The organism is Pseudidiomarina marina (assembly GCF_044807045.1).
In the GTDB taxonomy this organism is placed as follows: Bacteria; Pseudomonadota; Gammaproteobacteria; order Enterobacterales; family Alteromonadaceae; genus Pseudidiomarina; species Pseudidiomarina marina.
In genome coordinates this window covers 1957840-2014974 of the sequence record NZ_CP085233.1, presented here as the reverse complement: position 1 = coordinate 2014974, position 57135 = coordinate 1957840, and the positions used below count along the sequence as shown (strand labels likewise).

At 47.2% G+C, this 57135-nt stretch carries 60 protein-coding genes, 1 other RNA gene and 1 pseudogene (1 of these 62 only partly in view); 41 read left to right on the top strand and 21 right to left on the bottom strand.

Features of this window, described 5'->3' with window-relative positions:
• Together LG272_RS09655 and LG272_RS09650 are read left to right on the top strand one after the other, a co-directional pair.
• A protein-coding gene (locus LG272_RS09655; protein WP_126759113.1) for a YfcC family protein crosses the window boundary here: on the top strand, positions 1-951 show its 3' portion. Its footprint begins 426 nt before the window's first position; the window shows 951 of its 1377 coding nt (coding positions 427-1377); its start codon lies beyond the left edge, outside the window; the stop codon is at positions 949-951.
• Between the two features lie 41 nt (positions 952-992).
• Positions 993-1892 carry a sulfurtransferase gene (locus LG272_RS09650; RefSeq protein WP_198678553.1) on the top strand — a complete coding sequence of 300 codons (900 nt, stop codon included), beginning with the start codon at positions 993-995 and terminating at the stop codon, positions 1890-1892.
• Between the two features lie 19 nt (positions 1893-1911).
• Here the strand turns inward: LG272_RS09650 and ychF are convergent, their stop codons facing one another.
• The 6 genes from ychF to lolB form a co-directional block, all read right to left on the bottom strand.
• The gene (gene ychF / locus LG272_RS09645) at positions 1912-3003 is read right to left on the bottom strand and encodes a redox-regulated ATPase YchF (protein WP_126759111.1); all 1092 of its coding nucleotides are present in this window, start codon (positions 3001-3003) and stop codon (positions 1912-1914) included.
• Between the two features lie 2 nt (positions 3004-3005).
• Entirely contained in the window at positions 3006-3599 is a 594-nt protein-coding gene (pth, locus tag LG272_RS09640) for an aminoacyl-tRNA hydrolase (protein ID WP_126759110.1), read from the bottom strand.
• 6 nt (positions 3600-3605) lie between these two features.
• Complete coding sequence (locus LG272_RS09635) at positions 3606-4280, bottom strand: 50S ribosomal protein L25/general stress protein Ctc (RefSeq protein ID WP_126759109.1); 675 nt, start codon at positions 4278-4280, stop codon at positions 3606-3608.
• A gap of 126 nt (positions 4281-4406) precedes the next feature.
• Positions 4407-5354 (bottom strand): ribose-phosphate pyrophosphokinase, encoded by a 948-nt coding sequence (locus LG272_RS09630; protein WP_126759108.1) that lies wholly within the window; start codon positions 5352-5354, stop codon positions 4407-4409.
• 1 nt (position 5355) lies between these two features.
• The gene (gene ispE, locus LG272_RS09625; protein ID WP_404408225.1) at positions 5356-6234 is read right to left on the bottom strand and encodes a 4-(cytidine 5'-diphospho)-2-C-methyl-D-erythritol kinase; all 879 of its coding nucleotides are present in this window, start codon (positions 6232-6234) and stop codon (positions 5356-5358) included.
• The gene (gene lolB, locus LG272_RS09620) at positions 6222-6854 is read right to left on the bottom strand and encodes a lipoprotein insertase outer membrane protein LolB (RefSeq protein WP_404408223.1); all 633 of its coding nucleotides are present in this window, start codon (positions 6852-6854) and stop codon (positions 6222-6224) included. Before lolB ends, ispE begins: the two co-directional genes overlap by 13 nt.
• A gap of 100 nt (positions 6855-6954) precedes the next feature.
• On the opposite strand from lolB, the gene hemA reads away from it, so the two are divergent.
• The 8 genes and pseudogenes from hemA (at position 6955) to kdsA (ending at position 14220) form a co-directional block, all read left to right on the top strand.
• Positions 6955-8205, top strand: a complete 1251-nt coding sequence (hemA, locus tag LG272_RS09615) for a glutamyl-tRNA reductase (RefSeq protein WP_126759105.1) — start codon at positions 6955-6957, stop codon at positions 8203-8205.
• 15 nt (positions 8206-8220) lie between these two features.
• A complete protein-coding gene (prfA, locus tag LG272_RS09610; RefSeq protein ID WP_404409983.1) occupies positions 8221-9309 on the top strand; it encodes a peptide chain release factor 1 in 1089 nt (362 codons plus the stop codon).
• Positions 9306-10166: a peptide chain release factor N(5)-glutamine methyltransferase gene (gene prmC / locus LG272_RS09605; RefSeq protein ID WP_404408221.1), complete on the top strand. Its 861-nt coding sequence runs from the start codon at positions 9306-9308 to the stop codon at positions 10164-10166. Before prfA ends, prmC begins: the two co-directional genes overlap by 4 nt.
• Positions 10156-10659 (top strand): annotated as a pseudogene (locus tag LG272_RS09600) (response regulator); the annotation flags it as partial. The gene prmC and the pseudogene LG272_RS09600, both read left to right, overlap by 11 nt.
• A 116-nt stretch (positions 10660-10775) precedes the next feature.
• The gene (locus LG272_RS09595) at positions 10776-11147 is read left to right on the top strand and encodes a SirB2 family protein (RefSeq protein ID WP_126759103.1); all 372 of its coding nucleotides are present in this window, start codon (positions 10776-10778) and stop codon (positions 11145-11147) included.
• 108 nt (positions 11148-11255) lie between these two features.
• The gene (locus tag LG272_RS09590) at positions 11256-12059 is read left to right on the top strand and encodes a SirB1 family protein (RefSeq protein WP_126759102.1); all 804 of its coding nucleotides are present in this window, start codon (positions 11256-11258) and stop codon (positions 12057-12059) included.
• A gap of 24 nt (positions 12060-12083) precedes the next feature.
• On the top strand, positions 12084-13334 hold the full coding sequence (locus tag LG272_RS09585; RefSeq protein ID WP_404408218.1) for a DUF819 domain-containing protein: 1251 nt from the start codon (positions 12084-12086) through the stop codon (positions 13332-13334).
• A gap of 40 nt (positions 13335-13374) precedes the next feature.
• A complete protein-coding gene (kdsA, locus tag LG272_RS09580; RefSeq protein ID WP_126759375.1) occupies positions 13375-14220 on the top strand; it encodes a 3-deoxy-8-phosphooctulonate synthase in 846 nt (281 codons plus the stop codon).
• Between the two features lie 43 nt (positions 14221-14263).
• On the opposite strand, the gene LG272_RS09575 is transcribed toward kdsA, so the two are convergent.
• The gene (locus tag LG272_RS09575) at positions 14264-14887 is read right to left on the bottom strand and encodes a hypothetical protein (RefSeq protein ID WP_404408216.1); all 624 of its coding nucleotides are present in this window, start codon (positions 14885-14887) and stop codon (positions 14264-14266) included.
• A gap of 112 nt (positions 14888-14999) precedes the next feature.
• On the opposite strand from LG272_RS09575, the gene LG272_RS09570 reads away from it, so the two are divergent.
• Together LG272_RS09570 and LG272_RS09565 are read left to right on the top strand one after the other, a co-directional pair.
• Positions 15000-15632, top strand: coding sequence for a TetR/AcrR family transcriptional regulator (locus LG272_RS09570; RefSeq protein ID WP_126759099.1), 633 nt, complete (start codon positions 15000-15002; stop codon positions 15630-15632).
• Positions 15633-15706: 74 nt separating this feature from the next.
• Complete coding sequence (locus tag LG272_RS09565) at positions 15707-18010, top strand: acyl-CoA dehydrogenase (RefSeq protein ID WP_404408213.1); 2304 nt, start codon at positions 15707-15709, stop codon at positions 18008-18010.
• 63 nt (positions 18011-18073) lie between these two features.
• Here the strand turns inward: LG272_RS09565 and ettA are convergent, their stop codons facing one another.
• Positions 18074-19741: an energy-dependent translational throttle protein EttA gene (gene ettA, locus LG272_RS09560; RefSeq protein WP_126759097.1), complete on the bottom strand. Its 1668-nt coding sequence runs from the start codon at positions 19739-19741 to the stop codon at positions 18074-18076.
• Between the two features lie 147 nt (positions 19742-19888).
• Here ettA and glyA point away from each other — a divergent pair, with 147 nt between their 5' ends.
• From glyA to ribBA, 4 genes are read left to right on the top strand one after another with little or no spacing between them, the layout of a single operon-like run.
• Complete coding sequence (gene glyA, locus LG272_RS09555) at positions 19889-21145, top strand: serine hydroxymethyltransferase (protein WP_404408211.1); 1257 nt, start codon at positions 19889-19891, stop codon at positions 21143-21145.
• A gap of 20 nt (positions 21146-21165) precedes the next feature.
• Positions 21166-21615, top strand: a complete 450-nt coding sequence (nrdR, locus tag LG272_RS09550) for a transcriptional regulator NrdR (RefSeq protein WP_092855582.1) — start codon at positions 21166-21168, stop codon at positions 21613-21615.
• The gene (ribD, locus tag LG272_RS09545; RefSeq protein WP_404408208.1) at positions 21608-22732 is read left to right on the top strand and encodes a bifunctional diaminohydroxyphosphoribosylaminopyrimidine deaminase/5-amino-6-(5-phosphoribosylamino)uracil reductase RibD; all 1125 of its coding nucleotides are present in this window, start codon (positions 21608-21610) and stop codon (positions 22730-22732) included. Before nrdR ends, ribD begins: the two co-directional genes overlap by 8 nt.
• On the top strand, positions 22729-23862 hold the full coding sequence (ribBA, locus tag LG272_RS09540; RefSeq protein WP_404408206.1) for a bifunctional 3,4-dihydroxy-2-butanone-4-phosphate synthase/GTP cyclohydrolase II: 1134 nt from the start codon (positions 22729-22731) through the stop codon (positions 23860-23862). The genes ribD and ribBA overlap by 4 nt, the downstream gene beginning before the upstream one ends.
• On the opposite strand, the gene LG272_RS09535 is transcribed toward ribBA, so the two are convergent.
• From LG272_RS09535 to LG272_RS09520, 4 genes are read right to left on the bottom strand one after another with little or no spacing between them, the layout of a single operon-like run.
• On the bottom strand, positions 23863-24738 hold the full coding sequence (locus LG272_RS09535; RefSeq protein ID WP_404408204.1) for a ketopantoate reductase family protein: 876 nt from the start codon (positions 24736-24738) through the stop codon (positions 23863-23865).
• Positions 24739-26073, bottom strand: coding sequence for an AmpG family muropeptide MFS transporter (locus LG272_RS09530; protein ID WP_404408202.1), 1335 nt, complete (start codon positions 26071-26073; stop codon positions 24739-24741).
• Positions 26070-26654 carry a peptidylprolyl isomerase gene (locus tag LG272_RS09525; RefSeq protein WP_126759092.1) on the bottom strand — a complete coding sequence of 195 codons (585 nt, stop codon included), beginning with the start codon at positions 26652-26654 and terminating at the stop codon, positions 26070-26072. Before LG272_RS09525 ends, LG272_RS09530 begins: the two co-directional genes overlap by 4 nt.
• A gap of 2 nt (positions 26655-26656) precedes the next feature.
• Positions 26657-27772 (bottom strand): methyltransferase, encoded by a 1116-nt coding sequence (locus LG272_RS09520; protein ID WP_404408199.1) that lies wholly within the window; start codon positions 27770-27772, stop codon positions 26657-26659.
• Positions 27773-27989: 217 nt separating this feature from the next.
• On the opposite strand from LG272_RS09520, the gene LG272_RS09515 reads away from it, so the two are divergent.
• From LG272_RS09515 to LG272_RS09500, 4 genes are all read left to right on the top strand, one after another.
• Positions 27990-29081 carry a ketoacyl-ACP synthase III gene (locus tag LG272_RS09515; protein ID WP_126759090.1) on the top strand — a complete coding sequence of 364 codons (1092 nt, stop codon included), beginning with the start codon at positions 27990-27992 and terminating at the stop codon, positions 29079-29081.
• Entirely contained in the window at positions 29074-29820 is a 747-nt protein-coding gene (locus tag LG272_RS09510) for an enoyl-CoA hydratase-related protein (protein WP_126759089.1), read from the top strand. Before LG272_RS09515 ends, LG272_RS09510 begins: the two co-directional genes overlap by 8 nt.
• Before the next feature lie 89 nt (positions 29821-29909).
• Positions 29910-30007: signal recognition particle sRNA small type (ffs, locus tag LG272_RS09505), an RNA gene on the top strand.
• A 133-nt stretch (positions 30008-30140) separates the two neighbouring features.
• Positions 30141-31235, top strand: a complete 1095-nt coding sequence (locus LG272_RS09500) for a tryptophan 2,3-dioxygenase family protein (RefSeq protein WP_404408196.1) — start codon at positions 30141-30143, stop codon at positions 31233-31235.
• Position 31236: 1 nt separating this feature from the next.
• Here LG272_RS09500 and priC read toward each other — a convergent pair whose 3' ends face one another.
• Entirely contained in the window at positions 31237-31515 is a 279-nt protein-coding gene (priC, locus tag LG272_RS09495) for a primosomal replication protein PriC (RefSeq protein WP_404408194.1), read from the bottom strand.
• Between the two features lie 394 nt (positions 31516-31909).
• On the opposite strand from priC, the gene LG272_RS09490 reads away from it, so the two are divergent.
• The 21 genes from LG272_RS09490 to LG272_RS09390 all read left to right on the top strand — a co-directional run bounded on the left by LG272_RS09490 (position 31910) and on the right by LG272_RS09390 (position 49811).
• On the top strand, positions 31910-32692 hold the full coding sequence (locus LG272_RS09490) for a DUF3450 domain-containing protein (protein ID WP_404408192.1): 783 nt from the start codon (positions 31910-31912) through the stop codon (positions 32690-32692).
• Positions 32689-34050 carry a MotA/TolQ/ExbB proton channel family protein gene (locus LG272_RS09485; protein WP_404408190.1) on the top strand — a complete coding sequence of 454 codons (1362 nt, stop codon included), beginning with the start codon at positions 32689-32691 and terminating at the stop codon, positions 34048-34050. Before LG272_RS09490 ends, LG272_RS09485 begins: the two co-directional genes overlap by 4 nt.
• Positions 34051-34054: 4 nt before the next feature.
• The gene (locus LG272_RS09480) at positions 34055-34579 is read left to right on the top strand and encodes a MotA/TolQ/ExbB proton channel family protein (RefSeq protein ID WP_404408188.1); all 525 of its coding nucleotides are present in this window, start codon (positions 34055-34057) and stop codon (positions 34577-34579) included.
• Between the two features lie 12 nt (positions 34580-34591).
• Positions 34592-34993, top strand: coding sequence for a biopolymer transporter ExbD (locus LG272_RS09475; RefSeq protein ID WP_055438210.1), 402 nt, complete (start codon positions 34592-34594; stop codon positions 34991-34993).
• 1 nt (position 34994) lies between these two features.
• Positions 34995-35606: an energy transducer TonB gene (locus LG272_RS09470; protein ID WP_404408185.1), complete on the top strand. Its 612-nt coding sequence runs from the start codon at positions 34995-34997 to the stop codon at positions 35604-35606.
• Positions 35607-35609: 3 nt separating this feature from the next.
• Positions 35610-36917 (top strand): hypothetical protein, encoded by a 1308-nt coding sequence (locus LG272_RS09465; protein ID WP_404408183.1) that lies wholly within the window; start codon positions 35610-35612, stop codon positions 36915-36917.
• A 147-nt stretch (positions 36918-37064) separates the two neighbouring features.
• The gene (locus LG272_RS09460; protein ID WP_404408181.1) at positions 37065-37484 is read left to right on the top strand and encodes a hypothetical protein; all 420 of its coding nucleotides are present in this window, start codon (positions 37065-37067) and stop codon (positions 37482-37484) included.
• Positions 37457-38284 (top strand): DUF692 domain-containing protein, encoded by an 828-nt coding sequence (locus tag LG272_RS09455; RefSeq protein ID WP_126759082.1) that lies wholly within the window; start codon positions 37457-37459, stop codon positions 38282-38284. The genes LG272_RS09460 and LG272_RS09455 overlap by 28 nt, the downstream gene beginning before the upstream one ends.
• Complete coding sequence (locus LG272_RS09450) at positions 38281-39042, top strand: DUF2063 domain-containing protein (protein WP_404408178.1); 762 nt, start codon at positions 38281-38283, stop codon at positions 39040-39042. The genes LG272_RS09455 and LG272_RS09450 overlap by 4 nt, the downstream gene beginning before the upstream one ends.
• 44 nt (positions 39043-39086) lie before the next feature.
• Positions 39087-39212 (top strand): hypothetical protein, encoded by a 126-nt coding sequence (locus LG272_RS09445; protein WP_276567247.1) that lies wholly within the window; start codon positions 39087-39089, stop codon positions 39210-39212.
• Positions 39213-39236: 24 nt separating this feature from the next.
• Complete coding sequence (locus LG272_RS09440) at positions 39237-39632, top strand: response regulator (protein WP_126759080.1); 396 nt, start codon at positions 39237-39239, stop codon at positions 39630-39632.
• An 8-nt stretch (positions 39633-39640) separates the two neighbouring features.
• Positions 39641-40159, top strand: a complete 519-nt coding sequence (apt, locus tag LG272_RS09435; protein WP_404408175.1) for an adenine phosphoribosyltransferase — start codon at positions 39641-39643, stop codon at positions 40157-40159.
• A 48-nt stretch (positions 40160-40207) separates the two neighbouring features.
• The gene (dnaX, locus tag LG272_RS09430) at positions 40208-42139 is read left to right on the top strand and encodes a DNA polymerase III subunit gamma/tau (RefSeq protein WP_404408173.1); all 1932 of its coding nucleotides are present in this window, start codon (positions 40208-40210) and stop codon (positions 42137-42139) included.
• Positions 42140-42160: 21 nt separating this feature from the next.
• Positions 42161-42493: a YbaB/EbfC family nucleoid-associated protein gene (locus LG272_RS09425; protein WP_092855538.1), complete on the top strand. Its 333-nt coding sequence runs from the start codon at positions 42161-42163 to the stop codon at positions 42491-42493.
• Between the two features lie 13 nt (positions 42494-42506).
• Positions 42507-43115 carry a recombination mediator RecR gene (gene recR / locus LG272_RS09420; RefSeq protein ID WP_404408171.1) on the top strand — a complete coding sequence of 203 codons (609 nt, stop codon included), beginning with the start codon at positions 42507-42509 and terminating at the stop codon, positions 43113-43115.
• A 113-nt stretch (positions 43116-43228) separates the two neighbouring features.
• The gene (gene htpG, locus LG272_RS09415; RefSeq protein ID WP_126759076.1) at positions 43229-45115 is read left to right on the top strand and encodes a molecular chaperone HtpG; all 1887 of its coding nucleotides are present in this window, start codon (positions 43229-43231) and stop codon (positions 45113-45115) included.
• A 162-nt stretch (positions 45116-45277) separates the two neighbouring features.
• Positions 45278-45922, top strand: coding sequence for an adenylate kinase (gene adk / locus LG272_RS09410; RefSeq protein ID WP_126759075.1), 645 nt, complete (start codon positions 45278-45280; stop codon positions 45920-45922).
• A 104-nt stretch (positions 45923-46026) separates the two neighbouring features.
• On the top strand, positions 46027-46431 hold the full coding sequence (locus tag LG272_RS09405) for an MAPEG family protein (RefSeq protein ID WP_126759074.1): 405 nt from the start codon (positions 46027-46029) through the stop codon (positions 46429-46431).
• Positions 46428-47231 carry an alpha/beta fold hydrolase gene (locus LG272_RS09400; protein WP_404408168.1) on the top strand — a complete coding sequence of 268 codons (804 nt, stop codon included), beginning with the start codon at positions 46428-46430 and terminating at the stop codon, positions 47229-47231. The genes LG272_RS09405 and LG272_RS09400 overlap by 4 nt, the downstream gene beginning before the upstream one ends.
• Positions 47228-48403 carry an aminotransferase class V-fold PLP-dependent enzyme gene (locus tag LG272_RS09395; RefSeq protein ID WP_404408166.1) on the top strand — a complete coding sequence of 392 codons (1176 nt, stop codon included), beginning with the start codon at positions 47228-47230 and terminating at the stop codon, positions 48401-48403. The genes LG272_RS09400 and LG272_RS09395 overlap by 4 nt, the downstream gene beginning before the upstream one ends.
• A 10-nt stretch (positions 48404-48413) precedes the next feature.
• Positions 48414-49811, top strand: coding sequence for an MATE family efflux transporter (locus tag LG272_RS09390; protein WP_404408164.1), 1398 nt, complete (start codon positions 48414-48416; stop codon positions 49809-49811).
• Here LG272_RS09390 and hisIE read toward each other — a convergent pair.
• The 8 genes from hisIE to hisG are packed head-to-tail and all read right to left on the bottom strand — an operon-like array spanning position 49802 to position 56926.
• Entirely contained in the window at positions 49802-50416 is a 615-nt protein-coding gene (gene hisIE, locus LG272_RS09385) for a bifunctional phosphoribosyl-AMP cyclohydrolase/phosphoribosyl-ATP diphosphatase HisIE (RefSeq protein ID WP_404408162.1), read from the bottom strand. The two genes, LG272_RS09390 and hisIE, sit on opposite strands and share 10 nt — an antisense overlap.
• Before the next feature lie 21 nt (positions 50417-50437).
• Entirely contained in the window at positions 50438-51214 is a 777-nt protein-coding gene (gene hisF / locus LG272_RS09380; protein WP_126759070.1) for an imidazole glycerol phosphate synthase subunit HisF, read from the bottom strand.
• Positions 51196-51933, bottom strand: coding sequence for a 1-(5-phosphoribosyl)-5-[(5-phosphoribosylamino)methylideneamino]imidazole-4-carboxamide isomerase (gene hisA / locus LG272_RS09375; RefSeq protein ID WP_404408159.1), 738 nt, complete (start codon positions 51931-51933; stop codon positions 51196-51198). The genes hisF and hisA overlap by 19 nt, the downstream gene beginning before the upstream one ends.
• Entirely contained in the window at positions 51914-52531 is a 618-nt protein-coding gene (gene hisH / locus LG272_RS09370; RefSeq protein ID WP_126759068.1) for an imidazole glycerol phosphate synthase subunit HisH, read from the bottom strand. The genes hisA and hisH overlap by 20 nt, the downstream gene beginning before the upstream one ends.
• Positions 52528-53613 (bottom strand): bifunctional histidinol-phosphatase/imidazoleglycerol-phosphate dehydratase HisB, encoded by a 1086-nt coding sequence (gene hisB / locus LG272_RS09365; RefSeq protein ID WP_404408155.1) that lies wholly within the window; start codon positions 53611-53613, stop codon positions 52528-52530. The genes hisH and hisB overlap by 4 nt, the downstream gene beginning before the upstream one ends.
• Positions 53610-54719: a histidinol-phosphate transaminase gene (gene hisC, locus LG272_RS09360; RefSeq protein ID WP_404408153.1), complete on the bottom strand. Its 1110-nt coding sequence runs from the start codon at positions 54717-54719 to the stop codon at positions 53610-53612. The genes hisB and hisC overlap by 4 nt, the downstream gene beginning before the upstream one ends.
• Entirely contained in the window at positions 54716-56014 is a 1299-nt protein-coding gene (gene hisD, locus LG272_RS09355; protein WP_404408151.1) for a histidinol dehydrogenase, read from the bottom strand. Before hisD ends, hisC begins: the two co-directional genes overlap by 4 nt.
• 3 nt (positions 56015-56017) lie before the next feature.
• Positions 56018-56926, bottom strand: coding sequence for an ATP phosphoribosyltransferase (hisG, locus tag LG272_RS09350; protein ID WP_126759064.1), 909 nt, complete (start codon positions 56924-56926; stop codon positions 56018-56020).
• Positions 56927-57135: the final 209 nt, after the last annotated feature.

Genomic DNA, 57135 nt, shown 5'->3' with positions numbered 1-57135 from the left:
TTAGTGGCGCTATGTCGAGCCTTGAAGCTTGATGGCATTACTGCCATGGGTATTTTGATTGTAGGATACGGAATTGGCTACGGTTTATCCCTGTTTAATCCGTTTACCTTACTCATTGCCCAAGCGGTCGCTGAAGTACCACCCGCTTCAGGTTTATGGTACCGGTTAGTTTTGTGGCCAGTGTTATTCGGTATTGGTTTTCATCATGTGTATGGTTATGCCAAACGCGTTGCCGCAGATCCTTCAGCGTCATTATTGGCTGATATCACTCCAGCTAAGACCACTGAACAAGAAGACTATCCGGCACTTGATGGACGTCACAAAATTATTCTACTAGGCTTTGTTGCTGTATTGGGCGTACTAATTTGGGGTATTAAAGTTCATGGTTGGTATTTGGTTGAACTTAGTGCGTTATTTTTAGGTTTCGGGTTATTTGCCGCTCTGATTGCTAAAATGAGTGCCAGTGATGCAGCTAACAAGTTCATTGAAGGTGCGGCTGAATTAACCGCTACGGCGCTACTGATTGGCTTTGCTCGTTCGATTGCTATGATTATGGAACAAGGTCAGGTTCTCGACACGGTTATTTATTATCTAGCGATGCCAGTGGAAGCGTTTGGGGCACATTTTGGCGCAGTCAGTATGCTGATTATTCAAAGCATCTTGAATCTGTTTATTCCTTCAGGAAGCGGTCAAGCCTTTGTGACTATGCCAATTATGGTACCAATAGCTGATACTGCTGGCATTGGTCGACAAATTGCAGTGCTTGCATTCCAAATGGGGGATGGCTTGATGAATATGATTGTGCCAACTAATCCAGTATTAATGGGTATTCTAGGTTTGGCCGGTGTACCTTATGAGCGTTGGTTTAAATTCATCGCACCGCTTATGTTGAAGCTGCTATTCGCCTGTGCAATAGCGATGGTTGTTGCTGTAGCGATAGGTTATCAATAACTAAAAACGGATTAAATTGCGATATGGATAGTGCGTCTACAATGACTAAAGTTGAGGATGCCTCAGCGGTACAGGAAGCTGTGCCGCCATGTCTTGTATCGACACGATGGCTGGCGGCGAATTGTAAGAAAAGCCATGTTCATGTGTTGGATGCGAGCATGACTAAAGTTGTTGGGCGCACCCCACTGGAATACAACGAATTAACGGTTATTCCTAATTCAATCTATTTGGATTTAGAGCAACGATTAACCGACACCTCCGCGGCATTACCCAATACATTTCCTACTGCCGAGCAAGTGACATTAGCCCTGCAAGATCTGGGGGTTAATAAAACGGATACGGTGGTATTGTATGACAACCAAGGTATTTACTCGTCGCCACGAGCATGGGTCATACTAAAAGCCATGGGATTCGAGAACGTTTGTATTCTAGATGGTGGTTTGCCGCAATGGTTGGCTGATAATTATCCTGCTGGAACGGAGTATGCACTGCCACGGACTGCGCGGGGTAACTTCGTCGCTAAATTCAATAAGAACTGGCTAGTTTCGTCAAAAGAAGTACTTAAAGCAACCCAAAGCGGCTCAAGTAGTATTATTGATGCACGTTCGCCAGAGCGCTTTCTGGGCACCAAGCCAGAGCCGCGCGAAGGAATGCGTAGCGGCCATATTCGCAGCTCTTTTAATTTACCATTTCTCGAAGTACTCGATGATAACCGCTATAGAAAACCAGATGAACTCGAAGAAATGTTTATCTCGTTGGTGGGACCAAAATCACCCCATTTAATATTGACCTGTGGTTCAGGTATCACGGCATGTATTTTATTAGTTGCGGCAAGAATCGCCGGTTTTACTGAAGTGCAACTCTATGATGGGTCATGGTCCGAATGGGGCGCCAATCCACAACTCCCCATCGAACCAATCTCTTCTTCGAATAACGAATAACGAGTAACCAATAACGCTTTTATACGTTAAACCGGAACAAGATCACGTCGCCATCTTTCACGATATAATCTTTACCTTCTTCACGACGCTTTCCAGCTTCTTTGGCGCCTTGTTCACCTTTGTACTCAATATAGTCATCATAACCAACAACCACGGCACGGATAAAACCTTTCTCAAAGTCAGTATGAATTTTCCCAGCTGCTTGTGGCGCCGTTGCGCCTACCGGAATAGTCCAAGCGCGAACTTCTTTGACACCAGCAGTGAAATAGGTTTGCAGATTCAATAGCTGATAGCCGCCACGAATAACACGGTTCAAGCCTGGTTCGGTTAAGCCCAAATCAGCCATAAACTCGGTTTTTTCTTCATCATCAAGCTCGGCAATTTCCGATTCGATTTCGGCACATACAGGAACAACAATCGCATTTTCTTTGCTGGCTATTTCACGCACTTTGTCGAGGTATGGATTGTTCTCAAAGCCATCGTCATTCACGTTGGCGATATACATGGTTGGCTTCATGGTGAGCAAATTGTAGCTTCGAATTGTCGCTTTTTCGTCGTCCGATAACGCTACCGAACGTGCCATTTCACCGTTCTCGAGAGCAGGTAATAGCTTTTGCAAAACAGCAATTTCAGCGGCCGCTTGTTTATCACCACCTTTGGCTTTTTTGCCCTGACGATGAATCGCTTTCTCGACACTATCTAAGTCAGCCAGCGCAAGCTCGGTGTTAATGACCTCGATGTCTTCAGCTGGATCAACCTTTCCGGCTACGTGAACAATGTTATCGTTCTCGAAACAACGAACCACATGACCAATCGCGTCTGTTTCACGAATGTTCGCTAAAAACTGGTTACCTAAACCTTCACCTTTTGAAGCACCTTTTACCAAGCCGGCAATATCCACAAATTCCATGGTCGTTGGCACCACACGTTGTGGGTTCACAATTTTAGCGAGCTCGTCGAGACGTGGATCAGGTACCGCGACCACACCAGTATTTGGCTCAATGGTACAGAAAGGGAAGTTTGCAGCTTCAATACCTGCTTTGGTCAGCGCGTTAAACAGCGTTGATTTACCTACGTTCGGCAAGCCGACGATACCACACTTGAATCCCATGCTTATTTCTCTCTCTGTGCTTTGAAACTATGTAAATGCTGTGTTGCCGCACGCAGATCTTGCTGCATTAATATATCAATGCTGCGGCATGCTTCCGTAATGGTATCGTCCATCAATTGTTGCTCAGCTTGAGGTGCTTTTCCGAGCACCCAACCGGTGACTTTGCTTTTATCACCAGGATGACCGATACCGATACGTAAGCGATGAAAATCAGGTGTTCCCAATCGTGCGACAATGTCTTTAATGCCATTGTGACCGCCTGTACCACCGCCAGTTTTAAACTTTGCCACACCCGGTGGCAGATCGAGCTCATCATACGCAACTAAAATTTCGTGCGGCTCAATTTTATAGAAGTTCGCGAGGGTCGCCACGGCATTGCCGCTTCGATTCATAAATTGCATTGGCAGCAATAGACGTAAATCCATGGCGCCTTTCTGAATACGTGCGGTATGACCGAAGAATTTGGTTTCAGGCTGAAGTGTTTGGCCGTGCATACGAGCATATTGCTCGACTAACCAGAAGCCTGCATTGTGACGTGTTTGGGAGTATTCGGGGCCTGGATTACCCAGGCCCACGAGTAAGCGAATGGTCGACATGAGACCTTATTCAGCGTCTTTGTCTTCTTCTTTCGCTTCTTTAGCGGTAGGAACTTCAGCAGATACTTCTTCTGCAGTTTCTTCCACTTCTTTTTCGATACGCGGCGCAGTAATTGAAACAACTGCTTGGTCGTGGTCTGCACCTTTCGTCAATTCAACTAACTCGACGCCTTTAGGCATGTTCAAGTCAGTTAAGTGCAAGGTTTCGCCCAGTTTCAAGTTCGCGATATCTACTTCAACGTACTCAGGCAGATCTTTTGGTAAGCAAGAAACTTCTAAGTCTGCAATGTGGTGAACCACAACGCCGCCTTCTTGTTTCACGCCAACTGCAGTTGCTTCATTGATGAAGTGAACAGGAACGTGAGTATGAAGTTTTTGACCTTTAACAACACGTTGGAAATCCAAATGAGTTAATTTTGGCTTGTACGGGTGACGTTGAACGTCTTTCAAGATTGCTTCATGCTTCTTGCCGTCGATAACCAAAGTCAAAATGTGCGAGTAGAAAGCTTCATGGTCAGCCATGTTGTTCACTTTGTTGTGATCCAACGTGATTGAAACGGCTTCTTTATCGGCACCGTACAAAATTGCAGGCACTTTTTCCGCACGACGCAGGCGGCGGCTCGCACCTTTCCCTGTATCCGTACGGAGTTCTGCTTGAATAGTAAAATCGATAGTTGACATGTGGAGTGTCTCCGTTAAATAAAAATAAGCCGGATATTCGCGACCAAATACCCGACGTGTTCCTCAAAAATCTGTTTTGCTTATTTGAGGGCGCGAAATAGTACCACTGACGCCCTCAAACTTCAATCAATACTCGAACATTGCTGAGATTGATTCTTCGTTGCTGACGCGGCGTAGCGCTTCAGACAACATTCCGCTTAAGGTTAATTGATGTACCTTGTCTAAGGCCTTCATTTCAGCACTTAATGGAATGCTATCGGTAACAACAACACGGTCGATGTGTGAGTCACGAATATTTGCAAATGCATTGCCGGAGAAAACTGGGTGGGTTGCATAAGCAAATACACGGCGTGCACCGTTTTTCTTCAATGCTTCAGCGGCTTTACACAAAGTACCACCGGTATCGATCATATCATCAACAATAATGCAGTCGCGGTCTTGAATATCACCAATGATGTGCATCACTTGTGACTCGTTCGCACGCGGGCGGCGTTTATCGATAATGGCAAGATCGATGTCGTTGAGTAGTTTTGCAATTGCGCGAGCGCGAACCACACCACCAATATCAGGTGAAACAACAACTGGATTGTGGAATTCTTGCTGGCGTAAATGCTCCATCAATACTGGGCTGCCGAAGACGTTATCTACTGGTACGTCGAAGAAGCCTTGAATTTGTTCTGCGTGCAAATCAACCGTTAACACTCGGTCAACGCCAACACTTGATAAGAAGTCAGCGACAACTTTGGCGGTAATTGGAACGCGTGCCGAGCGTACTCGACGGTCTTGGCGCGCATAACCGAAATATGGCATTACCGCAGTAATACGACCTGCAGAAGCGCGTCGCAGTGCATCAACCATCACGATAAGCTCCATGAGGTTGTCGTTAGTCGGTGCACAAGTTGATTGAATGATGAAAACATCAGAACCACGAACATTTTCATTGATCATGACACTGATTTCACCGTCACTAAAACGGCCAACTTCAGCATCACCAAGTTTGATATACAGGCGGTCGGCAATTTTTTGGGCGAGTTCTGGCGTCGCATTGCCAGCAAAGAGCTTCATGTCAGGCACACTAAACCTCAGTCTTGTTGGTTAGGTTCACAGTTGAAGCCTGCCGCAGTTGCTGGCAGACCGGGTTTTCATTGAGACCTCGCGCGACAAACCCTGTCCATTGTGCAGGCATCCTTTGCAGTGCAGCACGGGCATCTGTCTCGTTATCAAATCGACCGAAGATGCATGCACCCGTGCCAGTCAATCGAGACGGCGCGTATTCTACCAACCAGTCGAGGGCCTTGGCAACTTCTGGATAGAGTCGACGGACCAGCACTTCACAGTCATTGTTGGTGTTTTCCCAGCTCCATTGTGGCCATTTTAGCGGTGGATGCTGACGCGGAAGGTCAGGGTGTTTAAAAATACTTGGTGTACTAATTTGAACACCTGGATGAATGACTAAATACCAAGGACAGGGCGGTTGTGCAGGTTGTAAATACTCGCCAACGCCCTCCGCAAATGCGGCTTGTCCGCGCACAAATACAGGCACATCAGCACCGAGCTGTAGACCCATAGCGGCGAGTTCATCATCGTTTAGTGGCAACTGCCAAAGATGCCGTAGCGCAAGCAATGTTGTTGCTGCATCAGATGAACCACCGCCTAAACCACCACCAAAGGGCAGCTTTTTTTCAATATGGATATGAATACCGGGTAGCGATTGTGGAGCGGCTTCTGCTAATAACTTAGCCGCCTTAAGTACCAGATTATCATCGGTTTCTAACGATGGCTCAGAGCAGCTTATCGTGATCTCAGAGCTATCACGCAATTGAAATGATAATTCGTCACCGAAATTGACAAACTGAAATAAGGTTTGAAGGTTATGATAGCCATCAGCACGCTGGCCGACGATATGCAAAAATAGATTTAATTTGGCGACCGCGGGTAAAGTTAAAAGCGCCATTGCGAAACCTGCAGTTTTAACCGCCATGCGTCGGTTGTTAAGTTAATACTATGGGGTAAAAACGTGCCATTTATCAGTTCATATTCGCCGAGTTGTGCACGCCAAACTTGGTCAGCAGCCAACATGACAAAATTTGACAACAAGGCATAGGGCCGCTTTCGATATTGCTGTAACTGATACTGTTTCTCGACCATGTCTGGTAGTTCCTGACCGATGACAATTGCGCTAATCTGATTCATCGGTAAATCCAATCGAAAATATTGCCACAGTAATTCTTGCGCGGTTGTGGCACGATATTCTTTGCCATCTTCGTCGATTAAAACGGCTTGTCCATTTGACTGCTCTAGTTTCGCAAGGGTGCCGCGAAGCGGATGTGAAAAGCGCATCATTAATTGATCAGCACTTGAGGACCAATCGACATAAAGCCCGTGGCGATCATCTTCGCGTAAATCGAATAACGCCATTTGGCCACGCAAACGCCAGCTATCCAGTTGTTTGAGCTGCTGTTGCTGCGCTGTTACGGCCTTGGCATCAACATCACTCGTACTGGGGGGCTCGGGGACGCTGCTACAGGCAGTTAACCAAGCACTTGTGAGTACTACTAAAAGGAGACGTTTCATTGGTTTTGCTATCCCTGTTCGTGCGCTTTTCATCATGCGGGCTTTCACGTACAATTGCCAGCGTTTCGCAGTAGTTAGAGGCTCGCAATTTTTTGCTATTATGACCATTTTCGCGCTAGGTGTTAACCACAAAACCGCTTCCGTGTCGTTACGGGAGCAAGTCGCCTTCTCGCCAGAGCAGCTACATCAAGCGTTGCCAGCTTTGCGTGAGCAAACTGGCGTTGCTGAAGCCGTTATCTTATCTACTTGCAATCGTACTGAATTGTATTGTCATGGTGCGACATCCGCAGATATGTTGATTGGTTGGCTTGCAGGCTATCATCGCATTCCGTTGGAGCAACTGCGTGAACATTGTTATACCTATGAAGATGGGGCTGCCATTGAACACTTAATGGCGGTAGCGAGCGGTCTCGACTCGTTGGTTTTAGGCGAACCGCAAATTCTTGGCCAAGTGAAGCAAGCCTATCAGTTCGCGCGAAACCAGGCGAGTGTAGGCACGGTACTTGAGCGACTATTCCAAAGCACATTTCGGGTAGCAAAAACTGTCCGTAGTGAAACCAAAGTTGGCGAAAATGCGGTTTCCGTCGCGTTTGCCGCAGTAAACTTGGCGCGCCAAATTTTCGCTGAGTTACCTGAATCTCGGGTGTTGCTTGTTGGCGCTGGTGATACCGCAGAGCTCGTTGCGCAGCACTTAACTGAACATGGTGTGAAACAATTGATGGTGGCAAACCGAACGTTGGGCCGCGCAAGCGCGGTTGCCGAACGTTTCCAAGGTCAAGCGCATACGCTTGGCGAGCTACCGGAATTGCTCCCACAGGCTGACATTGTGATTAGTTCGACTGCGAGTCCGTTGCCGATTATCGGTAAAGGTTTGGTTGAACAAGCGCTGAAAACGCGGAAGCGCCAACCGATTTTGTTCATTGATTTAGCCGTGCCGCGAGATATTGAAGAACAAGTCAATGCGTTAGATGATGCTTTCTTGTACACGGTTGATGACTTACAAGGCATTATTACGGAAAACCTTCGTAACCGCGAAGAAGCCGCCGCTGAGGCGAAAATTATTATTGCTGAGCATTCCGAGGCCTTTACCGCTTGGATACGCCAGCTTGATCATGTCGACGTGATTCGTGATTTTCGCCAGCGTACTGAGCAGATGGCTGAAGAACAATTGCTACGCGCTCGCAATCAGTTAGCTGCAGGCAAAAGTGCCGACGATGTGTTGGGTGAGTTCGCCCAGCGTTTAACCAAACAATTTCTCCATCAGCCAACGCGAATGATGCGTGAAGCTGGCGCCGCGGGTGACTTCGAGACCTTAGCGGTATTTCAAAAATTGATAGCAGATGACGAGTAAGGTCCTCACCGCATGATGAATCCTTCGATTATTCGAAAACTAGAAGCATTGCTTGAACGCTATGAAGAAGTACAACACTTATTAAGTGACCCAGGCATTATTGCGGACCAAGATAAGTTTCGCGGCTTGTCGCGTGAATATTCTCAGTTGGAAGAATTGGTGAAATGTTTTACCAGTTACCAGCAAGCGCAAGCTGATGAGGCTGCAGCGCAAGAAATGATGCAAGAAGACGACGCTGAAATGCGCGAAATGGCAAAAGCTGAATTAGATGAAGCGAAGGCCAAGCAAGAAGAGCTTGAGCAGGAACTGCAAATTTTACTGCTACCAAAAGATCCGAATGACGATCGTCCGTGTTATCTCGAAATTCGTGCAGGTGCTGGTGGCGATGAAGCTGCCATTTTTGCGGGCGATTTATTCCGTATGTACAGCCGCTATGCTGAGCAACATGGTTGGCGTGTCAGTATGGTTAGCTGTAACGAAGGTGAGCATGGTGGCTACAAAGAAGTAATTGCGCACGTGTCTGGTGATGGGGCGTATGGTCGCTTTAAATTTGAATCGGGTGGTCACCGTGTGCAACGAGTACCAGAGACGGAATCTCAAGGTCGTGTGCACACTTCGGCCTGTACAGTTGCTGTGTTACCGGAAGTACCTGAGGCCGAAGCCATCGAAATTAATCCAGCTGACTTGCGCGTCGACACTTTCCGAGCTTCAGGGGCGGGTGGTCAGCACGTTAACCGAACCGACTCGGCGATTCGTATCACGCACATTCCAACTGGTTTCGTGGTGGAGTGCCAAGACGAGCGTTCGCAGCACAAAAACCGAGCCAAAGCGATGTCGGTGTTGCAAGCACGATTGCAACAAGCGGAGGATGAAAAGCGGCGTCAAGAAGAGCAATCAACGCGTCGTAGTTTAGTTGGTAGCGGCGATCGCTCAGAGCGTATTCGTACCTACAATTATCCGCAAGGGCGGGTCAGCGATCACCGTATCAATTTAACCTTGTATCGTTTGGATGAAGTTCTTGAAGGGGCATTAGATCTTATATTAGATGCCATTGTGCAAGAGCATCAGGCCGATCAGCTCGCAGCGCTTGCTGAGAGTCAATGATCACGACACCCATGACGATTGCTGAAGCGTTGCGATGGGCGACACAACAACTCACCAAGAGTGAGAGTGCAAAGCTTGACGCCGAAGTGTTGTTGGCGCACATCGTTGAACGTGATCGTACCTATTTGATCACTTGGCCCGATCGCTTATTGGAAGCCGCACAACAAGAACAATTTGCCGAACTCATAAAACAGCGCGAACACGGCGTTCCCGTTGCTCATTTAGTTGGGCAGCGTGAGTTCTGGTCGCTGCCATTAACAGTCAACAACAGCACGTTGATACCGCGCCCAGATACCGAAGTGTTAGTGGAGCACGCGCTAAGCTTAGCGTTACCGGTCGAATCTAAGGTGCTTGATTTAGGCACCGGAACCGGTGCTATCGCATTGGCATTAAAAAGTAGCCGGCCTACGTGGCAAGTTACTGCCGTGGATAAAATGTCCGAGGCCGTGGCACTTGCGCAACAGAATGCTGCCAACTTAACTCTCGATCTTACCGTTAAACAAAGTGATTGGTTCGCGGCAATCGAACCGCAACAGAAGTTTGATTTGATTGTTTCGAACCCGCCATATATTGACGCGAGCGACCCGCATCTCGAGCAAGGAGATGTAAGATTTGAGCCCAAAAGCGCGTTAGTCGCAGCAAATGAGGGCTTGTCGGATATCGACACAATTATTACGGGGGCAACGAATCATTTAGAACTGCAAGGTTGGTTATTGATTGAACACGGCTGGAAGCAGGGGGAAGCGGTTCGTGATTTGATGCAAAGGGCACGGTTTAATGCAGTTACGACTATTCGTGATTATGCTAATCTTGAGCGCGTGACACTCGGACAATGGAGTAATGCCAATGGCCAATGATTTCATCTTTGCTGAAGAGAATGAGCAAGAGGAAGTGCCTGATAACACAACGGAAGCGGGTTGGAAGGTATTAATTGTTGATGATGAGCGTGAAGTACATGCGGTAACTCGCTTGGCACTTATGGATTTAGTTTTTGAAGGTAAAGGCTTAAATTTTTTAAGTGCTTATTCGCGTCATGAAGCGGAGCAGTTGATTGCTGACCATGATGACATCGCCATTGTGTTGCTTGATGTGGTCATGGATACCGACGATGCTGGTTTGCAGGTTGCCAAGTATATTCGCGAAACGATAGGTAATCGCACCAGTCGTATTGTATTGCGGACAGGTCAACCGGGACAGGCGCCAGAGCGTTCGGTTGTGATTAACTACGATATCAACGATTACAAAGCGAAAACCGAATTAACAGCACAGAAATTATTTACCTGTGTGATGTCGGCACTGCGTTCTTACCGCGACATTATTCGAGTAAAAGAACAACTCGAGCGAGTTGAACATGAATTAAGTTTTTACCAAAACTGGTTGTTAGAACATCAACCGCAGGTGCGTCAGCAAGTTGCTGATGCCTATCAACGTTTAACCGAAAATAACGATTAGAAGGGACGTTCTTGATGTCATTCATAGCTCTAAAACACCTCCATGTCACCTTTGTTGCCATAAGTGTGGTATTATTTATGCTTCGTTTTTTCTGGCGCAGTATTGGTGCTGGAATCGCGAACCAGAAGTGGGTGAAAATTGTTCCGCACATTATCGATACAGCATTATTGCTGACAATTGTCGGGATGCTTATTCACTGGCAAATGTGGCCGTGGGAAACGCCATGGTTGATTAATAAAGTGATTGGTCTTGTAGGCTATATTTTGTTTGGTTTGGTGGCGATGAAGGCCTCAGTGAGCTGGCTACGTTATGTTGGCTTTGTGGGGGCGCTGAGTTGGATTATGTTTTTGCTTCACATTGCCTTCAGCAAACAAGCACTGATTTAAAAACAAAGACGATATTAGCTATTAGATATTGGATATTAGCTCTGATGTTTCGGGTTTTTCTAATATCCAATATCTAATAGCTAATATCGAATTCGAACTTAAGGGTTTATGCGTTTTTCATATTTAGAACATGTGGCTCATGAAATTCTCCCAACTATTGAAATAGTCTGGGAGATTAGCCGTACCTTTCATTCCGATAGTGACCAGTACGTTAGCGATTATTATCAGCAAATACGCGAGATGACTCACAAACATGAAGCGCTGACCGGTATTGAAAAACTGCAAGCGGTTATTCAGGACTTTTATTTTGAGTTAGGGTTTAGTGACGCGCCCGAGCCCGCGGTTGGTGCTCAGCGAATTCTGCTCGATAGGGTTATTAGTTATCGCACAGGTTTACCAATTAGCTTGGCGCTTCTTCTGCAAGAAACGGCAGCTTATGCTGGTATTCAGACTGATTTAGTTGATTTCCCGGGATACCCATTGTTGCGATTTGATTTTGAGCAACAAAGTTATTTTGTTGATCCGCTGCATGGTGAATTACTCGAAGGTCACCAAGTGCAAGAACGTTTTGAAGACGTGACTGAAGATGCACTGGATTTTTCATGGGATATGTTTGAAGCTGCCGATCAGAAGACGATTCTGATGCGCTATTTGACTGAGCTAAAGCATGCGATGATTCATGACCGTGAATTTGCCAATGCACTTACCGTCGTTCATATGTTGCTGGCTATTTCTCCGGATGATCCGTATGAAATTCGTGATCGTGGTTATGTGTTAGAAGAGCTCGACTGCCAACAAGCAGCAGTTGACGATTACCAGTATTTTGTCGAACAATGCCCAGATGATCCAAGTGCACAGTTGTTGCGCTTGCAATTAGAAACGTGGGCGGCCCCCCAGCACGTCCTTCATTAAAAAATAGAATAATAAGGGGTTCCTGTGGAAAGCTCTGCACTGATTACCAATGACGGTATTATTTTTGGCTTGCTGGCTGTAATTCTTGGTCTTATTTTTTACACGCAAAGCAGCTCAAATAGTTTTTGGCAAAAGTTTTATAAGTGGGTTCCAGCGCTATTACTTTGCTATTTTATTCCTTCGTTGCTCAACACCTTCGGTATTGTCGATGGCGCAAATACCGGAGTCTATCCGTTAGTGATGGATTATTTGCTACCAGCGTGTTTGGTTTTGCTGACCTTAAGTTTGGATTTGAAAGCAATTCTACGACTGGGCCCAAAACTCCTTATTCTCTTTTTAACCGGTACTGTCGGTATTGTTATCGGCGGGCCTATTGCGCTCTTGATTGTTAGCGCTATTTTCCCTGAAATGTTGGGTGGCGCGGGTCCGGATGCGGTTTGGCGTGGTATGACAACCATTGCTGGTAGCTGGATTGGCGGTGGCGCTAACCAAGCCGCAATGAAAGAAGTTTACGAAGTTGGCGGCGAAATTTTCTCGGCAATGGTCACCGTTGATATTATTGTGGCGAACTTATGGATGGCCGTATTGCTTTATATGGCCGCAAATAACAAAGCCATCGATAAACGCATTGGTGCAGACACAAGCGCGATTGAAGCAATTAAAGATCGTATGGAGCAGTACGAAGCTGAGCATCGTCGTGAATCAAAATTGCCAGATTTGATGTTTATTGTGGCGGTTGCTTTTGGTGTGACAGGCTTGTCGCATTGGGGTGCCGATGTGATTGCACCATACATTTCCGACCATGTTCCAGCTCTGAAAGACTTTAGCTTAGACAAAAAATTCTTCTGGTTGATTGTGATTGCGACCACGGTAGGCGTTGCACTATCGTTTACGCCAGCACGTAAACTTGAAGGTGTTGGGGCATCGAAATATGGCTCCATGTTTGTTTATATTCTGGTTGCAACCATTGGTTTACATATGGATGTGACCGCCATTGTGGATGTACCAAAGTATTTCTTGATTGGTGCAATTTGGATGATTATTCACGCCAGTTTAATGTTGTTTGTCGCGCGCCTGCTTAAAGCGCCGGTGTTCTACATGGCGGTTGGTAGCCAAGCGAATGTTGGTGGTGCGGCTTCGGCACCAGTCGTCGCTTCAGCGTTTCATCCATCATTGGCGCCAGTCGGCGTGCTGTTGGCTGTGTTTGGTTATGCATTAGGCACCTACATGGCCTATATTTGTGGACAGATTTTGCGTGTCATTGCTACCGGCTAATACATGCAGTACATCGAGTTAAGTAAAGGATATCAACGTGATTAACACTCAGGTAATTAAAGTAGGTGACGTGCAGGTGGGCAACCATCTGCCGTTTGTGCTATTTGGCGGAATGAATGTTTTAGAATCGCGCGATTTAGCCATGCGTATTGCTGAGCATTACGTTGAAGTAACATCACGCCTTGGTATCCCGTATGTATTTAAGGCAAGCTTTGATAAAGCAAATCGTTCTTCTATTCATTCTTATCGCGGCCCAGGCCTTGATAAAGGCCTCGAAATTTTCGCTGAAATAAAACGCACCTTCAACGTGCCGATTATTACGGATGTGCACGAGCCTCACCAAGCCAAACCAGTTGCCGAAGTGGCCGATATTATTCAGTTACCGGCGTTTTTAGCGCGTCAAACCGATCTGGTCGTTGCCATGGCTGAAACTGGTGCGATTATCAATGTGAAGAAGCCGCAGTTTCTAGCGCCGCATGAAATGCGTCATATTCTGAAAAAATTTGGTGAAGCGGGTAATCACAATGTAATTCTGTGCGAGCGGGGCAGTTGCTTTGGTTACAATAACCTTGTGGTTGATATGCTTGGTATGGATGAAATGAAACAAATGGCACCGGTTATGTTTGACGCGACGCATGCGCTACAGCGCCCTGGTGGTCGTGAAGATTCAGCTGATGGCCGGCGTGCGCAAGCCGCTGTTCTTGCACGTTCAGGCTTGGCACTCGGTATTGCGGGATTGTTTATTGAAGCGCATCCAGAGCCTGATCAAGCAAAATGTGATGGCCCGTGTGCATTGCCTTTGGCCAAGTTAGAGCCCTATCTGCAGCAAATGAAAGCCGTTGATGAGTTGGTCAAAAGCTTTGCGCCGCTAGACACGAGTAACTAAGTACGATTTATGGAAACAAAAGGGCGCTCGTCGAGCGCCTTTTCTATTTAGGTCGCACGATATAAACAGCGTGCTTCTTGTCCTTGGAATTTGAAATCATGACGCTCTGATAAGTTGTATCAAACCATGGCGAGCTCACCATCTCTTGATGAAATTTCTGCATGTGGTCGATTGGTGTATCGGTACCCGTAAATTCAACACGACAAACGGTGGTTCGACATTCAACACCGCTTAATGTTGCTGACTGCAACGCTTCATTATCATCGTATAAGCGCACAATGCTGTCTTGCATGTTGTAGGCCCAATCTTGGTCGATTGATTCGGTATGAATACGTTGCTGTACCTCATCAATGTCAATTGCCTCGCGTAATAACTTTTCAATTTCGACGTCACGCTCAGCTTTGGCTACACGGGGTTGGTCGACTTCGGTTTCGCGGACTTGTTTTGCTTCGTCGGTGTCTGAATTTGTTTTTGGTGTGTCGTTGGCTGTGGTAGCAATAACTTCTATTTCTTCTTTGCCGTCAGCTCTGATTTCTTTTTCAACAACAATTTGTTTTGTGACTTGGGTCGCTGATGTGTCGACTGCGTTCGGCTCTGGTTGGCTCCAGAGTATATAGGCAAGAACTGCGATAATTGCTAAATAAACACCATGCATGGCTTTTGTCATTGTTATATTCCCGTCCTTTGGCTTGCGCTGATAAACAAACTGATTTAAATTAAAACGCATGTTTAAAATGTGCGTTCTAAACGTGCAAAACTAAAAAGTGAGACACGTTTTTATGGCAAAGCGAGTATCAACGAAAGATAAAATACTGAATGCTGCCGAGGCGCTGTTTGCCGAACATGGGTTTGAGCAAACTTCATTGCGCCAAATTACCGCAGATGCAGAGGTGAACCTCGCTTCGGTGAACTACCACTTTGGCTCAAAAAAGGCGCTGATTCAAGCCGTGATGGCACGCTACCTTGAAGTTTTAATGCCGGCGTTAGATCGGGAGCTTGCGGAGCTTGCGCAACGATCACAAGTAACCACTCGAGCGGTGTTTGATTGTTTTCGTGAACCGTTGAATGAGCTACGGCAAGTTCGCAAACATGGGCCAACTATTTTTTTAAGCTTGTTGGGGTATGCCTACGCTGATATCCAAGGGCATTTACGTCGCTACACCATGGACCATTTTGGTGATGTCATGCAGCGATTATTGGCTACCTTGCACCTCGCGAACCCACAATTGAGCCCAGTAGATATGTTCTGGCGCCTGCACTTTGTATTAGGTGCCACCGTTTTCGCCCAAGTATCAGGGCCTGCTCTGCGTGAAATTGCTGCTGCAGATTTTGGCGAAGCTATTGCTGCTGACCAAGTGATTGACCGTTTAATTCCGTTTTTAGCCGGTGGTGTCGATGCGCCTACCGAATAATCGACTATGCTTTTTAAAGTCATGTTTGAGCATTCTTATATGCCCGTTGTACCGATAGGTTAAGGTGTTTTGAAATGGAAATTATTATTCTTTTAGTGGTTGTGGTGGTATTGCTCGTTGCTGTACCAGATATTCGCCGCAGCTTAATTACACGACCTGCATTTGCTTTCTTTAAGCGCGTACTGCCACCGTTATCGGCAACCGAACGTGAAGCGATGCAAGCAGGTGATACATGGTGGGACGCTGATCTTTTTAGTGGACGTCCAGATTGGCATAAATTTCACCAAACCAAAGCACCACGGTTTACTGAAGAAGAACAAGCGTTTATTGATAATCAATTAGAAATCTTGTTAGCGATGCTCGACGATTTCCGAATTGTTCAGCAAGATTCAGATTTGCCGAAAAAAGTATGGGATTATATTCGCAAAGAAAAATTCTTTGCGATGATTATTGGTAAAGAGTTTGGTGGTCTTGATTTTTCACCCGCTGCGAATTCTCACATTGTATCGCGTATTGCGTCACGCTCAATCAGTGCTGCGGTATCGGTCATGGTGCCGAATTCATTGGGTCCAGGTGAGTTACTCACGCATTACGGTACCGAAGATCAAAAGAACTATTGGTTGCCGCGCTTAGCGGATGGTACTGATATTCCGTGTTTTGCTTTAACTGGCCCTGAGGCCGGTTCTGACGCTGGCGCAATACCGGACACGGGAATTATTTGTAAAGGTGATTTTGAAGGCAAAGAAGTTGTTGGTATTCGCTTAAATTGGAGTAAGCGTTATATCACCTTAGCTCCGGTTGCCACGGTATTGGGTTTGGCGTTCAAATTGTACGATCCTGATGGATTGATGGGTGATAAAAAAGATGTTGGTATCACCTGTGCATTGATTCCAACGAGCCATCCTGGTGTTGAAATCGGTGAGCGTCATTTACCGTTAAATCAAGCGTTTATGAACGGTACTACATACGGTAAAGATGTCTTTATCCCATTGGACTGGATTATTGGTGGCAAGGATTACGCTGGTAAAGGCTGGCGCATGCTGATGGAGTGTTTGTCAGCAGGGCGAGGCATCAGTTTGCCAGCTCTTGCAGCCGCAACAGGTCATGTGACTGAACGTATGACCGGTGCCTATGCTTATGTGCGTCAACAATTTGGCATGCCAATTGGTTTGTTCGAAGGTGTACAAGCAGCCATGGGCAAAATTGGTGGTACCAATTATACCTTAGAGTCGATGCGTCGTTTAACGGTCACGGCGCTATGTGAGGGTAAAAGTCCTTCGGTTATCACGGCAATGACTAAATATCACATGACCGAAATGGGGCGTCAGGTGATGGATGCTGCCATGGACGTTCATGCCGGTAAAGGCATCCAATTAGGGCCGCGCAACTATTTGGGCCATGGTTATATGGCAACCCCAGTATCTATCACGGTTGAAGGTGCGAACATTCTCACCCGAAACTTGATGATTTTTGGGCAGGGTGCGACACGTTGTCATCCTTATGTGTTGGCGGAGATGGAAGCGGCGTCGGATCCGAATGAAGACGAGGGTTTGCAACAATTTGATAGCTTGTTACTCAAGCATATCGGTTTTGCGGCCGGAAATTTCTTCGGTAGTTTATTCATGGGATTAACTGGCGCGCGTTTTAATGCCAGCCCAATGAGCGGACCAACGGCACGTTATTACCAGCAACTGACGCGCATGAGTCGCGCACTGGCGTTAACTGCTGATATGGCCATGTTGGTGATGGGCGGCGATTTGAAGCGCCGCGAGATGCTGTCCGCTCGTTTGGGTGATGTACTAAGTCATTTATATATGGCGTCTGCAGTGTTAAAACGCTACGAAGATGATGGTCGTCAGTCAGGTGATTTGCCGTTCGTTGAATATGCGCTTGAGCATCATTTGTACGAGATTGGTCAGGCATTTAAAGGCTTTTTTGCGAATTTCCCGAGCCGCATTGTGGCATGGACGTTACGTTTAGCTATTTTCCCATTAGGTATTCACTTTAACAAACCATCGGATGCCAATTTACAAGCCGTTGCGAAGAGCATGATGGAACCGGGCGTGACTCGCGATCGTCATACCTTCTTATGCTATTGGAAGAATGACGCGAAGGACATGACAGGGCACATGGAGCTTGCGTTCGTAGCCATGCGTGAGCATGCGGATGTATACAAACGCATTCGTAAGGCCGTGAAACTTGGTGATATTGCTGAAGATCTCAGTGGTGACGAACTGGTGAAGGCGGCTCGTAAAGCTGATGTGATTACCGCCGACGAAGCAAAATCGCTGAAGAAAACGGAGCAACTGCGTATGGCAGCGATTGGTGTTGATCAATTTGCGCCAGGGATTATTGAGCAACGCAAGTTTTACTCATAGCAGTAAACCTGAAACATAAAAGGGCTGTCTCGACAGCCCTTTTTTTATACCAAATACCGACCATTAGACGCCAATCGGCTTGTAGCGAGTACGATGCGGTTCCATGGCCTGCTCGCCATGCGTTTTCTTCATATACTCTTCGTAGTCGGTGTAGTTACCTTCGTAGAAGTTGATTTGACCTTCATCACGATAATCCAGAATATGCGTTGCGATACGGTCTAAGAACCAACGGTCGTGCGAGATGACTAAGGCTGAACCAGGGAATTCCAGCAACGCTTCTTCAAGTGCGCGCAAGGTTTCAACGTCAAGATCGTTGGTTGGTTCATCGAGCAACAAGAGGTTGCCGCCAGCTTTTAAAAGCTTGGCAAGGTGAACTCGGTTGCGCTCACCACCGGAAAGCTCGCCAATATGCTTTTGCTGGTCATTTCCGCGGAAGTTAAATCGGCCAACATATGCCCGGCTGTTAATCTCGAAGTTACCGATACGCAGAATATCTTGGCCATCAGAAATTTCCTGCCATACGGTATTTTTGTCGACCATACTGTCGCGGAACTGATCAACACTCGCTAATTGAACGGTATCACCGAGTTCAACGGTTCCTGAGTCTGGCTGCTCTTTACCAGTAATCATGCGGAATAGCGTTGATTTACCAGCGCCGTTCGGGCCGATAATACCGACAATGGCGCCTTTTGGTACGCTGAAACTTAAATCATCAATCAACACGCGACCGTCATAGGCTTTTTTCAGGTGATTCACTTCAAGTACTTTGTCACCTAAGCGAGGGCCTGGTGGAATAAAGAGCTCGTTGGTCTCATTACGTTTTTGATAATCGCCACTTTGTAATTCTTCAAAGCGAGCCATACGTGCTTTGCTCTTCGCTTGACGACCTTTCGGATTTTGACGAACCCATTCAAGCTCTTGCTTAATGCTGCGCTGGCGTGCTTTTTCTTGTTTCTCTTCTTGCTCAAGTCGTTTTTCTTTTTGCTCAAGCCAAGACGAGTAGTTGCCTTCCCAAGGAATGCCGTAACCACGGTCTAGCTCGAGAATCCAGCCGGCTACGTTATCAAGGAAGTAACGGTCGTGGGTAATTGCTACGACTGTCCCTTCATAGTCGTGTAAGAAGCGTTCTAACCATGCGACAGATTCGGCATCCAAGTGGTTGGTTGGCTCATCAAGGAGCAACATGTCTGGTTTACTTAGTAATAAGCGGCAAATGGCGACACGACGGCGCTCACCACCCGAGAGTACTTTGATTTTCGTATCCCAAGGTGGCAAACGCAGTGAATCAGCGGCACGCTCAAGCATGTTCTCGATGTTGTGACCGTCTTTCGCTTGGATAATCGCTTCAAGCTGACCTTGTTTTTTTGCCAGTGCGTCAAAGTCTGCATTTTCATCCGCATAGGCAGCATACACTTGATCGAGTTCGGCTAGTGCGTTCTTCACATCCGCAACTGCTTCTTCAACCGTTTCGCGTACGGTTTTGTCTTCATCAAGTTGCGGCTCTTGTGGTAAATAACCAATTTGAATGCCAGCCAGTGGACGTGCTTCACCTTCGTATTCTTTATCAACGCCCGCCATGATGCGTAGCAACGTCGATTTACCCGCACCGTTCAAGCCAAGCACACCAATTTTGGCGCCTGGGAAGAACGATAAGGAGATATCTTTTAAAATCGTCTTTTTCGGCGGGACGACTTTACTGACCCGCGACATGGAATAAATATATTGTGCCATAACAGCATGCGTTCCTTTTTGAGGCGATATGTATAAGCAAAAAACGTAATTGTTTATTTTAACCCTTAAGTTGGCGCTAACCCAAGTATATTGGTAAACTAGGCGCCACTTATTTTCGTTCGACAGTTTGTTAAGTCAGGAGCCCCGATGTTAAAACATGAAATGAATATTGCCGACTACGATGCAGATTTATGGCAGGCAATGACTGGCGAAGTTCAACGCCAAGAAGAGCATATTGAACTCATCGCTTCAGAAAACTACACCAGTCCGCGTGTACTTGAAGCACAGGGCTCGCAACTGACGAACAAATATGCCGAAGGTTACCCGCACAAGCGTTATTATGGCGGTTGTGAATACGTCGACGCAGTGGAAGATTTAGCCATTGAGCGTGCGAAAAAATTGTTTGGCGCGAAGTACGCGAACGTACAGCCGCACGCTGGTTCACAAGCAAACTCAGCGGTATTTTTAGCATTATTGAATGCAGGCGATACTGTTCTTGGTATGAGCTTGGCCCACGGTGGTCACTTGACCCACGGCTCACATGTCAACTTCTCAGGTAAATTGTATAACGCCGTGCAGTATGGTTTGGACGAAGCGACCGGTGAAATCAACTACGCGGAAGTGCGCGAGCTAGCACTTGAGCACAAACCAAAAATGATTGTTGCGGGCTTCTCTGCTTATTCCGGTGTTGTCGATTGGGCAAAATTCCGTGAAATTGCCGATGAAGTTGGTGCTTATTTGTTAGTCGATATGGCACACGTTGCTGGCTTAGTGGCAGCTGGCTTATATCCAAACCCAGTGCCATTTGCTGACGTGGTCACTACCACCACGCACAAAACCTTAGCTGGCCCACGTAGCGGATTGATTTTGTCGGGTAAAGACGATGAAGAGCTGCATAAGAAATTAAACAGTGGCGTATTTCCTGGTAGTCAAGGCGGTCCGTTGTGTCATGTCATCGCGGCTAAAGCTGTGGCATTTAAGGAAGCGATGGAGCCAGAGTTTAAAGCGTACCAGCAACAAGTGTTGGACAACGCAAACACGATGGTTAAAGTGATGCAATCGCGTGGCTACAAGATTGTTTCAGGCGGTACCAAGAACCACTTGTTCTTAGTCGACCTGATTGATAAAGATATTACTGGTAAAGATGCGGATGCTGCGCTTGGCCGCGCTTATATCACCGTGAATAAGAACTCGGTTCCGAATGATCCGCGCTCACCGTTTGTTACCTCTGGTTTGCGCCTCGGTACGCCAGCAATTACTCGTCGCGGCTTCAAGCAAGCCGAAGCAGAGCAAGTAGCAAACTGGATTTGTGACGTACTTGATAACATCAATGACGAAAGCGTAATTGAGCAAGTTCGTGAGCAAGTGAAAGTATTGTGTAAACAGTTTCCTGTTTATAATTAAATGAATTAAGGAACGAGCGTATGCATTGTCCTTTTTGTGGCACGCAAGATACCAAAGTGATTGATTCGCGCTTGGTGGCAGACGGCGCTTCCGTGCGCCGCCGCCGTGAGTGCACAGAGTGCAAAGAGCGCTTTACGACGTTTGAAACGGCAGAGCTAATCATGCCGCGCGTAATTAAATCAGACGGTACTCGTGAGCCATTTAACGAGGACAAGCTACGTAATGGTTTACTACGAGCGTTGGAAAAACGCCCAGTAAGCTTGGAAGCCATGGAGCAGGCGATTCAAAATGTGAAATCGTCTCTGCGTGCTACCGGAGAGCGCGAAATCACGAGCCAAGTCATCGGTGGACTCGTGATGGAAAATCTAAAAGCACTCGATAAGGTTGCGTATATTCGTTTTGCTTCGGTTTATCGTGCATTTGACGATATTCGTGAGTTTGGCGAGGAGATAGCACGGCTCAATGACTGATCCACAGGCTTGTCACCAACGTTTTATGCAACGCGCCCTTGAGCTTGCCGCTCAGGGGCGTTTTTCAACGGCGCCCAACCCAATGGTTGGTTGTGTCGTGGTTGCTGATGGCAAGATTGTGGGCGAAGGCTGGCATCAGCGAGCGGGTGAACCCCACGCTGAGGTATTTGCACTTCGTGAAGCGGGAGCGTTGGCTAAAGGGTCGACTGTCTATGTGACACTCGAGCCGTGTAGCCACTTTGGTCGCACGCCACCATGTGCCGATGCATTGATTAAGGCTAATGTAGCGACCGTGGTGGTGGCGATGAAAGATCCGAACCCGCTGGTTAGCGGCGAGGGTATTGAACGCCTGCGTACGAATGGCATTGAAGTGCTGGTTGGTATTCTTGAACAGCAAGCGTTGGCGCTTAACAACGGCTTCGTGGCACGAATGCAACGCAAGCGGCCGTGGCTACGCGTGAAAATGGCGGCAAGCCTCGATGGTCGTACGGCATTATCAAATGGTGAAAGTCAGTGGATAAGCGGCACGGATTCACGTCGTGATGTGCACCGTTGGCGCGCTCAAAGTAGTGCCATTTTGAGTACTGCAAAAACAGTGTTGGCGGATAACGCGATTTTAACCGCTCGTCATCCGCAAGCTGAACGACAACCGACACGTGTAATTATTGATTCGCAGGGGTTGTTAACGGGGCAAGAGGCCATATTTAAAGAGCCGTTCCCAATTATTCTGGTTCATGCACCCGACACGCCCGCGACGGCAGTCGAACGCGATTGGCCCGCGCATGTTGAATGCATAATCGTTGCTCGCACAAATATGCAGCACGTCGATTTAACGCAATTGATGCATGAACTGGCGGAGAAGCAAATCAACTCGGTTTGGACCGAATGCGGTGCACAGCTGGCCGGCGCGTTATTAACCGCTGAATTAGTTGATGAATTGGTGCTTTATCTGGCACCAAAATTAATTGGCCATAGTGGCCACGGATTATTGAATTTGCCGGCATTTGCTCATATGAGTCAGGTGCCAGAACTAACTTTAAAAGATGTTCGTCAGGTTGCGGATGATATTCGAATTATCGCCGTTCCGCGCCGGGTGAGAGGAGACTTAACGTCGTGACTCGTTTAAACAGTGCTGCAGAAATCATTGAAGATATTCGTCAAGGCAAAATGGTGATCTTGATGGATGATGAAGATCGCGAGAATGAAGGCGATCTGATTCTTGCTGCCGAATGTGTCACACCGGCAGCAATTAATTTCATGGCGCGCTATGGACGCGGTCTGATTTGTCTCACTCTAACCGAAGAGCGTTGCAAGCAATTACGCTTACCGTTGATGGTTGATCAAAACAACTCACCCTATGCCACAAATTTTACAGTTTCTATTGAAGCCGCCGAGGGCGTTACCACTGGAATTTCAGCGGCCGATAGAGCGCGTACGGTGCAAGCTGCGGTGGCAAAAGATGCGCAACCAGCCGATTTAGTAATGCCTGGCCACATATTTCCATTGAAAGCGAAGTCGGGTGGGGTATTGAACCGTGCCGGTCATACTGAGGCGGGCTGTGATCTTGCGCGTTTAGCGGGATTCGAACCAGCGGCTGTTATTGTCGAAATTCTCAATGAAGATGGCACCATGGCACGTCGTCCTGATCTCGAGAAGTTCGCTGCCGAACATGATTTGAAAATTGGTACGATTGCCGATTTAATTGAATACCGCTCGCTTAAAGAGAAAACCGTCGAGCGCAAAGCGCATTGCAAGTTACCAACCGCATACGGTGAGTTTGAGCTTATTACCTATCAAGATACTATTGATAAGCAAGTACATTATGCGCTAGTACATGGTGCGATTGATCCTGATAAACCGGTGAATGTTCGTGTTCATTTACAAGATACCTTTAATGATCTGTTTGCTACACAACGCGCTGCGAAGCGCAGCTGGCCATTAGGGCACGCAATGGAATACATCGGTCAAAATGACGGTGTTTTAGTAGTGATTGGTCGTCAACAGAGTCCACAACATATTTTAGAGCAGGTGATGAGCTTTGCCGCAGAAGATCGCGGCGAAGCGAAACCAACTGCAGCCGCTTCAAATGCCTCGCGTAACGTTGGTATCGGTTCGCAAATTTTGGCTGACTTAGGTGTTCATCATATGCACCTCATGAGTTCACCGAAACGCTACTCGGCGCTTTCAGGATTCGGGCTTGAGGTTGTCGATTTTATCGAAGATGAACAAGCTGGCGGTAACGAATAATTACACCGAGAGTTCTAGAACGCGGCGCCACAGAGCTTCATTCGCTGGCGCTTCGGTTCCAGCGGCAGTGCTTTGGCGAGCGATGAAACCATTCAAATAGTCAATTTCGGTGCGGCGTTGCTGGCGTACATCCATGAGCATGGAGGAGTAGTTGTTCGCGGTATTTTTAATCACGCGTTTAGCACTTTCAACTAAATTATCAGCGTTTAATTGAATACCTTGATGTTCCGCTAACCAACAAATCTCTTCGGCAACTTGATGTTGTTGGTCGGCAATGTTGTGCTGTATTAGTTCGCCATTGCGGCAATTATGAATGACTGTGAACGGATTGATTAAACAGTTAATGGCAAGTTTATACCAACGACGTTGATTGATGGCGGGACTCCAGTTCAGAAGCGGTAAAGCATTATTCAAAACGCTAAATAGCTCAGCGGGTCGACTACTTGAAGCATGTTCCACACGTGCCCAACCGAGCCAACTTTCTCCAAGTCCGGCATGAACCACTTCGTTGCCATTCTTGTATGCCCCGTGTGTTGTCACCCAATGCAAAGCGCTCGCCGGCATAATGCTATTCTCGTTCTCTAGCATGCCGTTGTAGCTCAAGATAACGGACGAGCCCTCTGGCAATGGAGCCTGCTTTAATTCATCTAGAAAATGAGCGACGTCGTAGGCTTTGATCGCTGCAAAAATTTGGGTGGGTTGCTCAATCGGAAACTGTTGTACACCAAACTCGAGATTATGCGCTGCATGAATAATTTCAATCGTATTTGGTGCTGCAGTCACGCGAGGTTTTATCGAGACATGTTCGCCAATGCGACGCAAGTTCACAGCCATTAAACTACCAACAGCGCCTGTTCCCACAACTAACCAGTGCATTTATTCGAGCTCCCGATGATAATTATGTTCTAAGCGCATGAGTGATTTCCGAAGCGCGAATAAAATAAACAGACTTGGCAGAACCATAACCGCCGTAAGAATAAAGAATAACTGCCAGTTTCCGTCTAGCCAGTTGACAACGTATCCACTGTACGATGAGAGCAGGGTACGCCCCAAATTACCAAGCGACGCAAATAAAGCATATTGGGTGGCGGTAAAAGCACGATTCGCCAACAAGCTAATAAAAGCGACAAATGCGACGGTAGACCACGCCGCCGTAAAACCATCAATTATCACCGCGGCAAGGAACAAGTTCGTATTGGGGCCAACGCCGGCAATCCAAGCGAACATCAAATTCGATGCGGCCATCGCGATACCACCAAGCATGAGTCCTCGAACGATCCCTAAACGCAAGTTTACGAAACTGCCGAGAATGGCGAAAATGATAGTGACCCACCAGTTAACCATCTTTGAATACACCGCAATGTCGTCGTTGCTAAAGCCGACTTCTTTGTAAAAGACAATCGACATACGGCCAAGAAAAGCTTCGCCAATTTTAAACAGAAAAATAAATGACAGCATACCAACTGCGAGTTGCCAGCCATTTCGTTTAAAAAATTCAGTGATGGGGTCAACCAGCGTATTACGTAACCAATCGAGCCAATGATTAAAAGTTGGTATTGCGGGGCGATAACGAATCGATTCTCTTACGGCTATAACAAAAAGTAGCTGAACAACTATCACAAAGCACAATACAAAATAGGCATCTTCCCAGAATAGACTGGTACCATCGACAAGGAAAAAAGGAATAGCGCCAAGCCCACTGTAGCCACTCCACCAGCCTGCTGTAGCCATCGCCGCACCGGCTGATTGCAGACGAGCTTCATGCGGACCGAAGGTCTCGATGCGAAATGCATCAATGGCAATATCTTGCGTAGCTGAAAATATTGCGATGATTAGTGCCGCAAACGCAACCCACCATAAGTGCTCAACAACATTAATTTGCGTGAGAACGATAGTAGCCAGCAAGATGCCACTTAGGCACAGAATTATCCACGCGCGGCGTTGCCCGAACCAGCGATTCAATAGAGGTATTTTGACGCGATCGATCAGTGGTGACCATAACGCGTTGATAGAGTAGGCGACGAACACGACACCAAATAAACCGATAGCAGAACGATCAACACCGACTTCCTGTAACCAAGCTGACAACATGGAGCCAATCAGCACCCACGGAAAGCCACTGATTACGCCAAAGCCAAAGATTACCCAAACTCGGGGCTCACGATATACCGCGAGATCTGCGTACCAAGGTGCTGAATTTGAATAACTCACTGCTGAGGTACAACTTCAATCTTTTTCAATACTGGCGGCTGCTTCGGCACGTTTGGCCAACCCGTTTGCTCGTGATAAAACTCAGTTTCGACGCTTGCGAGTTTGTCGAGAACGTCTTCGCCAGAAACAACCCATCCGAACACCGCGTAGCCCCACCCTTTGCTTGACGGGTTTAATGATTCGTTATCGTTCATGTTGAAATAAAACTGTCGTGTCGCCGAATGCGGATCGGATGTGCGCGCCATTGCTATGGTGCCGTAGTTATTGAGTTTACCGTTACCTGATTCATTGAAAATAGGATCAAACATGGTTTTAGCTTCGAAGTTTTCATCATAGCCGCCGCCTTGCACAACGAACCCCGGAATAATGCGGTGGAATATGGTGTTGTTATAACTGCCTGCTTGTACGTACATCAAAAAGTTTTCTACTGTGATGGGCGCTTTAGCACGATCAAGCTCGACGACAATATCACCCTCAGTGGTAATGAATTTCACTTTGGGAAACAAGTTATCAGGTTGAATTTGTTCTGCAGAACTCATACTGCTGAAGAATATGACGACGGTTAAAAGCAGATAACGCATAATCATCCTCGTGCTTGAAAAATAACGAATTTACTGTTTTGTGCAATTTGGTGCACCGACTTAAATAAACGTTTCAACGGTTGATAATACGGTAGATGACGATTCGCCACTACCCATAACTCGCCATTTTTACGTAAAACTCGCCGACTATCTCTGAACATTTGTCGTGCGATATGCTCAGTAACTGCGTGTTCTTGATGAAACGGCGGATTACAGAGAATTAAGTCGGCGCTCTCGCTTGCCCTGTGAGCCAAGCAATCATCAACGTGGGAGTCATATTGCGATAATTGAGATGCCGGCAAGTTGCTGACAATATTGCGATGAGTGGATGCAATAGCTAAATAGGATTCATCGACAAAGGTGACCTCACTATTCGGAGATAACCGCGCATAGTACAACCCGAGTACTCCATTTCCGCAGCCTAAATCGATGACTTGTTCCGCCCCTGTGGGTGGCATGTTATCAAGCATAAAGCGGGCGCCAATATCGAGCTGATTGCGCGCAAATACACCGGCATGATGGTGCAGCGTCAGGTTAAATTCAGGCACTTCCCAGGAGCTCATGAAACGCGCCTGATCAAGCGCAATTGAGCGGGTTATCGCGCGAATGGTGCGACATTTTCTACGAATGAGCGAAACCTCGATCGTTTCACAGTATTGCGCAAATAAGTCACGTACTGCCGGAGTGAGAAGCTTACTTTTTGCCGCCGCAAAAATTGGTGTGCCAGCAGGCAGCTCTGCCGCAAGCTTCGCTAACTGGAATTCTAATAAACTCAGGCTCTTCGGAATTTTTAAATACACGACATCGCGATCATCAGGGAGCGACTCAAGCGGCGCAAGCGCTGTTAACGTATCGGGTAACTGATTCAGCTCAAGATTGTGTCGCCATCCACAATGGCTAACATACGAGTCGCTTTGGCTTGCAACATCAAGCCCTGCAAATGGCATCAGAAGCGCGCCCCATTGATCATTAATTAATAATGGCCGTTGATCGTCACGTTCAACAATTAATTCGTGCAGTAATTCATCCGCAGCTTCCCATGCTTGCAAGGTGTCATGGGAACGGACTGGATAGCGCTGAAGTTGCCATGTGCCAGCGGCACTTGTTAGTAAGGTCATAAGCTCTTAATTCGTTAATCGTTATTCGTTATTCGTTACTCGTACGCTTCGCTGTTCGTCCGCTTCGCTATTCGAACAGCGCGAAGCGCGCACGAACAGTGAACGAAGTGAACGGACGAGTAACGAATAACGCCGTTATCAATGGTCGGACATTTCACTCGGTAACATTCGTGCTATGATAGCGAAAAACGACAGATGACTATATAGGTTTTAACTCGTGAAAAAATACGCAGAAATTACCGGTTGGGGAAAATGTTTGCCGCCAGCTGTGATGACCAATGATGATTTGGCGACATTTTTAGATACCTCAGATGAATGGATTCGCACACGTACCGGTATCGAAGAGCGCCGAGTAAGTGCTGTTGGTACTTCAAAAATGGCGACCGTGGCAGCGCGAAATGCGCTTGCGGCTGCAGGCTTAGATGCCGAAGAGCTTGATCTGATTTTGGTTGGTACTTGTACACCAGATGAAATTATTCCGAACGTCGCTTCAGCGGTGCAACGTGACTTAGGTAACAAAACTGCTGCCGCGTTTGATTTAAACGCCGCATGCAGTAGCTTTCTATACGGTATGCATTACGCGACACAAGCAATTCGAACTGGTGCGCATAAAAAGGTGTTAATTATTGGTGCCGAGCGTCTAACGCGAATATTAGATTGGACGAAACGGGAAAGCGCCGTACTGTTTGGTGATGGTGCAGGTGCCATGATTCTGGAAGCGAGTGATGTCGAAAGCGGTTTATTAGCCTCGCATGTCACCTGTGATGCCGATGCACGCGATGTACTAGCGCTCGAGTTTGGTATGAGTTTTGACCGATTTGGTTTTGACGGCATCATGCCGTTTAACTTCATCGGCCAAGAGATTTTCAAAAGAGCGGTAAAAGGCATGAACACCGCTGTCGAGAAAGTTTTTGCAGAAACCGGCTTGACCACTGATGACATTGACTCACTTATTCCGCACCAAGCGAATAAGCGCTTGATCGATTATCTGGCGAAAATGTGCAAAGTACCGGAAGAGAAAACTGTCATTAACATTCAAAAATATGGCAACACGTCGTCAGCAACATTACCAATTGCGTTCTGTGAAGCGGTAGAGCAGGGGATTGTGAAGCCGGGCGATACGATTGTCTCTGCGGTATTTGGTGGTGGTTTAACCTGTGGCGCGGGAATTATTAAGTGGGGTCAACGGGTAACGCCTATTCGCGATAACAATGAAACGCTGCCAAGCAACGGCAAAACAGCACTCGACTTAATCTTACCGTTGTACGAAGGCACCAAAGCTGCTTGGGAAAAACGTGGCGATGAGTAATTTCGTTAAAGAGGAAGTTCGGCATAACGTACTTTGGTTGACGCTGGCGCGTCCAGAAAAAAAGAATGCGTTAACACAGGACATGTATACGGCGTTAAGTTCAGCTCTGCAGGCTGCTGACCGTGATAGTAAAATTGCGGCTGTTGTGTTGACCGGCGAGGGCGACAGCTTTACCGCTGGTAATGACCTAAATGACTTCTTGGCGATTGAAGATTTAGACGATAGCGCGCCGCCATTTGAGTTTCTCTACACCTTAAGTCGACTCAGCGTGCCGTTAGTAGCTGGCGTTAATGGCTTGGCAATTGGCATTGGTACAACCATATTGCTACATTGCGATTTAGTCTATGCCAGTAACGATGCTGTATTCGCGTTGCCATTTATTAACCTAGGTTTAGTCCCAGAAGCAGCATCAAGCTTATTGCTGCCGCAGCAATGTGGTCACTTAAAGGCCTCAGAGTTGCTGTTGCTTGGTGATAATTTTGATGCGCACGCTGCATTAAGCTATGGATTAGTGAACAAAGTCGTTGCGCCAGATGAGCTACAAGATACGCTTGAACAGGTAGCTTCTGCGTTAGCCAACAAGCCACATGGTGGCTTACGCGCCGCGAAAAAGTTAATTAAACAACCCGCTGAACCGGTTGCAGATAGAATTGAGCGTGAAGCAAAGATATTTGCTCGTGCTCTTAGCTCTGAAGCCGCTCGCCAAGCGATTAAAGACCGCCTAAATAAGAAGAAATAGTCAAAAGTGCTTAATTTCTCAGCAGTCAGCTGTACTTGCCTTGCGAGTGCACTGGCTTTGAGGGATAATGCCCGCCGTTATGGTGACCTCATTGGTCCCCCCGCAACACGAACTGGCGAACCCGGTCAGGCCCGGAAGGGAGCAGCCGTAGTCAGGGATGTGGGTGCCGGGGTGCTGGCTGGTGAGGTCGCCACCCAATCTTCGAAGATCAAGAGCGATATTAGCTATTTGATATTGGATATTAGACCAGTTAAAACTTGTGTTTCTAATATCTAATATCCAGTATCTAATATCGCTTTTGCTTTTATAACGAGGATGACATGCCGAAGAATGTGAAGCCGGTTTATTACGGCGACTACCTGCAACTTGATAAACTCCTAGATTCGCAACAACCACACAGCAAACAGTATGGGCCTGAAGCGCATGATGAGATGCTATTTATTATTGTGCACCAGGTGTATGAGCTTTGGTTTAAGCAAGTTCTGCATGAACTGCGTGCTATTTATAAAGAGTTTCGTGCCGAGCAACTTGATGATCGAGCGTTACAATTGGTTGCCCATCGCCTGCGCCGCGTGCTGACGATTCAAGACTTGATGAATGATCAAGTTGGCGTTATCGAAACGATGACGCCACAGGAATTTTTAGAGTTTCGCGATTATTTGGTTCCAGCCTCCGGTTTTCAAAGCATTCAATTCAAAGAGCTTGAGATAATATTGGGATTAACGCGTGATACGCGTATCGCTTTTGATCAGCAATCGTTCTACAACCGCCTCAGTGAGGAACATCGGGTCTACTTAGAGGAATTAGAAACGCACCCGAGTCTATTTGATTGTGTTGATCAATGGTTAGCTCGAATGCCGTTTTTACAGTTTGACGATTTTAGTTTTTGGGATGTTTATCAGCAGGCTGTGCAAAATTCACTGGATCGAGATGAAGAAATTATTCGCCAGAATGCCGCTGACGACGGTCAATTAGAAACAGAATTGGCGAGTTTACAGCTGAATCGGGACAACTTTTCGGCGTTATTTGATAACGAACGTTATAAATCGTTACAGGAAGATAACCGAGTGCGCTTATCGCAGCGGGCAATGTTGAGCGCGTTATTTATTACACAATATCGCGAAGAACCGGCATTTCATCTTGCTCATCAAGTGATTACGTCATTAGCCGAGATGGATGAGAAGCTTACAATTTGGCGTTATAAACATGCAATGATGGTGCAACGCATGCTCGGCACGAAAATCGGAACTGGTGGTTCGTCGGGGCATGATTATTTGCGCCGCACTACCGAGCAAAATAGAGTCTTTAAAGACTTTTTTGCGATGGCGACTTACTTACTACCGAAAAGCGCATTACCGGAGCTTCCAAGCGCGGTTCGGCAGGCGCTTGGGTTCTATTTTCGACACGACGATTAAGTTACCTACCTTGCTCTGCCCACCGAACTGCTTGATGCAACGCGCCTAATTGGTGCGCAATACGTTCAGACAACCACTGGCTTCGGCTGGTGGTTGTTGCGTTAACGAGGCTAATAAGGTTTTGCCGAAGCTCCCGAATATAGTCGAGTGGCTGGTTGGCATCCTGGCTGAACAGCTGGGCATCAAACCAATCTGTAAAATTATCTTCATGGATATTCAAGCGCGTAATGCGTTGTTCTAAGGTATCGATTTCTTGCTCTAATCGACTTCGAAGTGTCATAGAAATTACTGTTTGGTTCGACATACAAAGCCTATTTTTTACTAAAAATTGAATAAAAGGCGTTTATGTGAGTCTAACCCAAGTGGACGGCTTTCAAAAATGAAAGATTTTGTGGTCAAAAGGATGCGGGTAATTATGCAATTAAACACCGCTTTTATTCACAACTGTTAAGATGCTGTAAACGAGATTTTATCTATATTTAGTGTGAATTTTAGCTTATATCCGTTGTTGACATCGTCGCGTCGATCGTGGGAGTATTGATGCATTATTACCGTAGGCTTTCTATCGGTAATAGCTGCAAGTGTTGATTAAACTCTTTTCGTCACTCAAATAACTGGGAGGCTGACGGCATTAGGTCGTTGAGCTTAAAGTTAAGTCAAATTGGTTGGGAACTATGACCAAAGTAATCAATAAAAGCAAAGTTGCTGCAGCCCTAATCGGGATGTTCGCAATTGCAGGTAGCGCTAGCGCAGCTGCCCAAGACATTTCTACGTTGCAAAACGAAGAAGCAAAAACACACACTGCTGACAAACGGTCTCAGCAAAAAATCGATTCTTTGTTCGAACAGAGCCAAGAGTTGTTGTATGAGTACCGTGCCGTTGTAGACGAATACGAAAATCTAAAAGTCTACAATGATCACGTTCAGCGTCTCGTTGATGATCAAAATGCATCACTGGCTTCTCTACAGCGCCAGATCGACGGCATCGAAGCAACCAAGCAAGGTGTGGTTCCATTGATGTACAACATGATCGACGCTTTGGAGCAGTTTGTGGAGCTGGATCTTCCAATTCACAAAGAGCGCCGTTTGGACCGTGTTGAGCGTTTACGCGAAATCATGGGTGCTTCAAACGTAACGACTTCTGAGCAATTCCGTCAGATCACTGAAGCTTATCAAGCTGAAATGGACTACGGTGCTGGTCTTATCGCCTACGAAGGCAAGTTGCAGTTCGAAGGTGAAGAAATCTCTGTTGACTTCTTCCACTTAGGACGTGCTGCTTTGATGGCTCAATCTTTGGACCTGAAAAACGGTTGGATTTACAACAAAGAATCGGGCGAGTGGGAAGCTCTAGATGACGCTTACCTTAGCTCATTGACCAAAGCGATTCGTATGGCGCGGAAGCAAACCGCACCTGATCTGATTAAACTGCCTATCTATGCAGCGGAGCGTGCAGAATGAACAAACTAGTGAAATCTTTGCTGGTCGCAGCAGCATTCTCATTATCAGCTGGCGCGAGCTCTGCTTACGCGCAAGATGAAGCGAAATCACTAGATCAATTACTTGAATTAGTGAAAGAAAACCGTGCTGCGTCACAACGCATTAATGCGCAACGTGAAGCCGAGTTCACCTCAGAGCGTGCTGACAAGCAAGCTTTGTTGAACGACGCAAAACGTCAATTAGCTAATGAAAAATCTCGAGGCGAACGTCTCCAAGCTGAATTTGCTGAGAACGAAATCTCACTTGCAAACAAAGAACAGGAGTTGCAAAACGCTCTTGGTACTTTGGGTGAAATCGTTGGTGTTGCACGTGGTGCAGCAGGCGACACGATTGGTCGTATCGCGACTTCAATCGTTAGCGCTCAGTATCCAGGTCGTGAAGACGTGCTGGAAACTATCGCTGAAGCAAAAGAAGTTCCTACTATTGCCGAGCTTGAAGAACTTTGGTTAGCATGGTTAACCGAAATGAAGGAATCTGGCAAAGTTGTAACTTTCAACAGCGATGTAACTTTGCTTGACGGTTCAACTGAAAACCGCGATGTGACTCGTATCGGTGTATTCAACCTGATTTCAAATGGTGAATATTTCAACTACAACGATAGCTCTGAAGAGATCCAGCCACTGGGTCGTCAACCAGAAGGCTTTGTGTTGTCATCAGTTGAAGCATTTGAAAGTACAGAGTCTGGTTACGAAGGTTTGTACATTGACCCAGCTCGCGGTCAAATTTTGAACCTTGCAACTCAAAAAGCAACACTTGAAGAGCGCTATCATCAAGGTGGCACAGTTGGTTACGTGATCACTGTTGCGCTTATTGTTGGTTTCTTAATCGCAATCTACAAGTTTGTAACGCTAGGTTTAGAAAGTGCGAAGATGCGTGCACAGTTGAAAAATACTGCGAATCCATCTGACAAAAACGCACTTGGCCGTATCTTGAAAGTGTATCAAGAGAACAAAACCGCTGATACTGAGAACCTTGAATTGAAACTTGACGAAGCAATCTTGCGTGAAACACCACGCATTGATGCCGGCGTTAACATCATCAAGATTTTAGCAGCTATCGCGCCATTGTTAGGTCTCTTGGGTACAGTTGTTGGTATGATCGGTACCTTCCAATCAATTACCTTGTTTGGTACTGGTGATCCGAAAATCATGGCAGGCGATATCTCAATGGCGTTGGTTACCACCGCATTGGGTCTGATTGCTGCATTGCCACTGATTCTTGTGCACGCGATTGTGGCAGGACGCGCGAAGTCTATTGTTCATGTATTAGATGAACAGGCTGCAGGTATCGTCGCCGCGCACGCGGAGAAGAAGGAGTAATCCTATGGTCTACCTGGTGGAGCTCTGGGAATCTATCAGGGATTTTCTGGGTACCGGTGGCGACGTCTTGTACGTCGTCATGGGGGCGCTCTTTCTCATGTGGGTTCTCATGATTGAGCGTTATTGGTTCCTAACCGGTGTGTTCCCTAAGCTGAAGAAGCAAATCATCAGCAATTGGGACGCTCGGCAAGATACCACCTCATGGTACGCTCACAAAATCCGTGATGCATGGATTTCTGAAGCCAACGAAAAACTAAATGCGCGTATTTTGTTGATCAAAACCTGCGTAGCGATTTGTCCTCTAATCGGACTACTAGGTACCGTAACGGGTATGATTGCAGTATTTGAAATCATGGCTGTCCAAGGTACTGGTAACCCACGCTTAATGGCATCGGGTATTTCGATGGCGACTATCCCGACAATGGCGGGCATGGTTGCAGCATTGTCAGGTATGTTCTTCGCCTCTCGCCTAGAATCTCGGGTGCGTCGAGCGAAAGAAAAATTGGTCGACAGTTTGCCACATCATTAAGAGAGAAGAATTATGGCACGTAAACGTTTTCGTGAAGAGGAAGATGCAGCGATCGATATGACGCCGATGCTCGACATCGTATTCATCATGTTGATCTTCTTCATCGTAACCACCTCTTTCGTAAAAGAAGCTGGTATTGACGTGAACAAGCCAGAAGCAAGTCAGGCAGAGAAGAAACCTTCTGCCAACATCTTTATCGCGATTCGTGCGAATGGCGAGGTATGGATGGACAAGCGTATGGTTGATGTAGAGCGTGTAGGCGCGAACATCGAACGTCTATTGGCAGAACAGCCAACTGATATCGTAGTGATTCAGGCGGACGAAGAAGCCAAACATGGTGTTGTCGTTAAAGTCATGGATCAAATTAAGGAAGCGGGTATTGACAAGATATCCATAGCCGCAGAGGACGATTAATATGGTGCGCTTTATAGTATCAATACTATTAGGTGCTGCAGCTACGTTCCTTCTGTTCGCTTTCATGGCTTTTTTGATTAGCGGCGGTGAGGGACGTAACGAAGGTCCACCACCGACTGCACCGATCGAACTTGTAACAACGCCACCGGATTCGGATGTGGATCAGCGTCGCCGTACGCCACCACCGCCTCCGCCTCCACCGGAGCAACCGCCTGAGACACCGCCAAACGAGCCTGATACCTCAGACTCAGATGGCATGAATCTCGACCTTGGTTTTGACGTAGATGTTGGTGGTACCGATACAGGGTTAAACGCTGGTGGTTTAGCAGTTCGTGATGGTGAAGCAACGCCTATCGTACGTATTAACCCGCGATATCCGCCGGCCGCAGCACGTGATGGTATTGAGGGTTGGGTGCAGTTGCGCTTTACAATCGACGAAACTGGTGGTGTAACTGATGTTGAGGTAATCAACTCAGAACCACGCCGTGTATTTGACCAGGAAGCTCGTCGTGCGTTATTGCGTTGGAAATACAAGCCGAAGGTTGTTGACGGTAAAGCCGTTCGTCAGCCAGGTCAGACTGTACAGCTCGACTTCTCGCTGGATCAGGAGTAATAGATGATGCACAAAAAACTCACAATATTAATTAGTGCGAGTGTATTGTGTACTGTGATGGCAGTCGCTTCAGCGCCTGCCGCCTCACAAGAAATCAATTACAACTTGCCATCGGCTGAACAAGTCGAAGCTGCTAAACAGAGTCGCCGTAACCAAACTGTAAGCGAGCGCGTGGGTCGTCGTTTGATGACTGCGTTAGATTTGTATACTGAAGAAGAAGACACGAAGGGTGCTATCGATATCTTGGTTGAAATCAATCCAAGTAGTGAATTCGATAAAGCTTACGTGAATCGTTTTCTAGGTAACCTCTATGCAGCAGACGGTCAGGAAGAAAAAGCGTTTGATATGGTTAAACGCGCAGCTGATGCTGATATCTTGGGTCATGCCGACCAAGCATTGGTGCTGAAGCTTTCTGCCGACTTAGCGTTGCAGCTTGAAGAATACCGTACGGCGTTAACGTATTACGGTAAATGGTTACAGTTTACTGGTGAAGCTGATCCAGATGTGTTTTTGCGAATTGCTAACGCGTATTACGAGTTGAAGCAATTTGATAAAATTGTTCGTCCAGCTGATTTAGCGATTGAAGCGTTTGAATCAGAAGGCGAAGTAAACAAAAACCCATATGTATTGAAAGTTGCAGCCTTCTACGAAACAGAGCAGTACAAAGAAGCGATTAAAGTACTTGAAGTCGGTTTGAATAAACTGCCTACCGAAAAGGTATGGTGGAGTCAGTTAGGCATGCTTTATATGCTGACTGAGAACATCGACAAAGCGTTACAAACGTTAGAGATTGCGTATTTAGCGGGCTACATGGATAAAGAAAGCCAAATTAAGGCAATGATCCAGTTGTACGCGAACTCGCAAATTCCATACAAAGCAGCGACTCTTATGGTTAAGCATCTTGATGCTGGCGATATTGAGAAAACTGCGCGTAACTATCAAAGTGCGGCAAGTAGCTTTGAACAAGCTCGTGAATATGTTCGTGCAGCTGAAATGTACGGTCTGTCGGCGAATTTGCAAGAATCTCAATCTGAAAAAGCTGAGTTCTTCCGTCGCCAAGGCAACGCGTACCTTCGTGGTGAAGAGTACATGAAAGCGGCTGACGCTTACATGAAAGCTTTAGACCAAGGTATTGCTGAGCCAGGTCGCGTATATATGTCATTAACAGAAGCATATTTCTATGAAAATAACTTCCGTGAGGCATTAAAATACGTACAAGAAGCCAAAAAGCATCGCGATCAGCGTCGCAATGCGACGAGCTGGGAACAGTATATTCGTCAAAAAGCTTCAAACCGTGGCGTTTCACTGTAAGCTGAATACAGTACACTGTTAAAAATAAAGTAAAACCCCGCTGTCTAGCGGGGTTTTTTGTTTGTTCTGAACTATTGTTATAGAATATATTTCGAATTAAAAAAAGTGCTAGTCTATTGATCTAGAACAACACAAGAGGAACTACCAATGAAAGCGATGAAAAAGTCAGTTTCGGTAGCCGTAGGTGCATTATTAGTCGGTGCAGCCGGTGTAACAGCGTCAGCAAATCCATTTGGTTTTACCGAGTTACCAGGTGGCTATCAGCAAGAGCAACAACAGCAACAAGAAATGCGTTGTGGTGGTAAGAAAGATGCCAAGAAAGCCAAAGAAGGGAAGTGTGGCGAAGGTAAATGTGGTGAAGGTAAGTGTGGTGGTGATAAAGCCAAAGAACACGCCGAAAAACACAAAGAAGGTAAATGTGGCGAAGGGAAGTGCGGCGAAGGCAAATGCGGTGGCGATAAAGCCATGGAAAAAATGGATGACAAAGCCAAAGAACGCATGAATGAAAAAGCCAAAGAAGGCAAATGTGGTGAAGGTAAATGCGGCGAAGGGAAGTGCGGCGCCTAGTTGGATTAGGATTACGACGGGAGTTCTTGTCTGACGTTTTGCAGAAGAATCCCGTCGTTGATTTTTGGGAGATAGCTCCAGAAAACTGGATTGAACGTGGCTATGAAGCGACGTACCAGCTTGATCTGCTACGTGAAAGATATCCTCTATTTTGTCATGGCCTTTCGTTATCGATTGGTAGCCCTGATCCACTCGATGAAGCTTTTATTTTAAAGGTTAAAGATTTTCTAGAGCGCTTTAACATTGAGCGATATAGCGAACATTTAAGCTATTGTTCGGCGGGTGGCCATCTTTATGATCTTTTACCTATCCCATTTAGCGAAGAAGCTGCAGAATATGTGGCACAGCGAGTTAAGCGCGTGCAGGAGCTAATTGAGAGACCGCTCATATTAGAAAATGTATCATATTACTTGCCTGCTGCGACTGAACTGAGCGAACTTGAGTTTATAAATCAGGTTTTAACAACATCAAATTGTGAGTTGCTACTTGATGTGAATAATGTATTCGTCAATAGCGTCAATCACGGTTACGATCCTGTCGCCTTTATCAAAGGCCTCCCCTCAGAAAAAGTTAATTATGGCCATATTGCAGGTCATTTCGAAGAAGCCGAAGACCTATTAATTGATACGCATGGCGCTCCGATTCGGCCGGAAGTCTTTGATTTGTTGGAAGTAAGCTACCAGCATCATGGCCCGTTCCCAGTGCTACTTGAGCGAGATTTTAATATTCCACCGTTGGCTGAGTTGCTTGATGAAATGCAGGCCGTGAAAAAAGTAACCCAACAAACAGAATTTGTATGAGTGAGTTTCGACGGATTCAGGAGCAATGGTCACGATGGTTACGTGATCCTTTTCAGGCAGAACCACCACAAGGTGAGGCTCGCCGATTGAAAGTATATCAACGCTTGGTTCATAACAATATTGAGAGTTTTATAACTCGCGGCTTTCCAGTTTTATTTAGTACGTTTACAAATGAACAAGAGCGAGAGATTCTTCAATCTTTTATCGCTCAACATCATTCTAAATCACCATTATTTTCCGAAATCGGTGCAGAATTCACCGAATTTTTGGCAATTTATGAAGCCTCGTGGTTACCAGAATGGAGTTACCAACTTGCTTTGTACGAGCGTATGGAACTTGAAGTATATCACTATGATTCAGCATGTTTTCAGCCGCCCCTAAACGTCGCATTAGACGCATCAAGTTGGCAAGTTAATCCGTCGTTACAGTGGCATGCATTCGACTACCCAGTACATACTATTCAACCTGATGTTACACCAAATGAACCGCTCAATCAGCCATGCTACTTAGCCGTTTATCGGGTTGATCAGATGCAGAACGGAAATTTGGAATCTAACGTCAAATTTCTGCAACTCAATGCGGTTACAATGTTGTTTGTGGATTACTTATTGCAGTGTTCTTCGAGCACCTTGGCGGAAGCCGCCGACTATTTATCGAGTCAGCTGCCACAGTTTACAAAGGAACAACTATATCAAGGCTTACTCGCAACGGTTCCTGAACTCTATCAAAGAGCCATGTTGTTCCCAAGCAGCAATTAAAGTATGATCCGCACCGCAAATTTTAGTCAGTGAGGATGTATTTTATGGCGCATAATGAAAACTTCCGAGATGAATCGGGCGTAAAAATGGGCTGGCTTGCAGTAATTGTATTTCTTGCAGTACCAGTGTTACCGGCGGTTTTGTCCTGGTATAAGTTCTTTTCAGCGTAAGCTGTTAACTTAAATAGGCATATTATGTCACTTCAATTATTGCTGGTTGAGGATAAACCAGCGACACGGGAGCAATTGCTACAGATTATTGAGCAAAGCCCGTTTACGGTAAGCTGTGCCAATGATGGCCTCGACGGCTTAAACCGTTCTAAAAGTCAGCATTTTGATGTGGTGTTGGTGGATCACAAGATGCCATTAATGGACGGCTTGGCGCTCATAAAAAATCTGCGTCAGTCGAAACACTACCAACAGACGCCAATTATTTTGATGACCACACAAGACGCTGCGCAAGTTCAACCGCTGGCAGACAAAGCCGGTGCTAACTTGTGCTTGCCAAAACCTGTCGAAGCGCAACGCTTATTGGGGTTACTCAATGATCTTGCTGCGACAACAGGTAATCCGCAACAAACAACTGCCTGAGATAATCAATGCAGATAGAAAGCTATATTCGAGCCATTCCGGACTACCCCAAGCCCGGCATATTATTTCGTGATATCACACCGTTACTTGCTGATGGTGAGGCATTTCGACAAACCATTAATGTTCTTGCAGATCGTTATCGTGAACTAGGCGTTACCAAAATTGTTGGCATTGAAGCACGTGGTTTTATTTTTGCTACGGCGTTAGCGTACGCGATGGGGATTGGCTTTGTGCCGTTGCGCAAGCCGGGCAAGTTACCACGCAAAACCGTGTCACAAACTTATGCGCTTGAATACGGTGAAGACAAATTAGAGCTTCACGCAGACGACATTACCGCCGCTGATAAGGTGGTTGTGGTTGATGATTTACTGGCTACTGGCGGCACTATTTTAGCCGCGGTAGAAATGCTTAAAAAGCAGCAAGCGACCATTGTAGAATGCGCGTTTATAATCACGCTTGCAGATCTACCAGGTGCTCAGCGGTTACAACAAGCCAAGATTCCATACTATACCCTGTGCTCATTTTAAGGTAAGTTAGCTACTTATCTGAAGCGACAGATTGAGAAGATATTGGCCATGAGCTATCAAGTTCTCGCACGTAAGTGGCGACCCCGAAATTTTGGCGAAGTAGTTGGGCAACAACATGTGTTGAAGCCGCTATTCAATGCCTTACAAACAGGTCGATTGCATCATGCCTGGTTACTCACCGGTACTCGAGGTGTTGGTAAAACAACCATTGCTCGAATACTTGCAAAAAGCCTCAATTGCGAGCAAGGAATCACCGCGGAACCGTGCGGTCAATGCAGTGCCTGCACGGCTATCGATCAGGGACGCTTTGTTGATCTTCTAGAAATCGATGCCGCTTCACGAACCAAAGTTGAAGATACGCGCGAATTACTCGATAACGTGCAGTACGCACCAACGCAAGGTCGCTTTAAGGTCTATCTGATAGACGAAGTGCACATGTTATCGCGCCACAGCTTCAATGCCTTGTTAAAAACGCTTGAAGAGCCGCCTGAGCACGTTAAATTTTTATTAGCGACAACTGACCCGCAAAAACTGCCTATTACGGTGCTATCGCGCTGTTTGCAGTTCAATTTGAAAGCGTTGTCGCGCGATGAAATTGCCAACCACTTAATGCAGGTACTCAAATCCGAGAATATCGCTTTTGAGGAGCCGGCAATACAGGCGTTGGCGCGAGCAGCGCAAGGCAGTATGCGTGATGCTTTAAGTTTAACGGACCAAGCCATAGCGCAAGGCGACCATGCGGTAAGCATGCATGGCGTGCAACAAATGCTTGGCAGTGTTCCGAGTTTCCAATTAATTACCCTGATGCAAAATGTGTTGAGCGGTGATGCGGAAACAATGCTTAGTACGCTAGAGCAAGTTGCGGGACAAGTACCTGACCTCAGTGGATTATTGCCAGAGCTGCAAAACCTTATTCACCAGATGGCATTGTACAAAGCGGTGCCAGAAACCGCCCATGCCACCGGTTTAGAGCCAGCTGGGCAGCATTTAGCACAGCAGTTACCAGCTGAGTTATTACAGGTGTTCTACGACATATTGGTTCAAGGTCGTCGTGATTTGAATTATGCGAGTGATGTTCGTAGTGGTGTCGAAATGACGTTGCTGCGCTTAATGGCATTTCGGCCAGAATATCTTGAGGTAGTAGAAACGCCGGCGGAGATAGTCACCAAGGTAAAGCCGGTCACGGCAACAGCACCGCCGCCATCGGCCTTGACTGATGATATGCCAGCAGAGCCGGTGCATCAGATAGATGATTCGAATCATCAGGATACGGCAAATTATGATGCGGTTGCTGATGAACCGGAATCAGAAGGGACGCAAGAGCCCACCCCGCAAAGTGATTTACAGGCGCTGTTAGCAACACGTAGCGCATTGGCGCAAAAAAAAAATCGTGAAGTAACACCACCGAGTGACACTGCCAACGAGCCTGCTCAGAAACAATCTGCAGTTGAACAAGCTGACACCAAGTTGAATCAACAGACTGAGCATGAACCGCCTCAAGAGCAGCTTCAAGAAGCTGCTCGACCAGCGACTCAACCAGTGGAAGACAAGCCTGTTGAGATGCCTGAGATTGATGCGCAAATCACCGATAGCACGCAACGGGCCGCAGAAATTGATCGCTGGTCAGCGATGATCGATGCGCTTGATTTGCATGGTTTAACGCGGCAGTTGGCGCGTAACAGCGTGTTGCAAAAAGAGCACGATCAATACGTTTTAATGGTGAGAAAAAACTGGGCCTACCTGTTGAATGATGGGGCCGTCGTCACCATTAAAGAAGCAATGGCGACACAATTTGATATGACGTTGCGTGATATATTGGTAGGCGATAGCGAGGCAGCGACGCCGGTTGAAATTCAGCAGCGCATTAATGCGCATCGATTGAGTGTAGCGCAGCAAACATTAGCGTCGGACTCAATTGCTCAGCAACTCGAAACTGAATTTGGAGCCCAGCTACAAGCTGATTCCGTCAAACCAGATTAATGATAGAAAACAGAGGTATTTATGTTTAAAGGTGGTGGTTTAGGCAACATGATGAAGCAGGCGCAGCAAATGCAGGAGCGTATGCAAAAGGCGCAGGCTGAAATCGCAAACCTTGAAGTAACGGGCGAAGCCGGTGCTGGTATGGTTAAAGTGACGATGTTAGGTAACCATAATGTTCGTCGCGTAAGCATTGACCCAAGCTTGTTTGAAGATGATGACAGCGAGATGATTGAAGATCTTGTTGCTGCGGCAATTAATGATGCGGTGCGTCGCGTTGAGCAAACCAGCAAGGAAAAAATGGCCGAAGTCACTGGCGGTATGAACTTACCACCAGGCTTTAAAATGCCTTTCTAAATACGGGTGAAGCATGCGTCTTAGTCCGGCAATACAAGAGCTCGTGCAAGCGTTACGGTTATTACCAGGTGTTGGCCCGAAGAGTGCGCAGCGCATGACGTTTCACTTGTTAGAGCGGCAGCGAGAGGGTGCCTTACGCTTAGCGCAGGCATTAACGGAAGCCGTTGAGAAAGTGGGGCATTGTAATCAATGCCGCACGCTTACCGAAGAACAGATGTGTGCTATTTGCGCCAATACCAAGCGTCGTGAAAGCGGTTTGCTGTGTATTGTCGAGACACCTGCGGACGTTTTAGCTATAGAGCAGACCGGTCAGTATCAAGGCTGTTATTTTGTGCTTATGGGGCATTTGTCACCGTTGGATGGCATTGGCCCCGAAGATATCGGTTTGGATGTATTAGCAAAACGGTTGCAACAAGAAGCGATTGAAGAAATTATTTTAGCGACCAATCCAACGGTTGAAGGCGAGGCCACTGCCCACTTTATCGCCGATTTAGCGCGTTCTCGGAATATTCGAACTTCGCGCATTGCACATGGTGTGCCAGTGGGGGGCGAACTTGAATATGTTGATCAAGCGACATTGGGGCATGCCTTTAGTGGTCGTAAGGTTATCGATCACAACTAACGTTAATAAATTACTGAAAATGGCGCTTGAAAAGCGAAGCGCCATCCCCATCTTTCACCTATACCCATCTAATCATTGTTGATTAATCGAAAGATAGTGTAGGAGAAATCACTATGGCGGAGACCCGTCAAGCAGAAACCCACGGTTTTCAAACCGAAGTGAAGCAATTGCTTCATTTAATGATTCATTCCCTTTATTCAAATAAAGAAATCTTTCTGCGCGAGCTCGTATCGAATGCATCGGATGCTGCCGATAAGCTACGTTTTAAAGCGTTAAGCGATAGTAGCTTACTCGCTGATGATGCTGAGTTGTTCGTACGTGTTAGTGCTGACAAAGATGCCGGTACCATTACCATCAGTGATAACGGTATTGGCATGACGCGCGATGAAGTGATGACGAACTTAGGTACTATCGCAAAATCGGGTACCGCCGACTTCTTTAGCCAATTGTCTGGTGATCAAGCAAAAGATAGTCGTTTAATTGGTCAGTTTGGCGTTGGCTTCTATTCAGCATTTATTGTTGCTGATAGTGTAACCGTTCGTACCCGTGCCGCAGGCTCTGATACCGCCGTTGAGTGGTTCTCGCGTGGGGAAGGCGAATATGAGCTACGTGATATCGAAAAAGCAAAACGCGGTACCGATATTATCTTGCATTTGCGCGACGATGCGCATGAGTATCTCGATGAGTGGCGCCTGAAGAGTATCATTACAAAATACTCTGACCATTTAAGCATTCCTGTGCAAATGCCGAAACGTGATGACGACGACAAACAAGATGGCTGGGAAGCGGTTAACTCCGGTCAAGCGCTGTGGACTCGTGAAAAATCGGAAATATCGGATGACGAGTACAAGGAATTCTACAAAACCATAGCCCACGATTTTGATGAGCCTTTGTTGTGGAGCCACAATAAGGTTGAAGGTACTTCAGAATATACAAGTCTACTTTACATTCCGAAACGCGCCCCGTGGGATTTATGGAACCGTGAAAACCAGCATGGTATTAAGTTGTATGTAAAACGCGTATTCATTATGGATGACGCCAAGCAATTAATGCCTACGTATCTGCGCTTTGTACGCGGTCTGATGGATTCATCTGATCTGCCATTGAACGTTTCGCGTGAAATTTTGCAGGACAACAAAATTACTCGCTCAATGCGCAATGGTAGTACTAAGAAAATCTTAAGTATGCTGAGCAAGCTCGCTAAAGATGACGCAGAGAAGTACCAAGAGTTTTGGAACACTTTTGGCGCGGTATTGAAAGAAGGTCCAGCGGAAGATCATGGCAATCAAGAAACTATTGCAAGCTTGCTGCGTTTTGCCTCAACACATGAGGATACCAGTGAAGCCAAGGTGAGTTTGGATGCCTATATAGAGCGCATGCCGGAAAAGCAGGAGAAGATTTACTACATTGTGGCCGATAGCTATGAAGCAGCGCGTGATAACCCAGCGTTAGAGATTTTCCGCAAAAAGGGCATTGAAGTATTGCTGTTATCAGAGCGCATCGATGAGTGGTTGATGAGCCATTTGACTGAGTACAAGGAAAAATCATTCCAGTCAGTAACTCGTGGTGACCTTGATCTTGGCGAACTTGATGATGCCGAAACGAAGAAGCAACACGAAGCTTCTGAAAAAGCCTTTAAGAAACAATTGAAGCGCTTTGAGAAAGCCTTAGGCGAAAATGTAAAATCGGTACGTGTAACGCATCGTTTGACTGACTCGCCGGCATGTATCGTTACGGATGATAATGATATGAGTACGCAAATGGCGAAGTTAATGGAAGCGGCCGGTCAAAAAGTACCAGAAACCAAGTATATTTTTGAAATTAACCCGGAACATACCTTGGTTCAGCGTATTGTCGCTTTGGATGATGACAGTCGCTTCAGCGAGTGGGCTCACGTATTGCTTGATCAAGCAACACTTGCCGAGCGGGGAAGCTTGAAAGATCCGGCTAAATTTGTTGCTCGCATGAACAAGTTGATGCTCGATTTAACGCAAGCATAAGCAAGTAAGCGGCAAAGTTGCGGAAAATTCCAGCAAATAGCTTTAGGATGAGCATTGTCCGACGAAAGTCGGCAATGCTCGGACTTGTAAAGCCTGTTGGTGCAAGGTAAAGTTCGACCTTAACTTATCCGCATCAAACAAATTAAGTAAAAGAGGTTGTTCATGCGCATTATCCTGTTGGGCGCGCCAGGCGCAGGGAAAGGTACACAAGCGCAGTTCTTAATGAAAACTTTTGGGATTCCGCAAATCTCAACAGGTGATATGTTACGAGCTGCAATTAAGGATGGTACCGACTTAGGTAAACAAGCCAAAGCGGTTATGGATGCCGGCAAATTAGTGTCTGACGACATTATGATTGGCTTGGTCAAAGAGCGCGTGGCACAGCCTGATTGTCAAAATGGCTTTTTACTTGATGGTTTCCCGCGGACAATTCCTCAAGCAGACGGCATGCACGCTGCAGGTATCGACGTTGACGTGGTACTTGAATTTGACGTGCCGGATGAAGTGATTGTTGAACGTATGGCTGGTCGCCGTGTGCATCCGGGCTCAGGTCGCGTGTATCATGTGACTTACAATCCACCGAAAGTGGAAGGTAAGGATGATGAAACGGGCGATGATCTCGTGATTCGCGATGACGACAAAGAAGAAACCGTGCGTAAGCGCTTAGCAATTTATCATGAACAAACCGAGCCTTTAGTTGCATATTATCGTAAACTAGCTGAACAAGGTCAGGTTCAATTCCACAAAATTGATGGAACGGGTGACGTTGAAGACATTAGTAACGAGCTCGGTCGCTTGTTGAAATAAGCTTCGCGTTAATCTCAGAATTACCAAAGCCCACCTTGTGTGGGCTTTTTTGTATAAACTAACTGTTTGTTCAACATTATTGGTTCATAAAAAGGATAACAATCATGGACATGACGTTAACGATTAGCATGTTGTATGCAGGCTTATTGACGCTGCTTTATGTTGCACTTTCGGTAAATGTTATTCGGTTGCGTTGGCGCGACCGTGTAGGAATTGGCACCGGTGACTCACAAGATTTGAAAGTAGCAGTACGCATTCATAGTAACTTTGCTGAGTATGTTCCATTGTCATTAATTCTGTTGATCTTGATGGAGTTGCAAGGTGCTTCAGCAATGCTTCTGCATGCACTAGGCGCTGCACTTTTTGTGGCACGGGTATGTCACGCTTTAGGGCTTACCATGTCGGTTGGACCTTCTTGGGCGCGCACAGTGGGAGTACTCGGAACCTTTGGTGTATTGCTGTTGCAAGCAGGTTTTGTCATCGGCGTATTCATTGGTGGCTCGTTATGACCTCATTACCTGGCGTGCATCGCTTCGGGGTAGCGGGAAAGAAACCGTTACTTTTATTGCACAGCTCGCAAAGTAATAGTGGCCAATGGCGTGGATTGATCGCGCAGTTGGAAGCCCAGTTTGATATTTTGGCCGTTGACTTATTAGGTTATGGTAAAGCGCCAGCCGCTGAGGATATCGAGCCCGAGGCATTTCGGTTTACCGATGAGCTACCGCGTATTCTGGAAGCGGTTGCTGCTGCGCAGTGGCAACAACCCATTACCGTTGTCGGTCACTCATACGGTGGCGCGTTGGCATTGAAGATAGCCTTAGAAAAACCGATTTCGGTGCGTGAGTTGGTTGTATTTGAACCGGTGGCGTTTCATGTGCTTGAGGCGAATGAACCGGCGCGTATCGAGATTGAAAAAATAGCAGCGCAAATGTATCAGCATGATGCTGAAGCGGCGACGCGTGCCTTTGTCGACTACTGGAATCAGCCAGGCTATTTTGACGCATTACCCGATCGAATTCGTGCAGGCATGGTGCTGCAGGCAGGTAAAGTTACAAAGGATTTTGCAGCTCTGATGGGTGAACCGCATAAATTATCTGACTATCGTCACGTCGATATGCCGGTGCTGGTATTACAAGGCAAACATACTCAAGAAAGTGCCCGTTGTGTAGCGCATCATTTACTGCAAGTAATGCCAAATGCCAAAGAGAAAACGCTAGATTGCGGTCACATGGGACCAGTAACGCATGCGCAATTGGTGAACCCTGAAATTGTTGCGTTTGTCACGCAAGAGTACGAAGTGGTGGCATGAATCAGTTTGCTTTATTACGTGAGCACCCACAGCTCATTTACCTCGATAGCGCAGCCACCTGTCAGGTGCCTGACGTTGTCATGCAAGCGTATATCGATTATTACCAGCAGCATCACGCGAATGTTCACCGTGCCAGTCATCAACTTGGGCGAGCGGCAACAAGTGCTTTAGAATCGGCACGATCGACGTTGGCTGCATTCATCGGCGCGAGCTCGGCAAACGTTGCATTGCTGCCATCTACCACTGCCGCACTCAACGGTTTAGCGACGCAATTGCCAGTTCATTGGCAAGCTGGCGATGAAATCTTACTCTCGACCGCTGAGCATCATGCGAATATTTTGCCTTGGCAACGGCTGGCGAAACGCCATCAACTCACATTACGTTACATTCCGATCGATCAGGAAACCGGCGACTTAGGTGACTGGCAAGCGTTACTCAACGAGCGTACGCGGGTAGTGAGTGTCACCGCCGCGAGCAATATTACCGGAGCTTTGTTTTCTATTAAGCCGCTATTGCAGGCCGCACGAGCACAGGGTGTATGGACTATTGTTGATGCCGCACAGGCGGCTGCGCATAAACCTATTCAAGCAACGGAGCTTTATTGTGATGCTTTAGTTTTCAGTACGCACAAAGTTTATAGCGTGAATGGCTGTGCCGTGATGTATCTTAGCGATGCGCTGCGCGATAGCATGGCGCCGTTTCATGTTGGTGGCGGCATTGTGCACCGCGTGACGTCAACTGAAGCAGAATTCATCGATGGTATTCATAAGTTTGAAGCGGGTAGCCCCAATACGGCGGCAGCGGTGGCGGCAGCGGCCGCCGTCAGTTGGTTGCAGGAGGAAAAACCAGCGACCCATCTGACAACGTTGCGCCAACAACTAGTTCGCGAGCTTCAGCAACGTTCGTGGCTTAACGTCTTACCGAGCGGAGCTCAGGCAACACCCACCGTGGCCTTTTACAGCAACGTATTTCAAGCCTTTGATATTGCGGCCTGGCTCGACCAACATCAGATTGCCGTGCGCGCTGGGCATCACTGTGCACAATTATTATTGCAACAATGGCAGTTACCAGCGGTCGTCAGAATCTCTTTAGGAGCGTATAATACCGCTTCGCAATTAACCCGTTTACTCGAAACCTTGGACGCTGGCTGGGCCTTGTTCGGCTCAGACTAGGAGTAAAGAAGTGCAACAACCCAATCATTGGTGGACTGAGTCAATTAAATTAGCTCGGCTCACTGGCCCCATTTTGATCGCTCAACTAACGCAAATGTTGATGAGCGTTGTTGATACGTTGATGGCGGGCCGTGTCAGTGCCACTGATCTTGCGGCTGTTTCCGTCGGCGGCAGTATTTGGGTGCCGTCCACGTTAATTATCATGGGTTTGGCGTTAGCATTGGCGCCAATCATTTCCCATTTTGATGGAGCTGGGAAACACCACAAAGTCGCAAATATGGTGCAACAGGGTATTTACTCCGCACTGATTGGCGGCGTGTTGTGCTTTGCCGTCATTCAGGCTGCGCCGCTTATTCTTAACGCAATGTCGGTCGAAGATGAATTTCGCCGGGTGACGCTCGATTACTTATTTTATGTCAGCTTCGGCATTCCTGCGCTAGTGCTTTATATGGTACTGCGCAACTTTTGCGAAGGCTTATCACACACCGTTCCGTCGTTAGTCATCGGTGTGCTTGGCCTGTTGGTCAACATTCCAGTCAACTATATCTTTATTTATGGTGAATTTGGCATGCCAGCCCTTGGTGGTGCCGGCTGTGGTTTGGCGACGGCGATTGTGTTGTGGGTGATGGCGTTTGGGATGTTGGTTTATGTGTCGGTGGTTGAGCGTTTCAAGAAACTACAGATATTTAAGACATTCCATGCGCCGAACTGGGATGATATTTGGTATATCGTGCGCATTGGTTTTCCGATTGCAACGTCGATGTTTTTTGAAGTGAGTTTATTTGCCGCTGCCGCATTGGTTATCGCTCCGCTTGGCGCCACGGTGGTCGCCAGTCATCAAATTGCTCTCAATATTTCATCATTAGTTTATATGGTGCCGTTAAGCTTATCGATGGCGGTGACGTTGCGGGTTGGTTTTGCGTTGGGAGCAGGGAACCCAGCGAACGCGATGTTAAGCCATAAGTTAGCCACGGTTTATGGCATGACATTTGCCGCCGTAAACGGATTAATTATGTATCTTGCAGGGGCGTGGTTAGCCAGCTTATACACCGATGACCAGGCAGTGATTCAGCTCTCGGCGACACTTATGGGATTGGCGGCAATTTTTACTCTATCTGACACCTTCCAGGCGATTGCGATGGGCACGTTGCGTGGCTACAAAGATACCAAAGTGGTGATGTTTATTACGTTTGTATCCTATTGGCCGTTTGGTTTGAGCCTAGGTATTATCTTGTCGCTGACTGACTGGATTGTGCCACCAATGGGTGCCGCTGGTATGTGGATAGGCTTTATTGTGGGCTTAAGTTGCGCAGCCGTACTGTTAAGCTGGCGACTGCTGGTTGTCAGTCGCCGTTATAAACTGGCTCATGCAGCGCGTTTTACCGAAGAATCAGCGGCTCACGACTGATGCCGCTGATGTAACACGTCCAACACATCGTTTAAGGATAAATCGCGGGCCGCTAATGTCACCAGTAGATGATAGAGCAAGTCTGCGCTTTCATTGAGGAGTTCTTTGGTATCGCCAGCCGCTGCGGCTAACGCAACTTCAACACCTTCCTCACCAACTTTTTGAGCCGCTCGTTTAACACCTTCGGCAAATAACGAAGCCGTATAGCTACTATCAACCGGCGCGCCCCGGCGGGATTCGATGGTATCCATTAAGCGTTGCAGCATCGGCTGTGATTGCGCATCGGTAAAGCAGCTTCGAGTGCCCAAATGACAGGTAGGGCCCGCCGGTTTAACCAGTATCAATAGGCTATCCTGATCGCAGTCGGTGTGAACGCTAACGAGTTCGAGCGTATTGCCAGAGCTTTCGCCTTTCGTCCACAATCGTTGTTTGCTGCGACTATAGAATGTCACTTTGTTGCTAGCTAAGGTTTGCTGCAGTGCCTCACTGTTCATATAGCCTTGCATCAGTACTTCGCCGCTTAAGGCATGTTGCACAATAGCAGGCAGTAGGTTGTCACCTTTGGCAAAATCGACCATGTCGATATTCGTTTGATTAATTCGCATGAGTTACTCCCTGTCGCGGCTTTACACCGGCCGAATGGCAATGCCTGCCCGCTGCAATGATTGCTTGAGTGCTTTAATCTCGATCATTCCTTTATGAAACACCGAGGCGGCAAGCGCACCGTCAACATCCGCTTGTTTAAATACTTGCTCAAAATGTTCCATGCTACCGGCGCCACCCGAAGCGATTAACGGTACCGGGCAATCGGCACGCAACATTTTCAGCTGCTCAATATCGTATCCCTTGCGCACGCCGTCTTGATTCATACAATTCAGGACGATTTCACCGGCACCACGAGCGATCACCTCACGTAACCAATCACGTGTTTGCCACGCGGTTTTTTGGGTACGCGTTTCATCACCGGTGAATTGATAGACCTCGTAGGCATTCGTTTCTGCGTTATAAAAACTATCGATACCTATCACAATGCACTGCTGTCCAAATTCTTCAACCAGTGCGTTGATCAGGTTTGGATCGCGCAGGGCAGGTGAGTTGATTGATATTTTGTCGGCGCCCATGGCTAGAATTTCTTGCGCTTGCGTAATCGAACTGATGCCACCGGCAACGGTAAATGGAATATCGATTAAGCGCGCAATGCGCTCAACCCATGATTTATCCACAACGCGAGCATCGGATGATGCGGTGATGTCATAAAATACTAATTCGTCAGCACCGGCTTGAGCATAACGCTCCGCTAATGGCTCAATGGCACCGATGACTTCGTGGTTGCGAAATTGAACACCTTTGACCACCTCGCCATTGCGAACATCAAGGCATGGTATTATGCGTTTGGCCAGCATTGTAATGCCTCCGTTAAGGTGAATTTTCCTGTCAACAACGCCTTACCGAGAATCACTGAGTCACAACGAATGGCCTGCAATGCCACTAAATCATCTAAACTGGCAACGCCGCCTGACGCCTGTAATTGTAGTTGGGGATAGCGCTGTTTGAGTTGCTGATAGAGCGCAACATTGGTACCAGTTAACATGCCATCGCGGCTTATATCAGTGCAGAGCACATGACGAAGCCCATAGGGTAAATAACTATCAATGAGGTCGGTCAACGTTGTGGTCGACGTTTGCTGCCAGCCGTGCGTAGCAACATAAGCCACACCATCGCTATCGATATGAACGTCTAAGGCCAGCACAATGGCATCTGGGCCGTATTCTTGCAGCCATTGCTGTACCAGTTTTGGTTCGCGCACGGCGACTGAACCGACAACCGCACGCTGCACACCAGCTGCATAAAGTTGCTCAAGATCAGCTTGGTTGCGGATACCACCGCCTACTTGCACGTTCATGGTGGTACGTGCGGTAATGCCTTTGAGCAAGTCTAATTGGCGTTGCGATGTATCACGCGCACCATCTAAATCGACTAAGTGTAACCATTCGGCACCCGCTTTTTCATAAGCTTCAACAAGCGTTAGCGGATTACTTGAATAAGTCGTTTGCCTTGCGAAATCACCTTGCTGTAAGCGCACAACTTCGCCATTAATCAAATCAAGCGCGGGTATCAGCATCAGTTAACTCCAAAAAGTTTTTTAATAATTGAGCGCCAGCTTGGCCAGAGCGTTCTGGATGAAATTGCGCACCAAAATAGTTCTTATGCCGAATCATGGCTGCAAATTCTTGACCATAGCGGCATTGCGCGATAGTCGAGTCGTCTTTCGCAACGGCAAAGCTGTGCACAAAGTAAAACCAAGCTTCGGCATCCATATTGCGCAATAGCGGGTTGTCGCCAACAGCGCTTACCGTATTCCAACCCATGTGTGGTAAGGGGAGCTCGCCCGCTTGCAAACGTACGGTTTGTGCAGGAATCACGCCTAAACAATTCACTTCGCCTTCGGCTGACCAATCCGTTAACAATTGCATACCTAAACAAATACCTAACACCGGTTGCTGCAGGCTTTGCAAGGTTTCGACAAGTTCGAGACGCTGTAAGTTGCGCATGGCGGCTTGTGCTGTGCCAACACCGGGGAGAATTACCCGGTCAGCGGCGGCAATTCGAGCTGCATCGGCGGTAACGTCTGGGGTTACCCCCAGCCGTTCGAAAGCAAATCGTACCGAACTTAAATTCGCGCAGGCAGTGTCAACAATGACTAAGTTCTGTTGTGTCATGCCAACATTCCTTTACTCGATGGCAGTTCATCACTCGTACCCCGAGCAATGGCCTGACGCAAAGCACGGCCAAACACTTTAAATAAGCTTTCCACTTGGTGGTGCGCATTGCCCTCCGTGGTGCTTAAGTGCAGCGAAATGGCCATCGCGTCGCTCAACGAGCGGAAAAAGTGACTCACCATTTCGGTAGAGAGCTCACCAACATTGTCACGACTGAATTCTGCATTCCACTGCAAGTAAGGGCGCCCGGATAAATCAATCAAGCATTCTGCACGGCATTCATCCATCGGCAACGCAAAGCCAAAGCGGCCAATACCACGCTTATCACCTAATGCTTGGCGCAATGCCTGACCAAATGCTAGTGCGGTATCTTCAACAGTGTGATGTTCGTCGATGTGCAGGTCGCCAGCTACCTCAAGTGCCAGTGAGAAGCCACCGTGCGTGGCGATTTGCTCGAGCATGTGGTCAAAAAAACCAATACCTGTACGAATGCGAATCGGTTGGGATTTATCTAAATCTACCGCCACTTTGATATCGGTCTCGCGAGTTGTCCGCTGAACTTCAGCGATCCGCGGCTGGTTAATCAATGTGTGCGCAATATCTTGCCAAGTATTGTTCGTGCGGTCATAACGAATGCCCCGAATTCCCATGTTTTCGGCAAGCTGCATGTCGGTATCGCGATCGCCAATAACGTACGAGTCGGTGAAATCAACTTTACCTTGCACCAGGTAATCACGCACTAAGCCAAGTTTCGGCTTGCGGCACGAGCAGTTGTCTTCGTCAAAGTGCGGGCAAATCAACACATCGTCAAACTGCACACCTTGTGAGTTGAAAATTGCCATCATCAGATCATGCGGGGCATCAAAGTCGGATTGCGGAAAGCTATCGGTACCTAAACCGTCTTGATTCGATACCATCACCAGACGATAGCCTTTGTTTTGTAGCGCTAACAAGGTTGGAATCACCTGCGGCTCAAACACTAACTTCGCAATGCTATCTAACTGCTTATCCACTGGCGGCTCTTCAACCAACGTGCCATCGCGATCGATAAATAAAATTCTCTGTGGGCTGCTTGAACTCATGGCAATACCTCCATTAACTGCTGCATCTCTGCTGCGCTTCCGATGCTGACGCGGACGCTGTTGTTTAGTCCGCGTTGGGCTGATTGATTACGAATTAAGACACCACTAAGACGACATTGCTCAACGAGTTGTTCCGCATTTTCGACATCCAGTAAGACAAAGTTGGTGCAGCTCGGCCAAACCTTCTTCACCCAAGGCTTATTGGCTATGGCTTCAATAAACGCCAGTCGCTGGGCAGTGGTTTCGGCAATCGCTTGCTGCATTGCCGCGATGCCCTCGGCAGATAGCGCTTTTTCAGCAATATCTAAGCACGGCTGTGGCATTGGGTAGGGCGCAATCACTTTACGTAGTACGTCAATGACATCTGTATTGGCTAGCGCAAAGCCACAGCGGATTGCCGCTAAGCCAAACGCTTTTGACAAGGTCCGCATCACCACAAGCTGCGGATACTTCGCAAGACATTGGCTTACTTCATTCAATGCTTGAACGTTTCTGTTTGTCGCTAATTCATGTGCCGCAAACTCAATATAGGCTTCGTCCACAACCACAAGAGCTTGATCGCCAACGCTTTCAATCAGTCGCTTTAGTTCCACTAAATTTACGTTGTTGCCAAGCGGATTCGACGGGTTACAAACGAAGACCAATTTGATGCGTTGCGAGTTCGAAGCCATCGCATCTAACATGCCGTCCACATTCAACTGCAAGGTGCCGTCTTCGGCGCTAACTAGCGGTACATCAACCACACCAGCCCCTTGGGTTTGGGCGCTAATGGCGTACATACCGTAAGTGGGCGTAGTGATCATGATGGCATCTTGCCCAGGCTCGCAGAAGCTGCGAATGAGTAAATCAATCGCTTCGTCGCTGCCCCGACAGCTAAGCACTTGCTCAGCGCTGACTTGAGCATAGTTCGCGTAGGCTTGGTTGAGTGACGCACTTTGAAAGCTTGGATAACGATTTAACTGTGTTGCCGTTTCCGCCAAAACCGGCGTGACAGGCGCTTCATTGGCATTCAGCCAAACCGCACCTCCGCTCATGCTACGACGTGCCGATGCGTACGGCGTTAACTCAGCTAAGTGTGCACGTTGTAAAGTTGCCGCTAACGTCATGATTGATTCTCCAAGCGAATGCTGACGGCACGAGCGTGTGCTCGTAAACCTTCCGTTTCAGCCAGCGTGATAATTGCTTTACTCAGTTGCGCTAACCCCTGTTTTGAAACTGTTTGAGTGGTGTAGCGGCGATAAAAATCAAGCAGGCCTAGGCTACTGTAGTTGCGCGCAAAGCCATATGTCGGCAACACGTGATTTGTTCCGGTGGCGTAATCACCGCCAGACTCAGGGGTGTAGTGGCCGATAAAAATAGAGCCAGCTAACGTCAGTTGTGGAAGATACTGTTCCGCATCATCCAGCTGCACGGATAAGTGCTCAGGCGCGTAGCGTTGGCTGATCTGGCAAGCCTGTTCAAGTGATTCAGTTTGAATCAACGCACTTTGTTCTAGCGCCTTACGTGCTGTTGCAGATCGCGGTAGTACTTCAAGTTGCTGCTCGATAGCCGATTGCGTGGCTTCAATGAGAGACGCGCTTGGGCTGACCAAGATAACCTGTGAATCAGCGCCGTGTTCGGCTTGCGATAATAAGTCGGCTGCAACAAAAGCAGGATTGGCCGTGTCATCGGCAATTACTAGAAGCTCTGAAGGACCCGCCGGCATATCAATGGCCGGACCGCCATTACGCTGTGCCACTTGCTGTTTTGCTGCGGTTACAAAGCTATTCCCTGGGCCAAATATTTTTGCCACAGGCGCAATACTCTCGGTTCCTACTGCAAGTGCTGCAATCGCTTGCGCACCGCCACATCGATACACTTCGGTAATGCCACATTTTTGCGCCACATACATCAGCGCAGGGCTAAGCTCGCCGTTTTTATCTGGCGGGCTCACGAGCACACGACGTGGGTTATTCGCAATTTGTGCCGGTACACCTAACATCAGCGCGGTCGATGGCAATACGGCGGTACCTCCGGGAATATAAAGACCTACAGCGTTCAATGCGTCGAAGCGTTGCGTACAAACAACGCCCGGAGCGGTTTCAACGCGAATGTCTTGTGGTTGCTGCTGCAAGTGGAACGCACGAATGGTCGCATAGGCCGTATCAATCGCTTGTTGCACATCAGTCGAAAGTTTTCCCGCTTGCGCCGCAATTTCAGCCTCACTGTAGCGCAACTCACTTAATGTTTCGCAATCAAACTGACGGGTGTAGCGCAATACCGCGGCATCCCCTTCACTGGCAACCGCATTAATTATGGCTGCCACTTGCTGCTGCAATTCAACCGATTGGTTCTGTGCTGGTCGCGCAAGCACATCAGCTTGTTGTTGGTCGGATAATTGTGACCACTGAAATACGCGCATGGCTTACCCCATCATCTTCTCAATAGGCAACACTAAAATAGAGCTGCAACCAATTTCCTTTAATTCTTCCATGGTTTCCCAGAACAGTTTCTCAGTACTAACCACGTGTACCGCCACCAGTTCATCGGTGTGATTTAGCGGTAGCACAGTCGGTCGCTCTGCTCCAGGGAGTAGCTCCACTACCTGCTCGAGTGCTTTCACAGGTGCGTGCAGCATGATGTATTTGCTCTCGCGAGCCATTTGCACACCGTCAATACGCGGTAGTAATTGATCGATAATGGCCTGCTTGGCTGCAGATAAGGGCTCTGGACGTTGAATAAGCTGTGCCTGCGAACGGAATATCACTTCTTTCTCGACCAAACCATTGGCTTCTAAGGTAGCGCCGGTTGATACCAAATCACATACGGCGTCAGCCAGCCCCGCACGCGGTGCCACTTCCACGCTTCCCGTAAGAATAGCGTTATTAGCTGCTACGCCACGTTGCTGTAAATAGTTCTGCAATAAGTATGGGTAGGTTGTTGCAATGCGCTTGCCGTCAAGATCTTGAATGCCGTTGTAGGCTTCCTCTTTCGGTACCGCTATGGATAAACGGCATTGCCCAAAGTCGAGTGCACGCAATCGTTGAACTTCACAGGCAAGTTGCGTCGCTTTGCGTTCAAGTCGTACTTCTTCGAGAACATTCTCGCCGACCAAGCCAAGGTCAACCACACCATCCATCACTAATCCAGGAATGTCATCGTCGCGCACTCGCAGCAAGTCAACTGGTTGGTTACTGCTGTGCGCTAATAAGCGAGCTTCGTGCAAACTGAATTTGAAACCACAAGCTTGCAGAAGGGAAATGGACTCTTTGCTCAAACGTCCTGATTTTTGAATCGCAATGGTTAAGCGCTGTGAATTTTTATCGACGACCATGTAAAACTCCTAATAAAAAACCCCGCAAAGGGCGCCTTGCGGGGTTCGTTATGAATTCAGTGAAGGCAGCCCCAAAATAATTGAGTTAGCCTTCAGAGAATTTCTGGGCTAACACGGATGTATGTGATGGTGGTGCTGCTTTAAAGTCATAAAATCGTTGTTCGTTAATCGTTATTCGTTGTTCGTGCGCTCCGCTGTTTGTACGCTGC

Excerpts from the sequence above, each read along its gene's own strand:
- LG272_RS09405 (WP_126759074.1), top strand. The coding sequence starts at position 46,027 with ATGGACATGACGTTAACGATTAGCATGTTGTATGCAGGCTTATTGACG.
- ettA (WP_126759097.1), bottom strand. The coding sequence starts at position 19,741 with ATGGCACAATATATTTATTCCATGTCGCGGGTCAGTAAAGTCGTCCCG.
- LG272_RS09595 (WP_126759103.1), top strand. The coding sequence starts at position 10,776 with ATGTCATTCATAGCTCTAAAACACCTCCATGTCACCTTTGTTGCCATA.
- LG272_RS09475 (WP_055438210.1), top strand. The coding sequence starts at position 34,592 with ATGGCACGTAAACGTTTTCGTGAAGAGGAAGATGCAGCGATCGATATG.
- adk (WP_126759075.1), top strand. The coding sequence starts at position 45,278 with ATGCGCATTATCCTGTTGGGCGCGCCAGGCGCAGGGAAAGGTACACAA.
- recR (WP_404408171.1), top strand. The coding sequence starts at position 42,507 with ATGCGTCTTAGTCCGGCAATACAAGAGCTCGTGCAAGCGTTACGGTTA.
- dnaX (WP_404408173.1), top strand. The coding sequence starts at position 40,208 with ATGAGCTATCAAGTTCTCGCACGTAAGTGGCGACCCCGAAATTTTGGC.
- LG272_RS09590 (WP_126759102.1), top strand. The coding sequence starts at position 11,256 with ATGCGTTTTTCATATTTAGAACATGTGGCTCATGAAATTCTCCCAACT.
- ribD (WP_404408208.1), top strand. The coding sequence starts at position 21,608 with ATGACTGATCCACAGGCTTGTCACCAACGTTTTATGCAACGCGCCCTT.
- LG272_RS09450 (WP_404408178.1), top strand. The coding sequence starts at position 38,281 with ATGAGTGAGTTTCGACGGATTCAGGAGCAATGGTCACGATGGTTACGT.
- LG272_RS09485 (WP_404408190.1), top strand. The coding sequence starts at position 32,689 with ATGAACAAACTAGTGAAATCTTTGCTGGTCGCAGCAGCATTCTCATTA.
- priC (WP_404408194.1), bottom strand. The coding sequence starts at position 31,515 with ATGACACTTCGAAGTCGATTAGAGCAAGAAATCGATACCTTAGAACAA.
- prmC (WP_404408221.1), top strand. The coding sequence starts at position 9,306 with ATGATCACGACACCCATGACGATTGCTGAAGCGTTGCGATGGGCGACA.
- LG272_RS09535 (WP_404408204.1), bottom strand. The coding sequence starts at position 24,738 with ATGCACTGGTTAGTTGTGGGAACAGGCGCTGTTGGTAGTTTAATGGCT.
- pth (WP_126759110.1), bottom strand. The coding sequence starts at position 3,599 with ATGTCGACCATTCGCTTACTCGTGGGCCTGGGTAATCCAGGCCCCGAA.
- LG272_RS09395 (WP_404408166.1), top strand. The coding sequence starts at position 47,228 with ATGAATCAGTTTGCTTTATTACGTGAGCACCCACAGCTCATTTACCTC.
- LG272_RS09500 (WP_404408196.1), top strand. The coding sequence starts at position 30,141 with ATGCCGAAGAATGTGAAGCCGGTTTATTACGGCGACTACCTGCAACTT.
- LG272_RS09490 (WP_404408192.1), top strand. The coding sequence starts at position 31,910 with ATGACCAAAGTAATCAATAAAAGCAAAGTTGCTGCAGCCCTAATCGGG.
- hisC (WP_404408153.1), bottom strand. The coding sequence starts at position 54,719 with ATGACGTTAGCGGCAACTTTACAACGTGCACACTTAGCTGAGTTAACG.
- LG272_RS09425 (WP_092855538.1), top strand. The coding sequence starts at position 42,161 with ATGTTTAAAGGTGGTGGTTTAGGCAACATGATGAAGCAGGCGCAGCAA.
- LG272_RS09635 (WP_126759109.1), bottom strand. The coding sequence starts at position 4,280 with ATGTCAACTATCGATTTTACTATTCAAGCAGAACTCCGTACGGATACA.
- htpG (WP_126759076.1), top strand. The coding sequence starts at position 43,229 with ATGGCGGAGACCCGTCAAGCAGAAACCCACGGTTTTCAAACCGAAGTG.
- LG272_RS09510 (WP_126759089.1), top strand. The coding sequence starts at position 29,074 with ATGAGTAATTTCGTTAAAGAGGAAGTTCGGCATAACGTACTTTGGTTG.
- LG272_RS09575 (WP_404408216.1), bottom strand. The coding sequence starts at position 14,887 with ATGACAAAAGCCATGCATGGTGTTTATTTAGCAATTATCGCAGTTCTT.
- hisB (WP_404408155.1), bottom strand. The coding sequence starts at position 53,613 with ATGAGTTCAAGCAGCCCACAGAGAATTTTATTTATCGATCGCGATGGC.
- hisD (WP_404408151.1), bottom strand. The coding sequence starts at position 56,014 with ATGCGCGTATTTCAGTGGTCACAATTATCCGACCAACAACAAGCTGAT.
- LG272_RS09520 (WP_404408199.1), bottom strand. The coding sequence starts at position 27,772 with ATGACCTTACTAACAAGTGCCGCTGGCACATGGCAACTTCAGCGCTAT.
- LG272_RS09460 (WP_404408181.1), top strand. The coding sequence starts at position 37,065 with ATGAAAGCGATGAAAAAGTCAGTTTCGGTAGCCGTAGGTGCATTATTA.
- ispE (WP_404408225.1), bottom strand. The coding sequence starts at position 6,234 with ATGGCGCTTTTAACTTTACCCGCGGTCGCCAAATTAAATCTATTTTTG.
- LG272_RS09455 (WP_126759082.1), top strand. The coding sequence starts at position 37,457 with ATGCGGCGAAGGGAAGTGCGGCGCCTAGTTGGATTAGGATTACGACGG.
- LG272_RS09570 (WP_126759099.1), top strand. The coding sequence starts at position 15,000 with ATGGCAAAGCGAGTATCAACGAAAGATAAAATACTGAATGCTGCCGAG.
- LG272_RS09400 (WP_404408168.1), top strand. The coding sequence starts at position 46,428 with ATGACCTCATTACCTGGCGTGCATCGCTTCGGGGTAGCGGGAAAGAAA.
- lolB (WP_404408223.1), bottom strand. The coding sequence starts at position 6,854 with ATGAAACGTCTCCTTTTAGTAGTACTCACAAGTGCTTGGTTAACTGCC.
- LG272_RS09440 (WP_126759080.1), top strand. The coding sequence starts at position 39,237 with ATGTCACTTCAATTATTGCTGGTTGAGGATAAACCAGCGACACGGGAG.
- LG272_RS09565 (WP_404408213.1), top strand. The coding sequence starts at position 15,707 with ATGGAAATTATTATTCTTTTAGTGGTTGTGGTGGTATTGCTCGTTGCT.
- apt (WP_404408175.1), top strand. The coding sequence starts at position 39,641 with ATGCAGATAGAAAGCTATATTCGAGCCATTCCGGACTACCCCAAGCCC.
- hemA (WP_126759105.1), top strand. The coding sequence starts at position 6,955 with ATGACCATTTTCGCGCTAGGTGTTAACCACAAAACCGCTTCCGTGTCG.
- LG272_RS09480 (WP_404408188.1), top strand. The coding sequence starts at position 34,055 with ATGGTCTACCTGGTGGAGCTCTGGGAATCTATCAGGGATTTTCTGGGT.
- nrdR (WP_092855582.1), top strand. The coding sequence starts at position 21,166 with ATGCATTGTCCTTTTTGTGGCACGCAAGATACCAAAGTGATTGATTCG.
- hisF (WP_126759070.1), bottom strand. The coding sequence starts at position 51,214 with ATGCTGGCCAAACGCATAATACCATGCCTTGATGTTCGCAATGGCGAG.
- hisIE (WP_404408162.1), bottom strand. The coding sequence starts at position 50,416 with ATGCGAATTAATCAAACGAATATCGACATGGTCGATTTTGCCAAAGGT.
- ychF (WP_126759111.1), bottom strand. The coding sequence starts at position 3,003 with ATGGGATTCAAGTGTGGTATCGTCGGCTTGCCGAACGTAGGTAAATCA.
- prfA (WP_404409983.1), top strand. The coding sequence starts at position 8,221 with ATGAATCCTTCGATTATTCGAAAACTAGAAGCATTGCTTGAACGCTAT.
- hisA (WP_404408159.1), bottom strand. The coding sequence starts at position 51,933 with ATGCTGATACCCGCGCTTGATTTGATTAATGGCGAAGTTGTGCGCTTA.
- LG272_RS09465 (WP_404408183.1), top strand. The coding sequence starts at position 35,610 with ATGATGCACAAAAAACTCACAATATTAATTAGTGCGAGTGTATTGTGT.
- LG272_RS09650 (WP_198678553.1), top strand. The coding sequence starts at position 993 with ATGACTAAAGTTGAGGATGCCTCAGCGGTACAGGAAGCTGTGCCGCCA.
- hisH (WP_126759068.1), bottom strand. The coding sequence starts at position 52,531 with ATGACACAACAGAACTTAGTCATTGTTGACACTGCCTGCGCGAATTTA.
- LG272_RS09470 (WP_404408185.1), top strand. The coding sequence starts at position 34,995 with ATGGTGCGCTTTATAGTATCAATACTATTAGGTGCTGCAGCTACGTTC.
- LG272_RS09445 (WP_276567247.1), top strand. The coding sequence starts at position 39,087 with ATGGCGCATAATGAAAACTTCCGAGATGAATCGGGCGTAAAAATGGGC.
- hisG (WP_126759064.1), bottom strand. The coding sequence starts at position 56,926 with ATGGTCGTCGATAAAAATTCACAGCGCTTAACCATTGCGATTCAAAAA.
- LG272_RS09525 (WP_126759092.1), bottom strand. The coding sequence starts at position 26,654 with ATGCGTTATCTGCTTTTAACCGTCGTCATATTCTTCAGCAGTATGAGT.
- glyA (WP_404408211.1), top strand. The coding sequence starts at position 19,889 with ATGTTAAAACATGAAATGAATATTGCCGACTACGATGCAGATTTATGG.